At 61.2% G+C, this 57,671-nt stretch carries 43 protein-coding genes and 3 pseudogenes (2 of these 46 only partly in view); 33 read left to right on the plus strand and 13 right to left on the minus strand.

From position 1 onward, the window contains the following. From C7401_RS27465 to C7401_RS46280, 4 genes and pseudogenes are all read left to right on the plus strand, one after another. Positions 1-702: the end of a 3-isopropylmalate dehydratase large subunit gene (locus tag C7401_RS27465; RefSeq protein ID WP_309252002.1), read on the plus strand. The gene continues 720 nt to the left of window position 1, outside the view; the window shows 702 of its 1,422 coding nt (coding positions 721-1,422); its start codon lies beyond the left edge, outside the window; the stop codon is at positions 700-702. Positions 703-708: 6 nt separating this feature from the next. Further along, entirely contained in the window at positions 709-1,356 is a 648-nt protein-coding gene (gene leuD / locus C7401_RS27470) for a 3-isopropylmalate dehydratase small subunit (RefSeq protein ID WP_112174580.1), read from the plus strand. Positions 1,357-1,425: 69 nt separating this feature from the next. Next, positions 1,426-2,193: a Sua5/YciO/YrdC/YwlC family protein gene (locus C7401_RS27475; RefSeq protein ID WP_258397266.1), complete on the plus strand. Its 768-nt coding sequence runs from the start codon at positions 1,426-1,428 to the stop codon at positions 2,191-2,193. Positions 2,194-2,793: 600 nt separating this feature from the next. Then, a pseudogene (locus C7401_RS46280) lies at positions 2,794-2,994 on the plus strand (AMP-binding enzyme); the annotation flags it as partial. 96 nt (positions 2,995-3,090) lie between these two features. Here the strand turns inward: C7401_RS46280 and C7401_RS46285 are convergent. After that, positions 3,091-3,225 (minus strand): annotated as a pseudogene (locus C7401_RS46285) (IS30 family transposase); the annotation flags it as partial. 419 nt (positions 3,226-3,644) lie between these two features. Between C7401_RS46285 and C7401_RS27490 the strand changes: the two are divergent. After that, positions 3,645-4,700: a porin gene (locus C7401_RS27490; RefSeq protein ID WP_112174581.1), complete on the plus strand. Its 1,056-nt coding sequence runs from the start codon at positions 3,645-3,647 to the stop codon at positions 4,698-4,700. A gap of 225 nt (positions 4,701-4,925) precedes the next feature. Beyond that, entirely contained in the window at positions 4,926-5,156 is a 231-nt protein-coding gene (locus tag C7401_RS46130) for a BON domain-containing protein (protein ID WP_373864461.1), read from the plus strand. Positions 5,157-5,766: 610 nt separating this feature from the next. Here the strand turns inward: C7401_RS46130 and C7401_RS27500 are convergent. From C7401_RS27500 to C7401_RS27510, 3 genes are all read right to left on the minus strand, one after another. Further along, positions 5,767-7,116 (minus strand): MFS transporter, encoded by a 1,350-nt coding sequence (locus C7401_RS27500; protein ID WP_112174583.1) that lies wholly within the window; start codon positions 7,114-7,116, stop codon positions 5,767-5,769. 72 nt (positions 7,117-7,188) lie between these two features. Further along, positions 7,189-8,199, minus strand: a complete 1,011-nt coding sequence (locus tag C7401_RS27505; protein ID WP_112174584.1) for an Ldh family oxidoreductase — start codon at positions 8,197-8,199, stop codon at positions 7,189-7,191. Positions 8,200-8,227: 28 nt separating this feature from the next. Further along, on the minus strand, positions 8,228-9,805 hold the full coding sequence (locus C7401_RS27510) for an AMP-binding protein (protein ID WP_112174585.1): 1,578 nt from the start codon (positions 9,803-9,805) through the stop codon (positions 8,228-8,230). A 378-nt stretch (positions 9,806-10,183) separates the two neighbouring features. Here C7401_RS27510 and C7401_RS27515 point away from each other — a divergent pair, with 378 nt between their 5' ends. From C7401_RS27515 to C7401_RS27525, 3 genes are read left to right on the plus strand one after another with little or no spacing between them, the layout of a single operon-like run. Further along, positions 10,184-10,642, plus strand: a complete 459-nt coding sequence (locus tag C7401_RS27515) for a Zn-ribbon domain-containing OB-fold protein (RefSeq protein WP_181565705.1) — start codon at positions 10,184-10,186, stop codon at positions 10,640-10,642. Further along, positions 10,639-11,832 (plus strand): thiolase C-terminal domain-containing protein, encoded by a 1,194-nt coding sequence (locus tag C7401_RS27520; protein ID WP_112174587.1) that lies wholly within the window; start codon positions 10,639-10,641, stop codon positions 11,830-11,832. The genes C7401_RS27515 and C7401_RS27520 overlap by 4 nt, the downstream gene beginning before the upstream one ends. Next, positions 11,829-12,716, plus strand: a complete 888-nt coding sequence (locus C7401_RS27525; RefSeq protein ID WP_112174588.1) for an SMP-30/gluconolactonase/LRE family protein — start codon at positions 11,829-11,831, stop codon at positions 12,714-12,716. Before C7401_RS27520 ends, C7401_RS27525 begins: the two co-directional genes overlap by 4 nt. A gap of 85 nt (positions 12,717-12,801) precedes the next feature. Here the strand turns inward: C7401_RS27525 and C7401_RS27530 are convergent, their stop codons facing one another. After that, entirely contained in the window at positions 12,802-13,749 is a 948-nt protein-coding gene (locus C7401_RS27530; RefSeq protein ID WP_224043265.1) for a LysR family transcriptional regulator, read from the minus strand. A gap of 406 nt (positions 13,750-14,155) precedes the next feature. Between C7401_RS27530 and C7401_RS27535 the strand changes: the two genes are divergently transcribed. Beyond that, positions 14,156-15,331: a porin gene (locus C7401_RS27535; RefSeq protein ID WP_112174590.1), complete on the plus strand. Its 1,176-nt coding sequence runs from the start codon at positions 14,156-14,158 to the stop codon at positions 15,329-15,331. Between the two features lie 41 nt (positions 15,332-15,372). On the opposite strand, the gene C7401_RS27540 is transcribed toward C7401_RS27535, so the two are convergent. Genes C7401_RS27540 through C7401_RS27550 form a run of 3 tightly spaced genes read right to left on the minus strand, consistent with a single transcriptional unit; the run spans position 15,373 to position 19,198 of the window. Further along, complete coding sequence (locus C7401_RS27540; protein ID WP_112174591.1) at positions 15,373-16,644, minus strand: acetyl-CoA hydrolase/transferase family protein; 1,272 nt, start codon at positions 16,642-16,644, stop codon at positions 15,373-15,375. A 3-nt stretch (positions 16,645-16,647) separates the two neighbouring features. Beyond that, the gene (locus C7401_RS27545; protein ID WP_112174592.1) at positions 16,648-17,892 is read right to left on the minus strand and encodes a CoA transferase; all 1,245 of its coding nucleotides are present in this window, start codon (positions 17,890-17,892) and stop codon (positions 16,648-16,650) included. After that, positions 17,882-19,198 carry an acyl-CoA dehydrogenase family protein gene (locus C7401_RS27550; RefSeq protein WP_258397268.1) on the minus strand — a complete coding sequence of 439 codons (1,317 nt, stop codon included), beginning with the start codon at positions 19,196-19,198 and terminating at the stop codon, positions 17,882-17,884. Before C7401_RS27550 ends, C7401_RS27545 begins: the two co-directional genes overlap by 11 nt. Positions 19,199-19,237: 39 nt before the next feature. Here C7401_RS27550 and C7401_RS45675 point away from each other — a divergent pair, with 39 nt between their 5' ends. The 4 genes from C7401_RS45675 (at position 19,238) to C7401_RS27570 (ending at position 22,092) form a co-directional block, all read left to right on the plus strand. Next, positions 19,238-19,678, plus strand: coding sequence for a hypothetical protein (locus C7401_RS45675; RefSeq protein ID WP_258397269.1), 441 nt, complete (start codon positions 19,238-19,240; stop codon positions 19,676-19,678). A gap of 201 nt (positions 19,679-19,879) precedes the next feature. After that, positions 19,880-20,539 carry an NADPH-dependent F420 reductase gene (locus C7401_RS27555; protein WP_112174594.1) on the plus strand — a complete coding sequence of 220 codons (660 nt, stop codon included), beginning with the start codon at positions 19,880-19,882 and terminating at the stop codon, positions 20,537-20,539. An 833-nt stretch (positions 20,540-21,372) separates the two neighbouring features. Beyond that, positions 21,373-21,735 carry a hypothetical protein gene (locus tag C7401_RS27565; RefSeq protein WP_112174596.1) on the plus strand — a complete coding sequence of 121 codons (363 nt, stop codon included), beginning with the start codon at positions 21,373-21,375 and terminating at the stop codon, positions 21,733-21,735. 72 nt (positions 21,736-21,807) lie between these two features. After that, positions 21,808-22,092, plus strand: coding sequence for a GIY-YIG nuclease family protein (locus C7401_RS27570; RefSeq protein ID WP_258397273.1), 285 nt, complete (start codon positions 21,808-21,810; stop codon positions 22,090-22,092). 752 nt (positions 22,093-22,844) lie between these two features. Here C7401_RS27570 and C7401_RS27580 read toward each other — a convergent pair. After that, positions 22,845-24,185: a type II toxin-antitoxin system HipA family toxin gene (locus C7401_RS27580; protein ID WP_112174599.1), complete on the minus strand. Its 1,341-nt coding sequence runs from the start codon at positions 24,183-24,185 to the stop codon at positions 22,845-22,847. A 2-nt stretch (positions 24,186-24,187) separates the two neighbouring features. Next, positions 24,188-24,448, minus strand: a complete 261-nt coding sequence (locus C7401_RS27585; protein ID WP_112174600.1) for a helix-turn-helix domain-containing protein — start codon at positions 24,446-24,448, stop codon at positions 24,188-24,190. Positions 24,449-24,843: 395 nt separating this feature from the next. Between C7401_RS27585 and C7401_RS46135 the strand changes: the two are divergent. Then, positions 24,844-25,446: pseudogene (locus tag C7401_RS46135) on the plus strand (TrlF family ATPase); the annotation flags it as partial. 141 nt (positions 25,447-25,587) lie between these two features. On the opposite strand, the gene C7401_RS27590 reads toward C7401_RS46135, so the two are convergent. Beyond that, positions 25,588-26,223, minus strand: coding sequence for an acyl-CoA dehydrogenase family protein (locus C7401_RS27590; RefSeq protein ID WP_373864462.1), 636 nt, complete (start codon positions 26,221-26,223; stop codon positions 25,588-25,590). Between the two features lie 1,004 nt (positions 26,224-27,227). After that, a complete protein-coding gene (locus C7401_RS27600) occupies positions 27,228-28,043 on the minus strand; it encodes an IclR family transcriptional regulator (RefSeq protein WP_112174601.1) in 816 nt (271 codons plus the stop codon). 298 nt (positions 28,044-28,341) lie between these two features. Here C7401_RS27600 and C7401_RS27605 point away from each other — a divergent pair, with 298 nt between their 5' ends. From C7401_RS27605 to C7401_RS44530, 16 genes are all read left to right on the plus strand, one after another. Beyond that, positions 28,342-29,952, plus strand: a complete 1,611-nt coding sequence (locus tag C7401_RS27605) for an ABC transporter substrate-binding protein (protein ID WP_112174602.1) — start codon at positions 28,342-28,344, stop codon at positions 29,950-29,952. Beyond that, entirely contained in the window at positions 29,945-30,970 is a 1,026-nt protein-coding gene (locus C7401_RS27610; protein WP_112174603.1) for an ABC transporter permease, read from the plus strand. The genes C7401_RS27605 and C7401_RS27610 overlap by 8 nt, the downstream gene beginning before the upstream one ends. Further along, positions 30,967-31,848, plus strand: coding sequence for an ABC transporter permease (locus C7401_RS27615; RefSeq protein ID WP_112174604.1), 882 nt, complete (start codon positions 30,967-30,969; stop codon positions 31,846-31,848). Before C7401_RS27610 ends, C7401_RS27615 begins: the two co-directional genes overlap by 4 nt. Then, on the plus strand, positions 31,845-32,858 hold the full coding sequence (locus C7401_RS27620; RefSeq protein WP_112174605.1) for an ABC transporter ATP-binding protein: 1,014 nt from the start codon (positions 31,845-31,847) through the stop codon (positions 32,856-32,858). The genes C7401_RS27615 and C7401_RS27620 overlap by 4 nt, the downstream gene beginning before the upstream one ends. After that, positions 32,848-33,873 (plus strand): ABC transporter ATP-binding protein, encoded by a 1,026-nt coding sequence (locus tag C7401_RS27625; RefSeq protein ID WP_112174606.1) that lies wholly within the window; start codon positions 32,848-32,850, stop codon positions 33,871-33,873. The genes C7401_RS27620 and C7401_RS27625 overlap by 11 nt, the downstream gene beginning before the upstream one ends. Continuing rightward, positions 33,870-35,486, plus strand: coding sequence for an ABC transporter substrate-binding protein (locus tag C7401_RS27630; protein ID WP_112174607.1), 1,617 nt, complete (start codon positions 33,870-33,872; stop codon positions 35,484-35,486). Before C7401_RS27625 ends, C7401_RS27630 begins: the two co-directional genes overlap by 4 nt. A gap of 32 nt (positions 35,487-35,518) precedes the next feature. Then, positions 35,519-36,676, plus strand: coding sequence for an LLM class flavin-dependent oxidoreductase (locus tag C7401_RS27635; RefSeq protein ID WP_112174608.1), 1,158 nt, complete (start codon positions 35,519-35,521; stop codon positions 36,674-36,676). A 57-nt stretch (positions 36,677-36,733) separates the two neighbouring features. Then, positions 36,734-37,957 carry an acyl-CoA dehydrogenase family protein gene (locus C7401_RS27640; protein WP_112174609.1) on the plus strand — a complete coding sequence of 408 codons (1,224 nt, stop codon included), beginning with the start codon at positions 36,734-36,736 and terminating at the stop codon, positions 37,955-37,957. 66 nt (positions 37,958-38,023) lie between these two features. Then, positions 38,024-39,688, plus strand: a complete 1,665-nt coding sequence (locus C7401_RS27645; protein ID WP_112174610.1) for a rhodanese-like domain-containing protein — start codon at positions 38,024-38,026, stop codon at positions 39,686-39,688. Positions 39,689-39,725: 37 nt separating this feature from the next. Next, a complete protein-coding gene (locus tag C7401_RS27650) occupies positions 39,726-41,078 on the plus strand; it encodes an LLM class flavin-dependent oxidoreductase (RefSeq protein WP_112174611.1) in 1,353 nt (450 codons plus the stop codon). Between the two features lie 175 nt (positions 41,079-41,253). Then, positions 41,254-41,979 carry an ABC transporter permease gene (locus C7401_RS27655; protein ID WP_258397270.1) on the plus strand — a complete coding sequence of 242 codons (726 nt, stop codon included), beginning with the start codon at positions 41,254-41,256 and terminating at the stop codon, positions 41,977-41,979. After that, entirely contained in the window at positions 41,972-42,709 is a 738-nt protein-coding gene (locus tag C7401_RS27660; RefSeq protein ID WP_112174613.1) for an ABC transporter ATP-binding protein, read from the plus strand. Before C7401_RS27655 ends, C7401_RS27660 begins: the two co-directional genes overlap by 8 nt. A gap of 30 nt (positions 42,710-42,739) precedes the next feature. Further along, complete coding sequence (locus tag C7401_RS27665) at positions 42,740-43,786, plus strand: ABC transporter substrate-binding protein (protein ID WP_112174614.1); 1,047 nt, start codon at positions 42,740-42,742, stop codon at positions 43,784-43,786. Positions 43,787-43,866: 80 nt separating this feature from the next. Next, entirely contained in the window at positions 43,867-45,444 is a 1,578-nt protein-coding gene (locus C7401_RS27670) for a rhodanese-like domain-containing protein (RefSeq protein WP_112174615.1), read from the plus strand. Between the two features lie 1,435 nt (positions 45,445-46,879). After that, positions 46,880-52,918 carry a hypothetical protein gene (locus tag C7401_RS27680; RefSeq protein ID WP_146758009.1) on the plus strand — a complete coding sequence of 2,013 codons (6,039 nt, stop codon included), beginning with the start codon at positions 46,880-46,882 and terminating at the stop codon, positions 52,916-52,918. A gap of 65 nt (positions 52,919-52,983) precedes the next feature. Further along, positions 52,984-54,261, plus strand: coding sequence for a hypothetical protein (locus tag C7401_RS44530; RefSeq protein ID WP_146758010.1), 1,278 nt, complete (start codon positions 52,984-52,986; stop codon positions 54,259-54,261). Between the two features lie 301 nt (positions 54,262-54,562). Here the strand turns inward: C7401_RS44530 and C7401_RS27685 are convergent, their stop codons facing one another. Beyond that, on the minus strand, positions 54,563-55,558 hold the full coding sequence (locus C7401_RS27685) for a helix-turn-helix transcriptional regulator (protein WP_112174618.1): 996 nt from the start codon (positions 55,556-55,558) through the stop codon (positions 54,563-54,565). Between the two features lie 347 nt (positions 55,559-55,905). Here C7401_RS27685 and C7401_RS27690 point away from each other — a divergent pair, with 347 nt between their 5' ends. After that, positions 55,906-56,991: a ComEC/Rec2 family competence protein gene (locus tag C7401_RS27690; protein ID WP_112174619.1), complete on the plus strand. Its 1,086-nt coding sequence runs from the start codon at positions 55,906-55,908 to the stop codon at positions 56,989-56,991. Further along, positions 56,988-57,671 carry the 5' portion of a hypothetical protein gene (locus tag C7401_RS27695; RefSeq protein WP_181565709.1) on the plus strand. The gene runs 156 nt beyond the window's last position, so only the first 684 of its 840 coding nucleotides appear in the window; it begins with the start codon at positions 56,988-56,990; the stop codon falls past the right edge of the window. Before C7401_RS27690 ends, C7401_RS27695 begins: the two co-directional genes overlap by 4 nt.

Raw genomic sequence — 57,671 nt, forward strand, 5'->3', positions numbered from 1 at the left:
CTGATCGCACCCGACGAGACGACGTTCGAGTGGCTTGACGGGCGTCCGTTCGCACCGTACGGGGCATCGTGGGACGCCGCGGTGCGACACTGGCGCACGCTGCACTCCGATGAAGGCGCACAGTGGGATGCCGAGCTTGAACTCGATTGCAGCGCGCTCTCCCCGCAGGTCACGTGGGGCACGGATCCCGGCCAGGTCTGCGCGATCGATGGCGTCGTGACCACCTCGTTGAGCGCCGAGGCCGACCGTGCGCTTGTCTATATGGCGTTGCGACGCGGCCAGCCCATCCTCGGTCAGCCGATCGATGCGGCTTTTATCGGCTCCTGTACGAATAGCCGTCTGCCCGATCTGCGTGCCGCTGCGCAAATCGTCAATGGTCGCAAGGTCGCAGAAGGTGTCAAGGCCCTTGTCGTTCCGGGCTCGACCGAGGTCAAGCGGCAAGCGGAGGCCGAAGGCCTTGACCGCATCTTCCGCGAGGCCGGCTTTGAATGGCGCGAAAGCGGCTGCTCGCTCTGCTTTTACGCGGGCGGTGACAACTTCGACCAGCAAGGGATCCCCGCGCGCCGTGTCATCACAAGCACGAATCGGAATTTCGAGGGCCGCCAAGGGCCCGGTGTCCGATCACACCTCGCGAGCCCTGCAACCGTCGCTGCGTCAGCGATTGCCGGTTGCATCGCCGATCCACGCCCCCTGTTGAGCTAAGAACCCATGGAAAGCTTCGTCAAGGTCACCGGTATTGCCGCCCCGCTTATGCGGGCCAACATCGATACCGACCTGCTGATCCCGTCGCGCGAAATCACCGGCACCGGCAAAGATGGCTACGGCGCCAAATTGCTCGCGCCATGGCGTTATCTGCCCGGCCCGGCGGGGTCGCGTGTCGAGAACCCGGACTTCGTGCTCAATCGCGCGCCATTTCGCCAAGCCTGCTTCTTGATCGCCGATGCGAACTTCGGCAGTGGATCCTCGCGCGAACCGGCGGTATGGGCGGTCCGACAATTTGGATTGCGCGGCATTATCGCGCCGTCGTTTGGCGCGATCTTTCGGAACAACTGCTTTCGCAATGGCGTGTTGCCGATCGAGCTTGCAAAAGACCAGGTCGATCGCCTGGCGCATGAGGCCGAGTCGGGGCACCTGGTTCTCACGGTCGATCTCGAAGCATGCGAAGTCATTCGCATGGATCGCACACGCATTACCTTCAAGGTCCCCGCCAATGAGCGAACCATGATGCTCGAAGGCCTCGATGCGATTGGCTTGACGCTCAAGCTTGAGGCGCGGATCCGAGCCTTCCAGGCCGCCGATCGAAAGGCCAGACCCTGGATATGGGACATCCCTCAAGCCATCGGCGAGCCGACCTGACTGAATCACGATTCTTGCCCGCCCTTTATCGGGCACTCACTCCAACCTACCCAAATACGGAGACTCAACTTGGACATCATCGAGGAATTCACCCCGACCATTCCGTCGCGTGTCGACACCAAGGCTGACGCGCGACGCCTGTTCGACGTGCTTAAAAAAGGCGGCATCGCCATTTGTGCGAACACCGTGGGCTATGGCATTTTCGGCGGTTCGCCGGCCGCGATGCAGAAGATCTTCGATACGAAGCAGCGTGGCGGCCACAAACGTCACGCGATGACTGTCGATATGCAGGGCCAGCGCGAACTCCATATTCTCGATCAACGCCGTCAGGACATGATCGATTGCATCACGCAGGACTACAACCTGCCGCTGGGTGTAGTCGCGCCCTATCGCACGGACCATCCGCTCATTCAGAAGGTCGATCCGGAGTTGCTTAAGGCCAGCACGGCGCGCGGCATGCTCGGCATGCTGGTCAATGGCGGTCCCGTGCACCGCGAAGTCGGACGGCTGGCGCGCGAAGAATGCGTGCCGATTTTTGGATCATCAGCCAACCTCACGGGGACCGGTACGAAATTCCGCTATGAAGACATTCAACCCGAAGTGCGCGCAATCGCCGATATCCATCTCGACTATGGGCTGCGGCCGTTTCATCACTACGGTCGCTCGTCGACGGGCATCGACTTCGAAAATATGCGCGTGCTTCGTATTGGATCGGCGTATGAACTCGTCTCGGACATCTTGTGGCGGCACTTCGGTTTGCGCCTGCCTGTCGACCCGGGCCGCGACGTCAATCCGTCGGGGCACCTTGCGGAATTTGCGCTTAAGGAAGGCGACTAATTAAGTGGCCTGCTTGCGCAAAAAGAAATGCGGGAACGGCCCAAAGGTAGTGTGTGGCGTCCCGGCGATTGAATATCGCCGAAGCGCCTGGAAGCGCTGTTGCAAACGCAGCATAGCTCTATCACATTGGCGAGGCGGTGACGTGAGAGCGGGCATGAAGAAGACGAAATCGCGCTACCATGGCCGCCGGTATCCGGCAGCACTTCGCGTTGCCCAGACATCGGATGAACGCGACATGTCATCGCATCATACTCTAGAAACTCCTCGCCACCTGGCATGATCGGGCTATTGATGCAGCAGTCAATGGTGCCAGCTAGTAAAGATAACTGTTTTTTCAGTGAACGTAGTGCCCTCGATCGTCAACGTGACAGAGCTGTTCACGCTGCGCGCCGAACTTGAAGGTATGGGATGCCGTCTTGTTGGACAGCGTGAATATGGAAGGGAGGGAAATACGTCAAGGGCCCGCAGGTCATGCGTGGTTACTGGAATCGGGTCGAAGCGACCGCTGTCGCGTTCACTGAGGATGGATATTTCCGGACCGGTGGCATCGGCGTGATCGACGAAAGCGGGTACGTCCGGATCTGCGACCGGAAGAAGGATATGGTGCTGGTTTCCGGTTTTAATGTCTACCCGTACGAAGTCGAGGCAGTCTTGAATGGCCTGCCAGGAGTGGTCGAGTTCGCGGTCGTCGGCGTACCGGATACCGGAACCGATGAGGCGGTCAGGGCATCTATTGTCCGCGACGAGGTGACTTTAACTGACTCGACCGTGCTCACATATTGCCGAAATGAGCTTGCTGCATACACGGTGCCGCGGCAAATCGTGTTTGTCGACAGTCTGCCGAAATCCCCGGTCGGGAAAATTCTTCGACGTGAACTGAAGAATTACCCGGCGGTTTCAAGGAACAAGTGCAACAGCGGGGTCAATTTCAATACCCTGCTTTTTGCAGTTCTCAATAAAAGCTTCTGCCGGTGTGCGCCATCCGAGTGTCTTGCGTGGACGCATGTTCATTTCCATCACAATCGCATCAAGTGTCACCGTTTTGCGCGGAAGGCGGGAATAGTGCCGGAATGGGCGACGGGTGGTGCCCGGATTACGGCGATATGTCATTGGAGTATTAGTGGCTCTCGACGTGTTCATGGTGATCGCTGACAGTCATTGCTCCCAGGCCGCCCGACGACGCACTATCTCAGCGCAGAGGGCGTATTCGGAACCGTCGGAGGCCGAAGCGGAAGCGGAACATATGGTTCGGAAGTTCCCCGGTTTCTCAGGTTGTTGAGGTGTGAAGTCCCCCCGAGATGGGGTGAAGTTGGTTAAGAAGACGAGGCGCCGTGGAGACAGGCGTCCAGGAGACCGCTTTTGAGAACTTGCGTGCGGGGCCGGCCGTCCCGCACGGATATTCGAAAGCGTTTTGTTTTGGCCAATATTATTACTAATACATAGGTGTACAAATGAAACGGATGTCGATGGTAATCCTGCTCGCGAGTGCCACGAATCTTGCTCACGCACAATCAAGTGTGACGGTTTTTGGGCTCGTCGGGGGAGGTATCAGATGGGTGAACGGAACAAAAGGAGGGGCAACGGTCGAATACTCCAACATCCTCGCACCGAACCGCTTCGGCCTGACTGGCACCGAGGACATTGGTGATGGCGTGAAGATAATTTTCCGGTTGGAGAACGGTTTCAATTCATCGAACGGCTCGCTGGCAACGAGTAATGTGCTTTGGTCACGGGCGGCCTATGTCGGCATGGATGGAACCTACGGGCGTCTCACGATGGGACGGCAGTTCAGTTCACTTGACGATCTCGCCATTCATCTGGACCCCTCGGAGATCGGTGGTGCGGATCCGGCGATAGTGCCGGATGCACTTCTCGGCGTGAACTACTTCACACTTGACAGCCGCTTTAACAACTCCGTGAAATACACGAACGGTATTGGAGGGGCAAAGCTGAGCGCCAGCTATTCATTTGGCGGTGTCGCGGGAAGTCAGCGCGCTGGGTCCAATTACTCGGTGACAGCGAGCTACGGTACCGGACCCATACAGGCCGGTATCGGGTACCAGCGCACGTACAACGCGGACGCAAGCCAGGTGGCGCAGAACTACTATGCAGGAGGTTCGTGGCAGATTGGACCCGTGCGCGCCTATCTGAGTTACCTGGCCCTGACGGTCAGCGGTTCCGCGAAAAACCCCTCACAACGGCGCGACGACGTCCCTCAAGGCGGCATCGTCTGGCAAATCACCCCGGCAATTGTGGTTACCGCTGCATACTACGACGACATTGCCAGCAACCTTGGCAACGTAGAGGGTGCCAGCGGGCACAAGCAGACTGCATACGTAATTGGCGAATACTTTCTCTCCAAGCGAACCGAGCTTTACGTGGAGGCCGATCGAAATCACTTTTCAGGTGCCTACAAGGCCGATCCAACGAATCTGGCCGTGCTGAAGCTGAACCCGGGGAGTTCCGGCATCACTGGCGTTTCGATGGGGATGCAAACAAAATTCTAGCCATCGCTTATTGGCAGTCGCATGGGACGACACCGATCCAACTGGTCGAAGGTCCCGCAAGTAGCCTGACAAACATACATCGGAGCAGATATGCATAGGATTGCAGTGAGAGGCGTTGCACTGTTGTGCTTGTTCTTCGCGTTGAATGCGATTGCGCAGACAGGACAGCCAGAAAGTGGCAGTTCGAATGGTGAGCTGGCATCGGCACCGGCATCACCAAAGGCCATGCGCGCCGCAAACCGGGTTCTGTCAAAAAAGGTCGTGAAGGCTCTTTCGCATGTGAAGGGACTGGACGCGACTGGAGTATTCGTCAAGGCTACTGACGGTAACATCATCCTGTCCGGAGTGGTCCAGCAATCAGGTCAGATTCCTCTCGCGGTTCAGGCGGCGAGGAATGTTGACGGTGTGAAGTCCGTTCACGAGAGTCTTCGGCTAGCTGACCAGCCCACTCAATAATATAGCGAGTCCGTGATTGAGCCTGGTTCGCGAGTCTCGCGCGGACCAGCGCTTCAAACTGCGATCGCAACCACGTGGCGCCGCGTTTACTGATTCCACACAGTCGGCTACTGTTCGACGCCGATGGGCGGAAGAGGGCGGGCGCCTTGATCGGTGAAGCGTGAACCTTCCGGGTGACGTGAAATCCGGTCCCGGCGCCCCGATTGTTCAGTACCAACTGGCTTTCCCAGGCTGCGACCAGGCTGTCCATCCCGAGATAGACCCACGTAAAGGGCAACTTGCCGTTGTCTCCGACCAGTTCTAGCGGCGGACCAAACCGGTGCGCCCTGAAAGGGGACATCCCGACGTATCGAGGATCATCTACCGCCCGCACGAAGACCTTGTCGACTTCGTAGGCGTACTCCTGCTCGCCGAGTGCTTTAAGGATTTGTCCGGCTGTCAGGACGAGACCCTCCAGTTCGCGTGGCAACCGGTATTTCTCTTCTTCATTGTTCGATATCGGTGCCCCGGTCATTCCGAACCCGCTGCCTCCATCCTGGCCAGCGCGCTGATTTTGGCCAACCGCTGCTTCACCGGTAGCGAGAGCATACTGGTCGCGACACCGGTGGGGTTACACGCGGGTGGGATCGGGCTCGACAGTCAACCTGTCCATGGTGCTTGCGCGCGGGACGCGCGCGAGCACGCAGACTGCTGCCAGTACGATGAGGCCCGAGATAATGTAAAGCCCGAGCGATAGACTGCCTGTTGTCGAGCGAATCACGCCGAACAGATAGGGTGCGGTCATGCCAGAAAGATTCGAGAGGCTTGAGATCACCGCAATGCCTGCGACACTGGAACGCTCGGAGAGCAGCGCCGTCGACATTGCCCAGAACACGGGCAATGAGGACACAATTGCGGCACGGGCGATAGCGAATAGCGTGAGCGTGCCGGGCAGGCTTGTCGAAAACAGAGACGCGGCGCTCAGCGCTGCGGCTGCAACCAGCGCGGCTATCACGAAGTGCCAGCGGCGCTCGAGATAGCGGTCCGAGTGGCGGCTATAAAGCACGGTCGAGACACAGGCGAGCGCTTCGGGAAGCATGGCGTACAGGCCGACTTTCTGAAGGTTCGAGACGCCCAGTTCGCGTATTACCGTCGGCAACCAGAAGGTCAGTCCGTACGATCCGCACAGCATGGTGTAGAGCACGAAGCTCAGCAGATAGACCTTGGGGTCGGCGAATGCGGAGCGCTGTGCATTCGTCTTCGCTTGGGCGCCTGCCAGCGATTCATTAACGTCGCGTATCACCATTGCGCTTTCGGCGGGCGTGAGCCATTTAGCCTTGTCGGGGGAATCGACGAGGTAGAGGAAGCACACGATCCCGAGCACGCTACTCGGCAGCCCTTCGATCAGAAACATCCATTGCCAGCCGCCCATGCCGGACACGCCGTTCATGTTTTGCAGTATCCAGCCGGACAGCGGGCCGCCGACCAGACCGGCCGCTGCCGTCGCGATCATGAACAGGGAAACGACACGCGCGCGCCGCGCCACAGGAAACCAGTAGGTCAGGTAAAGAATGATGCCGGGGAAAAGGCCCGCTTCGAATACGCCAAGAAAGAAGCGCGCCACGTAGAAGTGGGTAGGCGTTCTTACGAACGCGGTCGCGGCCGAGAGCAGTCCCCAGCCCAGCATGATCCGCAGCAGCGTTTTGCGCGCGCCGATCCGGTGTAGCAAAAGATTGCTCGGTACTTCAAACAGGAAATACCCGACGAAGAAAATGCTGGCGCCGAGTCCATAGATTGCATCAGAGAACGCCAATGCGTGCTTCATCTGCAACTGTGCGTAGCCGACGTTCACTCGGTCCATGTAGTTCAGCATGTAGCAAAGGAATAGCAGCGGAACGATGCGCAAAGCGATCTTCCGATAGACGATGTCGGCGGGTTCGACTGGACCGCGGAGCGGACCGCCGGGAAGGGTGTGCTGCATGATGTCTCCGTATTTTTAATAGAAGTAGTGTCCGTCTGCACGCGATAGCGTGCAAGCTTCAATCGAGAGCGCTCATGGACGTGTCCCGGCCGGGTTGGCGTCTTGTGCGAACGCAGTGAGTGCCAGATAGACCGCATCGGCGACATCGATCTGGTTGCGCACGCGGCGCGCTTCGCGCTCGCGCGCCGAGCGCTCGAATGGCACACGCACCAGTTGTTGCGGATCGAGCGGGCGTGTGTCGCGAAGACTTTCGGCAAACCCGTCGACCTTGCCCTTGAACGCCGCGGGCGAGGTGAGCGCGGCCGGGTCGAGGACCAGCAGGAAGAAGCCGCAGTCGCGCAGCTTCTCTGGCGCGGCGGGGGCGCCCGCCAGCATGCCGAGCAGCTGTACGACCATTGCCAGCCCCGAGCCCTTATGTCCGCCCCAGACCGTGAAAGCGCCAGCCAGCGCGGCGGACGGATCGCGTGTAGGCGAGCCATCCGGCGCGAATGCCAGCCCTTCGGGCAAGAGCTCGCCCAGGCGCTCGCGCAGCACCACTTCGCCGAGCATGACGGCCGAAGTGCCGATATCCCAGATCACCGGATGGCCGGAGGACGGAAAGCCGAACGCGATCGGGTTGGTGGAGAAACGGCCTTCGGTGCCGCCATGCGGCGCGACACGCGGGCCGCCGCTGCCGGCAACCATGCCGACAAAGCCAGCCGCCGTGACCTGTTCCAGATACCACGAGAACATGCCGGTGTACCAGGTTTCGTGTGCACCCACCATGGCGATGCCGGATTCGCGCGCCTTGACGATGGCAATGTCGGTGGCGCGCTGCGCGACGAGGTAGCCGACGTGGTCGCCGCCATCGATCGACGCCGATACTGCCGATTCCTTGACGACTGTAATGGGCCGCCGTGGCACGGGTGCAGCGAGCGTGCGCTCGATGACCGACAGCGCGCGAGGCAACCCGCCAAACGAAAGACCGCGTAGTTCGCAGTCGATCAAATGATCGCTGATGATGCGGATCTCTTCGGCGTCGTAGCCGGTCTTGCGCAATGCACCAGCGAGCAATGCCCGAGCTTCTTCGATAGTGAGGATCATGGTGTCCAGAACGTAGCGGGGTAAGGAGTTATCTCGTGTTCGCTCTTGCTTTCACGCTGTCCCACGCGCCGGTCGCCGGCACGGTTGCCAGCAGCGTATGGCGTTCGATCTTCGCGGAGCCCGTCTTCGGCAACGACGCGCGGAATTCGATATAGCGCGGCACCATGAAGCGCGGCAAGCGTGCGCTCAGCCAGTCGAACAACGCCTCGGCGTTCAGGTCGGTACGCTCCTTGAGCACGCCAACCAGATAGACGTCGTCTTCGTGGTCGCCCGCGGGTACGCCCAGCACCGCGCATTCGACGAGTTCCGGATGCTGGGTCGCGATCGTCTCCACTTCGTATGCCGAAATGTTCTCGCCGCGTCGACGAATGCGCTCCTTCTTGCGGCCCGCGAAGTAGAGATACCCCTGCGCGTCCGCGCGCATCATGTCGCCGGTGTGGAACCAAAGATTGCCGAACGCGCAGGCCGTTGCGTCGGGCTTGTTCAGATAGCCGTGCATGATGATGCCAGCCGTGCGCGGGCGCAGCACGAGCTCGCCGGTTTCGCCGGTCGGCACGGGCCGGTCGTTCGCGTCGACGAGCTGCACTTCCCAGTCGGGGCCGGGTTTGCCGGTCGCGCCGAATTTGCGCTCGGGAAATGGTGTGAAGACCGTCATGCCGGTCTCGGTCATGGCATGCGCTTCGACCAGCCGCACGCCAAAGCGTGCTTCGAATGCTTCATCGTGATGGGCGTTGAACATCACCCGAACCTGGTGCGCGCGATCGTCGGGCGAAGAGGGCTTGTGCTTGAGGATCGGCGGGATCGTGAAGATTGTGGTGCTGATGGTGGCGCGCGCACGGCGTACGTCCTGCCAGAAGGTCGTCGCACTGAAGCGTGGGGCGAGGTGGACCTGCGCGCCAAGTACGAGCGCGGGCAGCGTGGCCATCGTGCGCGACATGCCGTGAAAGAGCGGCAGCGGCGAGAACACGACGTCGTCCGGCTTCATGCCGACGGCCGCGATGAAGCTCTGTGCCGTCTGGAACGCCACCGCGTGCGGCAGGATCACGCCTTTGGACGGACCTGTTGTGCCCGACGTGTAGCAGATGAACGCGGGGTCGTGCGGTTGCGTCGGATCGAGGACAGTCTCACCCTCCGCGATGCGCAAGCCTTGCCACCCGAGAGTTTCCAGACCCGCGATGGGGCCGTCGTCGCCGCACACGATGAACGTCGAAAGCTCACCGCGCTGCGCGGGAGCGAGGTCGGCGAAGGCGCGTACGAGCGCCGCGCTGGTGATGACGATGCGGGCTTTCACGTCGCAGGTGACGTAAGCGAGCATGTCGCCCGTATAGGCCGTGTTGATCGGCACGCAGACCGCGCCCAGCAGGCCGAGCGCGAACCATGAGAAGACGAACTCGGCGGAGTTGTCGAGCATGACCATGACGGGATCGTGCCGCTTGACTCCCAGCTTTCTCAGGCCACGCGCGACGGCCTGACTTTCTTCGTATGCCTCGGAAAAGGTCCAGGTGCGGCCGTCTACGGTGAGGAACGGCTTGTTGCCGTGGCGCCGCGCCGCGTCGGTAAGAAATTGGCCGAGTACGCGCTCTTGGTAAGGAATGTCGAGTTGCATGTTATTCGCTCAGGGGTCAGTGCAATTGCAATATAAGAGCGCCGTGTTGACGCGGGTAGGACCGCGCGCCTATCGCAGCCATGCGCAAACAGTATGACTGCGCAAATGGGGCGTCGTGGGCGACCGGACAGGCCGCCCGCCTGCAATGCCTGGTGATTGCTCGGGGAGGAGCGAGACGCGGATCAGGGTAAACAGGGGCAGCAAGGCGGTGGCCGGTGTGCCGGACGCGAGCATGGGCCGCGCACTGGTATGTCGCCATGACATCTCCGTTATGCGTCGGCGCTGCTACTGCGCGCGCTCCGGCTTGCCTATAGTCGGCTCGACAGGGTTGCGCATGACCGCGCGATCCCCCGCATGACATGGCAAAGGAGACACATCATGGCTTATTTACCGGCAGGCATGCCCACGCCGCAGCCTACGCGCGACGATGCGCCGTTCTGGGACGCTTGCAAGCGCGGCGCGCTGACAATCCGGCACTGCGACGCGTGCGGCCGCTTTTCGCATCCGCCCATGCCCGCCTGCCCGCACTGCGCATCGACGCAGCTTGGCTGGCAGGAGGTCAGCGGCAACGGCACCGTCTACACCTATACGGTCAGCCATCATCCGACGCATTCCGCGCTCAAGGGTCACGGCGCGTACAACGTCGCTGTGGTGCTGCTCGACGACGCAGACGACGTGCGTCTCGTCACCAATATCGTCGATGTCGCGCCGCAGGACCTTCGCATCGGGTTGCCGGTTCGAGTGGTCTGGGAAACGGTCGACGATGGTTGCGTCGTGCCGCGCTTTCGCAGGCGTGACGACGTGCCTTCGGCGCAACCGCGAGGAGTGCAATCATGAGCTTTCCGACACGAGACACGCCTTCGCGCTTGCGGCCGTGCATCGTCGGCGTGGGCGAAACCGCATACGCGAGGCGCGGCGGCCATAACGAGCACTCGGAGTTCGAACTCTGCCTACAGGCCATCCGGCATGCTGCGCGTGACGCGGGCATCGCGCCGCATCAGATCGACGGCTACGCGTCGTTCGGATTCGAACGCCATGAGCCGGTGATGGTGCAGGCCGCACTCGCGGCGCCGGAACTGCGCTTCTCGTCGCTGGTCTGGGGGGGCGGAGGCGGGGGCTGTTCGGCCTCCGTCATGCTGGCCGCGCAGGCGGTGGCGACCGGGCAGTGCCAGTTTGCGGTGGCGTACCGGTCGATCTGCCAGGGGCAATACGAGCGCTACGGCGAGTACCGCGCGCGCCCGATGTGGGGGTCCTACGTCGCGCCGTTCGGGCTGATGTCGCCCGGCATGATGATGGCGCTGGTGTATCGGCGATATCTTGAGGAATCGGGTGCAAACGCAGACCATCTCGCGGATCTCGCCGTGACCATCCGCGCGAATGCGCAGCGCAACCCGCGCGCTGTGATGCACGGCCGGCCGATGACGCACGCCGACTACTTCGCCGCGCGCATGGTGGCCGACCCGTTCAGGCTGTTCGACTGCTGCCTCGAAACCGACGGCGCTTGCGCCGTGATCGTAACATCGGCGGAACTTGCGGAGAAGCTTTCCGGCCCTGCGGTGCCGATCCTCGGTGCGGCCCAGGCAAGCGGACCGCGCTGGACGCTCGGACCGATGGGCTCGCATAACATGCCGATTGAAAACTACGCGACGATCAATTCGCGGGAAGTGGCGCGCGCACTGTATGCGCAGACCGGCCTCACGCCCGGCGACATCGACGTGGCCCAGATCTATGACGCGTTCACCGGGCTGATCCCGATGGCACTTGAGGACTATGGCTTTTGCCGTCGCGCGGAGACGGCGGCATTCATTCAGTCCGGCGGAGTGGGGCCGAACGGACGCCTGCCGGTCAACACCTCGGGCGGCTTGTTGTCGGAGGCCTATCTACATGGACTCAACCTCGTGATCGAGGGGGTGCGTCAGATGCGTGGGCAGTCGAGCGCGCAGGTGGAAAACGCGAAGCACTGCCTCGTCACGAGCGGGGGCGGCGGCGGGCACAAGAGCGCGCTTATTCTGGGGAGGGCGCGATGAAGGGGGATATCAAGGAAACCAGCGCCGACGTCGCATTTCGCTGCGAGACGCGTCTTGGAGAGGGGCCGCTCTGGCACCCCGACGAGAACGCGCTGTACTGGATCGACCTGATCGGCAAACGGCTTTTTCGCGGTGACGGGGCGAGCGGCGCGGTCACCTCGAAGCCGCTGCCGTTTCGTTGTGCCCGCGTGACGCTGGTCGAGGACGGCCGCCTGCTGTTTTCCTTCACGCGAGGCTTCGCATTCGGGCACTACGACAGTGAGGATTACACACCATTCGAAGCATCGGCGATCATTGGCGAAACCGAACGCTATAACGATGGCGCATGCGATTCGCGGGGCCGGTTCTGGACCGGGACCTACGATGTTGAACTGCAACGGCCAATAGGCGGCATCTACCGTTTCGAGGGGCACGTCGCGACGCGGGAGGCAGACGGCGTCATTCTCGCCAATGGCCTGCGCTGGAGTCCTGACGAGCGCCAGATGTTCTTTGCAGATTCGCGTCCGGGGCAGCTTTGGGTATACGACTTCGATGCAGATGCGGGCAGAGTGGGCGCCCGTCGTTTGCTGGTCGACTACGCGGGCACCGGCGCCAAGCCTGATGGTTGCGCGACCGACGCCGACGGCTGCGTGTGGATCGCGGAAGTGCATCGCTCGCGGGTTGCACGCTATACACCGGCGGGAGCGCTCGACCAGGTCGTTATGCTGCCCACCCGCCGGCCCACCTCCGTCTCTTTCGGCGACAGCGACGCGCGTACGCTTTACATCACCACGCGCAACGACGGCATGAGCGCAAGCGATTTCGCGCTCGAGCCGCACGCCGGTTGCGTGTTCGCGGCACGGGTCGAAGTGCCGGGGTTGGCGGAGTATCGCTTCAAGGTTTGAGGCCGAGGCCGCGCTGGGTGGAGACGGGCGATCGCCGGGCGTGCCGCTTGGCACGCCCGATAAGGCTATCGGCGCGGCGCGCCCGCTAACTGCGTACGACCGTCGGCGAGCCTTGCCAGAAGCCGCCTTGTGCAAGCCGGCGGATCTCCCTCTGGATCAACTCCGAAACAAAGCGCACCGTCTTGAGCCTGTGATGCTCGCGTGTGGTGGCCAGCGTGAGACAGATCGACATGCCGGGCTGGTCGAGCGGGCGCGCCGCGACGCGGCCGGCCGCGACATCGGGCGCCACCGTACCGTATGTGAGCAACGTGTAGCCCAGTCCTTGCGCGGCCAGTGAATTCAGCAGCACGGTGCTGTTCGTCTCGTAGATCGGTTGCAGCGGCGTATCGATTTCGGCGAAGGCTTCTTCCACGAGTTGCCGCACGGCCTGCCCGCGCGTGGGCAGGATTAGTGGTGCGCCAACCAGGTCGGCGATCGTGGGGTGCTCGATGTCGAGAAGCGGCGAGCCAGGCTTGCCCACCAGGCAGAGGCGCTCCATCAGCAACGGCACGGCGACGAGTCGCGAGTCGGTGGGCGGATCGAACAGCACGGCGAGCGACAACTCGTTGTTGAGCAACTGCGCGACGAGCACGCGGCTCACGTCCTGCGTGAGGCTCACGTGCAACCGTGGCCAGTGGGAAGCGATCGTCGAGACAACCTGTGCGGCCAGCAGCGAACCCGCCGTATGCGTCATGCCGATGGCCAGCGAGCCGGTCACGTCCTCGGCGGAATGCATGACTTCCTCGCGCAATTGCGCCAGCTCTATCAGAATGCCGCTGGCCTTGGCGGCCAGCAGCTTGCCTGGCTGCGTGAGCTGGCAGCCTCGATTCGTACGCACGAACAACTCGACGCCAAGGTCTTCTTCGAGTCGTTTCATCTTCCGTGTCACCACGGGCTGCGCCATTTCCAGTTGCACGGCGGCGCGCGAGAAGTTCTCCAGCTCGGCGACTTTGCAGAAGACCCTGAGCACCTCGCAGTCAATGGACTGATTCATCAACGGGATCGTGGATGTAGTCATAGCAAAATCGTATCTCTGATCGAATGGAGAGATGCTAGCTGCTGTGCGAGGGCGTGTCTATGCCGAACCTGTCTGGTTATCCGGGTCCGCTCCTGAAGCATCCGCGCAGGCATAGGGAATTTCCCTGAAATACGGTGAATCTCCTGCTTGACCCACTGTGTCGGATAACCAGAAAAGGGGGGGGCGCCGCTGTTCGGACCGCGCTTGCGCCGAGGATATCGGCCAGACCATTTTCTGCCTCAGTCATGCTATTGGCGTATGGCTGGCATGTCCTGTCACTCCTACTGCGGAGCCGCCCGGCTCCTTATAGTCGTCTCTACGCATCGTGCGGCGAGGCCGCGTACGACGCGCATAAATCACAAACAGACTGGAGACAGACGCAATGAAACGAGCGGTATGGACGCTGTGCGCACTGGGCGCGACCTCCTGCATCACGGGTGCCGCGCATGCGCAAAGCAGCGTAACGCTTTACGGCATCGTCGACGAAGGGATCATCTTCAATAGCAACTCGGGCGGAAATCGTCAGTACTACATGGCAAGCGGCGTGCTGAGCGGTAGCCGCTTCGGTTTTCGCGGCGTGGAGGATCTCGGCGGCGGCCTCAAGGCCGTCATGACGCTCGAAAACGGCTTCGACGTGAACAGCGGAAAACTGGGGCAGGGAGGGCTGATGTTCGGCCGGCAGGCCTTCGTTGGGCTCGCCAGCGACCGCTACGGCTCGCTGCTGTTCGGGCGGCAGTTCGACTCTGCGGTCGACTTCGTCGGGCCGCTCGGCTTCGCGGCGTTGTACGGCGGGTATATCACGGCGACCGTCGGCGACATGGATAACTTCGCGATCGGCAATCGCCTGAACAATGTCATCAAGTATCTGAGCGCGGACTACGGCGGCTTTACGTTTGGCGGATTGTATTCGCCCGGCGGCGTCGCGGGCGACTTCTCGCGCAATGAGGCCTGGGGAGTTGGCGCAGGCTATACGCGTGGCCCGTTGCGCGTGGGCGTGTCGTTCACGGACCTGCACGACCCCAACGTGTCTTTCTATGGAACGAGCGTCGCAGGTGCGACGGCTGCGACCAACAACATGGCTTCGGTTGCCACGCGCGGGTTCGCATCGGCTGCTGAGCAGCAGAATGCGGCTGCGGCAGTGTCATACACAATCGCTGCGACGACGGTGTCGGGCACCTGGTCGCATGTCACGTTCAAGGACATGAGCGGGGTGGTGGGCGTCCTCAATCCAGCCGGTCTCAGCGGGTCGGTGACGTTCAATAATTTCGCCATCGCGCTGAAGTACCAATGGACGCCGGCGCTCCTCACCGCCGCACAGTTTGCCCGCATGACCGGCAGTTCGGTGGCGGGCAAGCAGGGCGCGGCCTATAACCAGGTCGATATCGCGGCCGATTACCTGCTCTCCAAACGCACCGATGTGTACTTCACGGCGGTCTATCAGACCGCGTCGGGCACGCAATCGGACGGCAAACCGGCCGTCGCGGCGATCAACGTGATCAGTCCGTCGTCCACGTCGCATCAGGCGGCGGTGCGATTCGCCATCCGGCATCGCTTTTAACGACGCCTGGCCGGCGTTCTCGCGGCCAGGATCGACACAGATCAGAACAAGGTGGAGGCCTTGCGCTCGAGTTCCTCGCGATGCTCGGGCGCCGCAATGGCGATCATGCGGCGCATGCGTTGCGCGAGGCCGCAGCCGCGCAGATCGGCGATGCCGTGTTCAGTCACCATGACACCCGCATCGCAGCGCGCGGTGCTGACCGGCCCGGAGAGCGAAGCGACGATGCGCGAACGGGTGCCAGCGGTGGCGCGCAAGGCGATGATCGGCAGGCCACCTTCGCTCGCGTGCGCGGCACGCAGGAAATCGGGCGCGCCGCCAACGGCGCCGAGATACATGCTGTTGGCGACTTCGGCGTTCGCCTGACCGGTGAGATCGACTTCGATGGCCGAATTGATCGCGGTGAAACGCGGCAGCGCACGCAAAACCTCCGCACCATGTGTGTCTTGCGTGCCGCGCAATTCGAGCGCCGGATTGTCGTCGGCAAAGCGGCTCAAACGACGCGAGCCCATCAACAGTCCAGCCACGCTGACGCCTGTATCGCGGCGTTTGAAAGCGTTGGTGAGGGCGCCCGCTTCGACGAGGTCGACCAATGCATCACCCGCAATGCCCGAATGAAACCCAAGGCCTCTGCGGTCGCACAGAAGACGCAGTGTTGCTTCGGCAACACCGCCCAGACCCACCTGCAAGGTTGCGCGGTCCTCGATGAGGCTCGCCACATGATGCGCGATCTGTTCTTCGATCGCCGAAGGCACGGGCGGAGTCATTTCGAGCGGTGCTTCCTGCGCCGGGACGAGCAGATCGATCTGTTCGCGTCGTAATGCGCAGGTCCCGCGTGTGCGGGGCACCGCGGGGTGAACTTCCGCAATCACGACGCGTGCGTGGCGCAAGGCTTCTGCGAGCAGGTCGTAGGCGTGCCCGAGACGGTAGCGGCCGTCGCGGTCCGGCGCCGACACCTGTAGCAGCACCACGTCCACGCGCACATTGCGGCGCGCGAGGTCTCGCTGCAACAGCGAGTACGGGGAAGGCAAAATGTCGAGCAGGCCCGCTTGCGCTAGCGCGCGGTTACCGCCCGCACCACAATAGCTCAGGAAGGAAAAGTGATCGGCGTGAGCGGGTTGCAGCGTGCCACCCACGTCGATGCCTAGCAACAGGTTCAGCCGCCGGAAGGCGCTGCGCTGGGCAACGAGCGCGCGCGTGAGGGTGCGGGGCTCGGCGCATGCCTGTCCCCACATGATCGTATCGCCATCGCGCAGCCAGGGCGTGAGGTCGGGCAGCGTGTGGACGTCGCCACAATTGTCCAGGGTTGGCGTCATGGCTCAGTTGTCAGCGCGAGCGGCGCGTCCGATCACTTTGCGCTCGTATAGCGCACCCAGTTGGGCCGTATTCAGGCCGAGTATTTCGGAAAGTACCTGTTCCGTGTGTTCGCCGAGTTGTGGCGCCGACTTTGCCGGTGCACGCTCGAAACCCGAAAAGGCAAGCGGCAAGCCGGGCGCCAGCAACTCGCCGACGCCGGGTTGCGCGAGAGCGGTGAACAGTGGATTGCGTGTCGAGCATTCCGGATCGTCACGTACCAGTTGCTGTACAGTCTGATAACGGCTCCAGCACACGCCGTGTGCATCGAAGTGCGCGGCAATGTCAGCGAACGCTCGCGCGGCGATCCACGGCTCGATCAAGCTGGCGATGTCCGCGCGTGCCTTGAAGCGTTCGCCCTCGCGACGGAGGTCTACGCCTCGCGTGCGCTCCAGCGCTGCGATAGCGGGCGACAGTCCTGTCGCCTCGCATAGCGATTTCCATTGCCTCCCTGTCAATGCGACGATCATGACGCGCTCGCCGTCGGCGCTGACGAAATCGCGGCCGAAGGCGCCGAAGAGGTCGTTGCCCAGTGCTTCGCGGCTCATGCCAAGCTGGGCTTCGGCGATCAGGCCTAGATGGCCCATGACAGCGAGTGCCGTATCTTCGAGCGCGAGGCGGACATGCTGGCCCGCGCCTGTTTTGCGCCGCGTGCGTTCCGCCGCGAGGATGCCGGTCGCGGCGAGGTTGCCGGCAATGAGGTCCCAGGCGGGGAGCATGTGATTGCAGGCTGCCGGCGGTGCGGTGACGTTGCTGGCGGGCCCGGTGAGATAGGGGATGCCCATGCGCGGATTAACCGTGTAGTCGACTGCCGAACGACCATGACGGTCACCCATGATCGTTAGCTGGATAAGGTCGGTTCGATGCGCGCGCAACGTCTCGTAATCGAGAAAACCGCGTGCCGGAAAGTTCGTGAGCAGCACGCCGGCATCGGGCCCTGGCGCCGTGATGAGTGCGGTGGCCAACTCGCGCCCCGCGTCCGATGCGATATCGATCGTCACCGACTTCTTGGCCTTGTTGAGCCCGCACCAGAACAGGCTCGTGCCGTCTTTGGCGACAGGCCACCGGCGGTGGTCCAGGCCGCCGCCGAGTGGGTCGATCCGGATTACCTCTGCGCCCAGTTGAGCTAGTGTCATGCCGCCAAGCGGCGCGGCGACAAAGGCCGACGCCTCGATGATACGCATGCCTTGCAGGATGGTGTCAGCCAGCATGCTGCGCCTCTCTTTTCGAAGTCAGGCGCGCGAACGCATCGTCGTACAGTGCGCGGGCGATCACCTTGAGCGCAAGCGTTTCTTCGGCGCCCTCGAAAATAGAGAGCACGCGCGCGTCGACGAAATAGCGGCTCACCGCGGACTCCTCCGCATAGCCCATACCGCCGTGAATCTGCAAAGCTTCGCGTGTGACACTCTCGGCCGAGCGACAGGCGATCAACTTGACGAGACTCGCTTCCATCTGCGAGCCGCCGCGTTCGAGACGCGCCGCAATCGCGTAGGTGAGTTTGCGGCAGGCAGCGTAGCGCGCGGCCATGCGGGCGATTTTCAGGCGTGTCAGGGGGAACTCGCTCAGCGGTGCGCCGAAGACCTTGCGGTCGGCTGCGTACCGAATGGCGGCATCGAGTGCCGCGCGCATCACGCCAGTCGCGCGGGCAGCGGTTTGCATGCGGCCGCCAGTCATTCCGGCCATGGTGTAGTAGAAACCTCTGCCAAGACCGGCCTCGCCGCCGAGCACGTGAGTGTCAGGAACGAAGTAGTTTTCGAAATGAAGGTCGAATGAGTGCATGCCGCGATAGCCGATGGTCGGAATCGCGCGCCCGTCGAGCCGCCCGCCTTCTGGCTGCACGTACTCGAATGCGTGAGCGTCGAAAGAAGGCTTCTCGACCAGCATGATGCTCAGGCCCCGATGGCCGCTGCGTTTGTCCGGATCGGTGCGCGTGACGACCATCAGCAGATTCGCCATGCCTGCGAACGTGCACCAGGTTTTCGCGCCGTCGAGCCGCCATCCTCCCTCGACCCGCGTGCCTTTCAGCGTCAGCGCCGCGACATCGGAGCCAAAATCGGGTTCCGTGATCGCAATGGCGCACAGCGTTTCGCCGGATGCAATGGGGGGCAGCCAGGCCCGCTTTTGCTCGTCGGTGCCGCCGCTCAGTAGTGCACGCGACAGTATCTCCGGGCGGGTAATCAGGCTGCCGGCCGCGGCGAGAGAGGCTTGTGCAAGCACTTCCGTCACCGCAACCATCATTTGCGTGTCGTCGCCTGTCGAGCTAGCACTCCCGCCATACGCGGCAGGAATGGATAAGCCGAACGCGCCCATCGCGCGCATCCCGTCGAGAATCTCGTTCGGGATGGTCTCGTCTTCCCGGTGAATGCGCTCGGCGAGCGGCGCGACGACTTCTTCCGCGAAGCGGCGGAAGGCATCTTGCGCCATCGCGACGTCTTCGGGCTTTGCGATCCGGGCAATATCATCGGCCTGTGCGACGCATTCCCCGAGGTCCACGAGGGCGTCGCTGCGGGCCGCCACGTGTCGCAGCCTCACGAGGTCGATGCTCTGCATTTGCGCATGAAGGTCCGTAGGCGGAATGCCGAGGTCGACATAGAGCGTGTCGAGACGGCTCAGCACGCTGCCGATCGCTTCAGCCGCAAACGCGAGGCTCAGGCGCGCATCCAGCTCGGTGGCATTCGCCTGCGGAGCGCAACTTGTTTCGGCGGCGAGCAGTTCCGCGCTTGCGAATGCAATTTCATAGCTTGCCGGCTGGTATTCGTCCAAACGTTGCGAGTCGAGTTCGCCCGCGATGCAGCACGAGCGCACAACGGCAAGCACGGCCTCGTCGAGCAGCCAGCGCACGCGGCCAAGCACGGCGTTGGCCAACGTGAAGGTTTCCGGGAGGGATTGATCGAGCATGTTCGTATTCGCGGACGCAGTACGCGCTGTCCTGGGAGCAAGGGTTTGAAATCCAGACGCGTACCGGTTCGATACGCGGCGGCACCAATGGCGGAGTAACTTGCAGAAGGATAGGGGGCCGTGCCATTGCCCGATAGCATTCGCCCGGCATGGCAGCGATGCGCGCAGCGTATGTCAGCTGCCTTGGTAGGTCCACGCGCAGATCGAATCGACTAAGCTAGTCAGTCTGAAGCAGATCTTTTTCACGAAGGCTTTCGACCATTCAACCTGACCGGCCCAGGCCGAGACGAGGATAGCAACATGAAGATTGGGATAATTGGCGCCGGATATATTGGCCGTGCACTTGCTGCGCTGGCGAAAACGCATGGCGACGTCGCGATGGTCAGCAATTCGCGCGGACCCGCAACGCTAGGCAGTACGAAATCTGGGATTGGGTGCGAAATTGGGACTGTCGAAGAGGCCGTGGCGTTCGGGGATATCGTCGTGCTGGCCGTACCGTTGCGCAACGTATGGGATTTGTCCCCGCGACTGCTGGAAACAAAAGTAGTGATCGATACGTGCAACTACTATCCGGAGCGGGATGCCCAGATCGAGGAACTGGACCAGCGGGCGAACACGACATCCGGCATGGTTGCGCATCACTTCACGGGAGCACGCGTTGTCAAGGCGTTCAACGCGATACTCGCGAAAGACATCGAGACCACGGGGGCGGTAGCGGGCGCACGTGGGCGACGTGCGCTACCGATTGCAGGGGACGAAGAAGAGGCAAAGCTGCTTGTCACCCGGCTTCTGGATCGCTACGGATTCGATACAGTCGACGTGGGTGCGCTGAGCGAGAGCTGGCGTTTCGAGCGTGCCAAACCCGCGTACTGCATTCCGTTCGATCGCGACGGCCTGCAAGGAGCGCTGGCGGCTGCGCGTCGCGAATTCGAACTCCCCCATGGTTCATGGCGCAGATGAAGGGCGTCATGAGGCATGATGCATCGAGTTGACTTGCGTATGCGCTGTACGCTCGCCGCGATAGTCGCGCGGCCATGGCGGCGGCGTTAGCTCTGAGTGACGGCATTCTCCCTGCTTGCCAGAGTGAATTGATGCCGCGCATGGTGAGGTGAACACTGCGGGATAGAATCGCAAACTAGCGATGGTTTCCCGCAGCGCCATCTCCAGTCGTTTGCGTTGCGCGAGGCGGTCCTCGATCGTTCCTGAACCCTTAACGGGAACAATATCGCTTCAAGAGACTTTGCAACAGGTTGTTCTGTTGACGGACTAATGAAGCAATTTGTGCGCATTCCGCCGCCAAGGGCGGATCTGCACATGACGTTCAGCTCTGTCTAACGTTGTCGTGTGGCTCAGCTCGGCGAGCGCTTGACACCCACGTTGGCAGCCGTTAGCCGGGGCCGCGCGCGTTCAGCATGCGCCGGCTGGCTCATTTCAGTCCTTTCGGACTTCTCGGGCGCCGTCGCAATAAGAGGCCGCCGAAAAAACCTGCATCGCGCCGAACCGCGCCAACCGTCACACAGATGAAGGGCGCCTGCGCGGTAGTGCAGAACGTTCGTAATCGCGTAAATGCCTAATTCCGCTTGGGCAGTCATCTTCCTGCAATCATCGACGGGCGCATTTTACGATGAGGGTTCGGAAACCTGCCCCGTCATCTTGGGCACTCACTAGATAAGACCTTCTAATAATCGCTGGCAACTATGCACCTATACGAGCTTTTGAGAAAGTGGGAACCAGGCTTCACGCCGATGGGTGCCAAGACTCACCTCGCCAGATTTAATGGCCGGGAACGGCCTATGGACGTCTTTATCGCAGGAGATTTCGACAATTGGCAGGCTTGGCAAAGCCGAAGGAATTTCTCGCGACGATTCGTCGTGTCGATGATCGATGCAGGCGGAGCCAGGTGGCTGTATGCCGGGCTCTTCGAAGTCAAGGGTACGAAGGCGATTGAAGAGCCGAAGCCCCACTTCATCTACGACCTGCGGTGGATCGCGAGCGCCGATGAATACGTAGGTCGCCTCTACGTGAAAAGTGCGTATAAAGAGCGCGCAAGTTATGTCCGCGGCGAGACGCTCGAGGACGATCTTGAGCTTGCGGAGCTGCTGCCTGAGCGAGTCAGCTACGGTCGGTTTCCTGGCTTCAAGAGGGTCAACCTGTGAAAGGCGCAACTCGATATCATCATCTCGCAAGATATCGAGTCCTGGCGGACGGCGCTGTCGAACGTCAAGGGCATTTACCTTATCACCGATACCAGCAACGGCAAATTGTATGTTGGTAAGGCAGACGGCGAGCACGGCATATGGCAGCGCTGGTCGAGCTACGTCGCAAACGGTCACGGCAACAATGTCGCCCTCGCGAAGGAACTTGGCCTGGCCGGTCCCGAACGCCGCAACGACTTTAGCTTTTCTCTCCTTGAGATAGCGGATATCCAATCGACGAGCGAGGAGATTGCGCGCCGGGAGAGCCACTGGAAGGAAGTGCTCGCGTCTCGGGAGCACGGATACAATCGCAATTAACCGGGACGGACTTGCGGAGGGAGTTTTGCTTCAAGGTGCCCATCTCTACAAAAGCATAGGAAAGCTGAGTAAGCCCGTCACGGCGTGGCGCGCCATCCTTGGGCACAACGTTCGGGGCGCCTCTAGGCTCAAGGTGTCTACGCGCATCGGGCAGGCCGATGTGTTTCGCAGGCACATCCTCCGGCAGCGCACGCGACACGCGATTCCGGCGGTGAGCGTCGAAACGGTGGCCGACTGGCTGATTGAGCGATAGAACTTTGCATCGGCCTAGTGGACTTCGGTGTGTGTCGCGGTCTGGGATTTTCTTTCCGTGCTCGAACGTGCGGACTATCTGCACCAGCGCATGCGGCAGGAGTTCCGAATCCGTCAGAACGCACTGGGGGGCGAGACGAAAGTGCCCAGCGGGGAGGCCAAAGCCCCGGCTCTGCACAGCGCCACCCACGGATACTGCTCGGCGCTCGGCGGCGTCTACGCTTCGCAGTTTTCGTCGGCTGTGCGCAGGAAAGGCGTCCACGTTGCACCGGGCGAGGCGCTGCTGCTCATGACCACGTGGCAAGCGCCAGGGTTGCGGATGACGAACGAGGCGGCCCATGCCGAAAGCGTCGCGACGAGGTTGCGCATTGCCGTCGAGAAGGCTGTTGAGCTCCTGGCGGAAGCCGGCGTGTTCGTGCGTACTGTCACCGGATGCCTCCCAAAATCCCGGGTGCAGCAGACCGAAAAGCGACGCAGTCCAGAACCCGGACCTGCGGGGGTCAGCTCTTTTTCGCAGGAGCGAGAAGCTCGGAGCGTCCAATCACGTCTCTCGTGCTCTCCGGCTTGTCTGAATCCGAGAATCCGGCCGCCTCAAGAATAGGTGTGAGGCCCTTGAGCTCTGCTTGTGGCTTGGCGCTTCGCACCGTCGCCATGCCCTTGTTCCACGCGTGCAGCATCTGCTTCGCTATCCAGTGCCATCGGGGTTCGTTCCTTGCGGCCTCGACAACCTCTTTCCCTGTTGATACGGCCGAATCGCAGAGCGCCTCGACCATCTCGCGATAGCGCCGCGGCGGGATGCCCAGCCGTATGTTGAAGAATCGCTCCAGCGTTTTGCCCGGTGCCCAGGTCTTGCGCCCGTCGACGCTAAGCCCGGGTGGATTGCTGGCGAAGCGAGGGTAAGCCTGGGTGGTCACGATGTCGGACACGGGTGTGTACACGACGTCGTCGATGTTCGAGTAGAGAAGAGCAACGTTCTTAGAGTGGCAGTCCGCGTTGCGAACAACGTAGTTGGTCAGTATCAGCCAGCCAAAATGTTCAGCCTGCTGTCTCCAGTTCGCGCTGCTGATGTAGGGCTTCGTGGCGTTCAGCACCTGCTCTGTCGAGGGCCGATGCTTCTCATGCGGTGGGAGACCGAGGAGACTGCATGCGTCCTCGACGCCGTACGCAGGCATACCCTTTTCATCGACATCGAAGCGGTCGACGACCAGCACACGCCCGTCGTCAGACATGGTTGTTTTTGCCACTCGAGCGACGTCGAGCCTTGCGAGCACCCGCATTGTGTAATGCTCATTGAACCCGAGGTAGGGCGTCTGCTCGTCGGAACCCTTGATGATGTGCCGGCTGGTGCGCAGCGTCTGCTTGCCGACTGGCGTTTGCGCGGAGGAAACCTCCGGCGCCAGGAACTTCGGTACCGCGCCCGAGATGGCGGCGCGCGCGTAGTACCTCACCAGCTCAGCGAAGTGCCGGGTCGAGACGTCCTGATGAAGCAGGGTATTGAGGTCAAGCGGGTCGAACTCACCACCGGGCTGGCCGCCCTCAGGCGCCACTGTCACGCGGCCAATGCCGGCGCCGCCTATGACGGCGAGCAACGACAGGTCCGTTCCGTCGAGGAGGGGGCCGAACTCCTCGCGAATGACCTCAAGAAGGAATCCTTCGGGCAGGTTCTGGCGAAAGAATGGGTGCAAATCGCGGGGCCACACCCACGGCTCTTCACGAACAGGCATGGTCAGGCTGACGAAGTCCTCAGGTGACGCGTCCGTGCTGTACCGAAGCGCATAATTGTCTTGATGGCGGTACAACTGCGCGGCGGGCTTGCCCTTGACGTAGACGTGAAGGCGCATGCTCAGGCTCCGGACTGTTTCTGTTCTGTGAGCACGTCGTCGAGCGTGCGGGCGTGACCGCGCTTGACGATCCGCAGGTCGTAGCCGGCCGCTTCGAGGAGCCGGACGAGCAGCGCCACGCTCATGTCGCCCCGCGCGAGCGTCTCCATGCGCGCGAGCGTGGTGCGGGCGACGCCTGCGCGTTCAGCAAGGTCTTTTTGCGAGAGGCCCGCGTCGCGTCGCGCCTGCTTGAGCATCTCTCCGACGTCTGCCAGATTCGTCACTTGTAGCCCCAGGGCATCACAATTGGCTGGAAATGAGGAAGTTGTAGCCCGCAGGCTACAAGCCTGCAAGGCTTCGCTGTGTCCCTTGGGCTACAAAAAAGCGGAGAATGGGTCTTTTTGTGGGCTTCGGGCTATAAAGACATCGCCGCGGCGTGGGCTTGCACCGGCCCCTCCGAACGACCGTTGCCTGGTTGGTCCGCAGGCAGCCCCGCTGTAGTCATGGCCGCAGCGCGCCCGTGCGGCCAGAGCTCTTAGAGTTCTGGCGCGGTTCACCCGCAAGCCGGGTAAACAGGCGGCACGGCGGTATAAATCCCAAACATTCGGTCAGCACGGTGACGGCGGGGGCGTTGGCCTCGCATCGTTCCGGATGCGGGCTGCTTCGAGATCCGCCGCATCTGACATTCGATAGCCTGAAACAAGCTTGTATTGATCCAGACGGGCGCGCCTATGTGGGGCGCGAGCCGCCGACCGGTGCGATGCCGTCGCAGGTGATATCGGATGTGCAAATATTTGATGCGCCTTGGGCCGCGACCAAAGTTGTGTCGCTGAATCCCGGTTTGGTCGCCATCATCGGCGCACGGGGGGCAGGAAAGATGGCACTGGCAGACATGATTGCTGCGGGATGCGAGGCCATCTCGGAGGCCTCATGGGCGGCCGATGGTGACGTCAGCCCGTCCTTCTTGGTTCGCGCGCGTCCACTCATCGGAGAAGCGACGGTCAAGCTTGGCTGGGGCGGTGGAGATGAATCCAGCTGTTGCCTCGATGGTCGAGATGCGAACGACGGTATGGCCTTTCCTCGTGCCCGATATCTATCGCAACAGTTCGTCGAAGAACTCTGCTCCTCAAAGGGCGCGTCTGAAGGGTTCGTGCGCGAAATAGAGCGCGTGATCTTTGAGGCCCACGCGGCACAGGGCCACGACGGCGCATATAGCCTTGAGGAACTGCGCGACCAGCGTACAACTCGCTTTCACCAAGCACGTCGCTTACGCACCGCTGCGACCCAGTGCCACCGGCCTCGCCGGCAATCCTGGAGCAGAACGGAAAATCGATGGGTGTTGAGAACGGGAAGGGCACGTACGAAGAGTCGCGGGAGCGATTCTTCGCTGGGGTGGCATGTGGCTCGATTGCCCTGGATGGCGTCATGTCGCCGCTGACAAAAACGCTGATGGAGCGATTCGGCACGAAGAGCGTCGACATGACTTTCGGATGGGCATGTACTCCCATGGACTGGGCATGCTCTCGGTGCGATGGCCCGCCGCGTCGCGGCGAATGAAGGCATGCACGTTGCGCGGATTGGCTGGATCGCTGTCGTCGCGTCCATGCACGCCGAGCCAGTCCCATGCGGGCGCCAGTGACGTGAAGATCTTGTGGCCCTCGAAGCGCCAGGCTCCGCCGGGGAGCGGCGTTGCGCGCACTGTCGAGTCCGCGAGTCCCGCATCGTTGCCGGGCTCGCCGTGGCCCGCGGCGAACACCTTGCCAGCGCCGATCTCGCGCAGGATCCAGTCGGCCGAATGATCGCCGCGTCGCCACGGATGCAAGGCGACGCCTGCCCAGTAGAGATGCATGTTGAGGGCTAGCGCCGTAGAAGGCGCACGATAGGCGAGTCTGACCTGTTCGCGCAACAACTGCGGCAGTGTCAAACCGAGGCCGCCTAACTCGCGCGGCACGCTTGCACGCAAGAATCCGGCAGCGTGGAGATCAGCCAGATCATCCGCAAAGAAAGCGTTCTCGCGATCATATTGCGCTGCGCGCGCACCATGCGATCGAGCAATGATTCCGTGAGCGGCGGCGGCCGCGCGTGCTGCGTGAAAGACTGCGGGGCCTCGTGTTCCAGTAAGGTACTCAAGACGTTAACTCCGGGATGCGGGTGGTTTTCGTGACTTGATTCGATGAGAGCGTGCGCAGACATCATCGAAGGCCAGCGTAATCCTGAATCCGGCCAGCCCGGAAATAATGACTTACGCAAACCATATGCCGTCGTTTCCCCATTGGGTATTCGAGCGTGAATAATCCTGTTCACACCGCGAAGCACATCGTGATGACGAATTGACGCCCGTGCTGCTTTGCTATCGCCAAAGCCTTCTTTGGCACTGTGTGCTTCTTGCACCAGGATGAAGTGCTAGGGGCGCTGGTGTCCGCGAATGTCTTTACGAGAACCTTCATACGATATAAGGGATACAACTTCGAAGTGTTTGCACACGCATTGCCGAGCGGGCTCTATGCGGCGAACCTGACCATCGAAAGCAGGTCTTCGCCGCTCGGCCCGGCGTTGAGTGTCGACGAGCTCGACTATTTTTTCGAGGCAGATCACGCCATCGCGTACGCCGCTCGCTGGGCTCGACTGTGGATCGACCAACGAGGAAAACCGGCTGTGTGTTGACGTGGCGTCCGTCCCTTCACGAAGTTTCAGCCAAATCGATGTCCAGTCCTGAAGCTTTCAGGAGGTTTCCAAAGTGGCGGGATTGCCTTCCACGCATGCGGCCATTGCAATATCGGGTTTTATTGGTCGGAGCCGCTGCGGCTCCATCGCACTGTGGAATCTTGATGCCTTTAGGCGGCAGCGCTCCGAAGGCCGGAACCGTGCCGTCCGCATCGAGGTGATACTGATGGCAGTGGAACAGCAGGAAAAAGCCGCTGCACGTGGATCTGGACGCAGCGCGCGGCGTGGGACAGCGAGCCGGTGTTCCGTATGCTGGGTGCGTGGCGCCGCAGCCAGCCCGGACGTTTCATTAGGCAGCCAAAGCTGTGTTCGTGGACGTACGCGCTGGCGGGGACATTCCTATATCCCGAGAAACTGCGCCATCCCCCGTACGGCATGAGAGGTCGAATTCAGCAGATCCGATGCGCGCATCAGGTCGTCACGCATCGCCTCGTTGCCGTCGCTGAAAAAGCGGTTCGGGCCGGTGAGGACGATCGCGCCTAACGCTCGGCCCGAGGGCGTCGACAATCGCGTGCCGACCGCGCTGATGCCAGTGACGTTCTCGTTCTCGTTGGTCGCCCATCCGCGCCGGCGCACTTCCTCCAGTTCCGCAAACAGCGAGTCGCGGTCTCTGACTGTCGCGGCGGTCCTGGCAGGATACGGCGCCGGGCCGAGCAGCGCATCGCGCTGTGCCGGCGTCCGGTCGCTCAGCAGGATCTTCCCCGATACCGACGCGTGCAGCGCTGCCGTGACCGTCGTATCGAAGTACGGCGCCACGCTGTAATTGCCCGCGACGCTCTCCACGGTCATCCGGTGGTCGCCGAGAAATGCGACGAGCAGCACCGATGGGCCGTGCCGCTCCTGCAACTCCCGCATGAGCAGGATCGTGTCGCGCCGCAGCCGGTTCAGCGGATGCTCGAGTGGCAACGGGCACGTGGCCTTTGGGGCGGGGCAATATAACGCGCCTTCGCGATAGATATAGCCCGCCGTGTCCAGCGACTGCAGCAGGCGGTGGCACGTGCTGGCCGGAAGCCCAACGCTGTCGGCGATTTCCTGAAGGCTAAGCGGACGCGCTGCCTCGTGCAGCCGCGCGAGCACGTTGAGCCCGCGCGCAAGCGCGCCCGATTCCGTCTCGCGCCGCTCCGCGACGGCTTCATTGCTGGTGGTTAGCACCATGACTGGCTGACCCCGGGAGAGATATCGGACGGTCGCACACCGGCGTCGCCTGCATTGAATCGTTTTGAACTGAATTTCATATACGAATTGCTTCGTTGGTCGACCAAGGGGCAACCCCTAGAATAAATCGGAATCTTCATTCCGAAATATTGTACAGACAGACCAGTTTATGGAATAGCACTCTCGGGGGCTCCCCACGGGCAGCGGTCTGCCTGGAAGGCTTTGTAGCATCTCGATCCGCGCGGTGTACGGCATCTATTCAGGATGCCTGAATTGATTCGACAAGACCTCAAATTTCATGATTACACGTAGAGAATTCCTGGTCGGGGCTGGAGCGATGGCGGGTGGCGGCCTGATGGGCGACTTCGCGCCAGCCGTGGCCGCCGCAACGTCGACGGGTACGACGCTCGTCGCCAACACGCTGCCCGAGCCCGCCGGTCTCGCTGCGGGATCGACGCCGGCGAATCCGACCAATGTCGTATCGAGCAATCTGTTCGATGGACTCATCACCTACGATGAGCAGTTCCGGCCAGTGCCGCAGCTTGCGACTTCGTGGAGCGAGTCGACGGATCGTCGCACGATCACGTTCAAACTGCGCGACGATGTGAAGTGGCACGACGGAACGCCGTTCACTTCGGCGGACGTTCAGTACTCGATCATGGAAGTGTCGAAGAAAGTCCATCCGATCGCGCGGCCCACTTTCGCGCAGATCACTGCGGTGGACACGCCCGATCCGCACACGGCGGTCTTCCGGCTCGCGCAGCCGTCGCCGGTGATCTGGTCTTACCTCGATACGTCGTCCGCCTTCATTTTCCCGAAGCATCTCTATGCAGGCACGGATCCGCTTACCAATCCGTATAACGCGAAGCCGGTCGGCACCGGCGCGTTTGTGTTCAAGGAATGGAGTCGCGGCAACTACATACGCCTGGCGAAGAATCCGGACTACTGGGACAAGGGCAAACCTCGCGTCGATGAACTGATTTTCCGCATCATCCCCGATGCGAGCGCGCGCAGCATCGCGCTGCAAAACGGCAGCGTCCAATACGCGCCGCTCACACCGGTGTCGCTCGTCGAAGCGCGGCGGCTCGAGCAGAATCCGTCGCTCGTGGTCGACACGAAGGGCTGGCGCTCGAATGCGCCCATGTTCTTCATGGACTTCAATCTGCGGCAGAAGCGCTTTCAGGACGTGCGGGTGCGTCAGGCCATCGCGCACGCGATCAACCTGAAGCTGCTCACAAAGACCGTCTTCTACGATTTTGCGACACCCGCGACAGGCCCGGTTCCAAGCTACCAGACACGCTTCTACACCGCGGATACGCCGCAGTATCCATACGATCCGCAGAAGGCGGAAGCGCTGCTGGAGGCCGCAGGTTTCCCGCGCGGCGCAGACGGCGTGCGGATGCGCTTCAACCATCTGAATCATACGTACGGCGAAGATTTCCAGCGTGCCGGCCAGTTCATTCAGCAGCAGCTCAAGCGGATCGGCGTCGAGGTCACGCTCGTCAACTACGATCTGCCGACCTATCTGCGCAAGATCTACACCGAGCACGAATTCGACACGATGAACGTGTTCTACGCGGCGTTCGCCGATCCGCAGATCGGTGTGGTCCGCCGCTTCTGGTCGAAGAACATCATCAGTGGCGCGGCCTGGAGCAACGGGTCCGGCTATGCGTCGCCAGAGATGGACCGCGTGATCGAGGCCGTGCAGACCGAGCAGGATCCAGAGAAGCGCACGCAGGCTGTCCACCAGTTGCAGGTGATCGCGCAACGCGATCTGCCGTCCATCTCGCTCGCCGAGCTGAAGTTCTTCCGCATCTATTCGAAAAATCTGCAGAACGTCAACACCACGCCGATCGGCGTGTATGCGTCGCTCGACGACGTGAACGTCGGTGTGTCGGCTCATGGCTGATCTGTCCGTTCGCGCCGCAAAGCCCGATGCGGGCAAGCCGCGTCGCGCCTGGCCCTATCCGCTGCGCCGGCTGCTGCAGGCGCTGCCGCTCGTCGCGCTGATCGCCGTGTTGAACTTCTTCTGGCTGCGCCTGGCACCAGGCGATCTCGCTGACGTGATGGCGGGCGAAGCGGGCGCGGCGACGCCCGAGTATCTGGCCGCGCTGCGCCACCAGTTCGGCACGGACCAGCCGCTCGCGCTGCAGTTTCTGGCTTACCTGAACCGTATCGTCCACCTCGATCTCGGCTGGTCGTTCCGCTACAACGAGTCGGTGCTTCAGCTGATTCTCGGCCGGCTGCCGGCCACGGTGCTGCTGATGGTCGGCGCGCTTGCGATCGCGCTGGTGTTCGGCTGCGTCGCGGGCACCGTCGCCGCGGTGTCGCGCCGCCGCTGGATCGACATCGCCGTGTCCGTGCTCGCCACGCTCGGCTTCGCGACGCCGCTGTTCTGGCTTGGACTCATGCTGATGGTGCTGTTCTCTGCTCACCTTCACTGGCTGCCGGCGGGCGGTATCGCGACGCCCGGCGTGGTCTCCACGGGCTGGGCGCACCTGCGCGATCTCGGGGCGCACATGGTGCTGCCCGTGTTCTGCCTCGCCGCGTACTACGTTGCCATTTACGCCCGGCTGATGCGCGCCTCGGTGCTCGAAGTGAGCCACCTCGACTTCGTACGAACCGCGCGCGCCAAAGGGGTATCGCGTAGCGCGACCATCGTGTCGCACGTCGTCCCGAACGCGTTGCTGCCGATCGTCACGATGACCGCGTTGCAGTTCGGCGCGCTCTTCAGCGGATCGGTCGCGATCGAAACGGTGTTCAGCTGGCCCGGGCTCGGGCAACTCGCGCTCGACGCCGTGGCGTCGCGCGATCTGAACCTGCTCCTGGGCATTCTCTTCTTCAGCTCGGTGCTCGTACTGTTCGTCAACCTGGGCGTCGATCTCGCGTATGGCTGGTTCGACCCGCGTATCGAGGTCGAACGATGAGCGATGCACTGCTGACACCCGTGCGAACGCGACAGCCGCTCTGGCGGCATGCGCTGAGCTTCGCGTCGCACTCGCCCAGCCTGACCATCGGTGCGTTGCTGCTGCTCGCGATCTGCGTGCTGGCGATCGGCGCGCCGTACTTCACGCACAACGATCCGCTCGACATGGTCGGCACTCCGTTTTCCTGGCCCGGCGCGGACCCCGCGTTTCCCCTTGGCACCGACATGATGGGACGCGACATGTTCAGCGGCATCGCCTACGGTGCGCGCGTGTCGCTCGAGATCGGCATCGCGGCAGGGTTGCTGGCCACGCTAGCCGGGCTCCTGATCGGCGCGGTCGCGGGATTCTATGGCGGCCTCGTCGACGATCTGCTGATGCGCATTACCGAGCTGTTCCAGACCATGCCGGCACTGCTTTTCACGATCGTGATGGTGGTCGTGCTGCGCCCGAGCGTCGCGACCATCGTGCTCGGCGTCACGCTGACGAACTGGCCGCAGGTCGCCCGCCTCGTGCGGGCGGAAGCGTTGCGGGTGAGCCGCGCGGAATACGTGCAGGCCGCGATCGTGACCGGTATGCGCCGGCCGCGTATCGTCGCCACGCACGTGCTGCCGAATGTCGCGACCACGGCGATCGTGATGATCTCGATCCTTGCCGGCAACGCGATCCTGACCGAGGCCGTGCTGTCGTTCCTCGGGCTCGGCGATCCGAATGTGATCACGTGGGGCAGCATGATCGGCTCTGGCCGTGAAGCGCTGCAAACGGCGTGGTACATGACCGCGCTGCCGGGCTTCGCCGTCCTCGTGACCGTGCTGAGCCTGAACCTGATCGGAAACGGGCTGAACGATCTCGCCAATCCGCATCGCAGGAGGACGCGATGAGCGGCGCGCCTTTGCTCGACGTCGACGGCCTGACCATCGCATTCGACGCAAGGCGCGGCGGCGCGCCGGCCGTCGATGGCCTGTCGCTGACGATCCATCCGGGCGAAACGCTTGCGCTCGTCGGCGAATCGGGTTGCGGCAAATCGACGACCGCGCTCGCGCTGATGGGCCTGCTCGACACGCACCGCGCTCGCGTCGACGCGAACCGCCTGAACTTCGACGGCACCGATCTCTCCGGCCTGCCGGAAGCGTCGTGGCGGCGGCTGCGCGGCGGCAGCATCGGCATGATCTTTCAGGATCCGCTCGCCGCGCTTAACCCCGTGCGCACGGTTGGACGTCAGATCGGCGAGGCGCTGCGCCTGCATCGCGGCCTCACGGGTCGCTCGGCACGCAGCGAATCGCTTGAACTGCTGCGTCTCGTCGGCATCCCGGAGCCGGCGCGCCGTATTGACGACCATCCACATCGGCTCTCGGGCGGGATGCGCCAGCGGGTGCTCATCGCGATGGCGCTCGCGGGCCAGCCGCGTCTGCTGATCGCCGACGAACCCACCACCGCGCTCGACGTGACGATCCAGGCGCAAATTCTTGCGCTCCTGGGCAACTTGCAACAGCAGACAGGCATGGCGCTGCTGCTGATCACGCACGATCTCGGCGTCGTGGGGCAGCTCGCGCATCGTGTCGCGGTGATGTACGCGGGCCGCAAGATCGAAGAGCGCTCCGTGAGTGAACTGTTCGACGACGCACGCCACCCGTACACCCAGCGTCTGCTTGCCGCGAGACCGCGTCGCAGCGCAGCGCGCGAGCGCTTGACGGAGATCGCGGGCGCGGTGCCCGCTCCCGGCGCCGTATCCGGCGGATGCGCGTTCGCGCCGCGCTGCGAGTTCGCCCATGCCGCCTGCCGCGAGGCGGCGCCTGCATGGCGGCCGCTCGGCGTGGGCGGATTCCGCTGCGTGCTGGAGGACACCAACGCCGTTGCACGCTTGAACGACAGGAGGAGCCATGCTGCTTGAGGTCGATCGCCTGAGCGTGCGATATCACACGCGGCGGGGTGTGCTCACCGCGATCGACACACTGTCGCTAGGCGTCGCGCGCGGCGAAACCTTGGGGCTCGTCGGCGAGTCCGGCTGCGGTAAGAGTTCGCTCGGCAAAGCGATCGTACGGCTGCTCGAGCCGGACTCGGGCACCGTGCGTCTTGACGGCGAAGACCTCGGCGCGCTGACCCAGGGACAGCTCCTGCCATGGCGCAGGCGCATGCAGATGGTTTTCCAGGACCCTTTGAGCGCCCTCGATCCGCGCAAGACCGTGCGCCGCACGCTGACCCTGCCGCTCGACGTGCATCGCATCGGCACGCGTACGGAACGGCGCGCGCGGGTCGACGCACTGCTGCATCGCGTGGGTCTCGCGCCTGCGCTCGCAGAGCGCATGCCGCACGAGCTGTCGGGTGGTCAGCGGCAGCGCGTGAACATCGCGCGTGCGCTGAGTCTGGACCCCGACGTGCTGATCTGCGACGAACCGGTCTCGGCGCTGGACGTGTCTCTACAGGCGCAGGTGCTGAATCTGCTCGCCGATCTGCAACGCGAAAGCGGAAGTGCCTGCCTTTTCATCAGCCACGATCTTGCAGCGGTTGGCTATCTCGCCGACCGTATCGCGGTCATGTATCTCGGCCAGATCGTCGAAGTGCTGCCGCGCGAACGCTTGTGGCAGGACGCCTTGCATCCCTACACGCAGCTGCTGATCGCATCGATTCCTGCGCGTGGCGCGCCGTTGCCGCCGCCTTCCGCGGCCGAGCTGCCGAATCCCTATGCGCCGCCTGCCGGTTGCCGGTTCCAGCAGCGTTGCCCGCACGTCCAGCCCGTCTGCCGCGAGGCGCCACCCGAACCCGTCACGGTTGACCGTGCGCACGTCGTGTCCTGCCATCTGTATCGCGACGGCGTGCCTGTCGAGCTACCCGTTCATCGCGCGCCGTTCGCCGTCACAGCCGACACAGCTCGCCAACCCGAAGCGAATAAGGAGTTCTTGAGTTGATCACCCGTCGTCAGTTCTTTCAGATGGCCGCATCCGCCGCTGCCAGCCCGTTGCTGCCAGGCGTCTCGCTTGCCGCGCAGGAAGGCGCATCGGTCCCGGCGACCGGTTCGCAGACGAACGTGCTGCAGGCAGTGATCGTGCCGGAGCCGGCGGGCTGGGTGGCAGGACTCAATATCTCGAATCCGGCCGTGATCGTCTCCGTGAACCTGTTCGATGGGCTCGTCACCTACGATGATGCGTTCCGGCCGGTGCCGCAGCTCGCGCAGTCGTGGGAAGAGTCGGCGGATCACCGCACCATCACGTTTCATCTGCGCAAGGACGTCAAATGGCACGACGGCCATCCGTTCACGTCGGCGGATGTGCAGTATTCGCTGATGGAGGTGACGAAGCGCATTCATCCGCGCGGCGGCGCGACCTTCGCGACGCTCGATGCCGTCGATACGCCCGACGACCATACGGCCGTGTTCCGTTTTTCGTCGCCGGTTCCGGCCGTGTGGTCGGCATTGGGCGGCTACGAGACGCAGATCCTGCCGAAGCATCTGTATGCGGGCAGCCAGCCGCTGACGAATCCGCTCAACGCGCATCCGGTGGGTAACGGGCCGTACGTGTTCAAGGAGTGGGTGCGCGGCAACTACGTGGTGCTCGAGCGCAATCCGGACTACTGGGACAAGGCGAATCAGCCGCATTTCGCGCGCATCGTGTTTCGCATCATCCCGGACGAAGGCACACGGCTCACTGCGCTGCAATCCGGCGATCTGCGCTATGCGCCGACCGACGCCGTCTCGCTGCCCGACCTCGCGCGGCTGCGGACCGACCCGCGCTTCGTCGTATCGAGCCATGTGTTCGATGGCGTCGCGCCGATCTCGTTTCTGGATTTCAACCTGCGGCGCAAGCCGTTTCAGGACCTGCGGGTGCGCCAGGCGTTCGCGCATGCGATCAACCGCGACACCCTCGCAAGAGTGGTCTGGTATGGCCTCGCGAAGCCGGCGGAAGGCCCGATTCCGAGCTATCAGACGCGCTTTTTCAAGCCGGGTCTGCCGCAGTACGCGTACGACCCGGCGAAGGCGGAGGCCCTGCTCGATGCGGCCGGATTGCGGCGCGGGGAGGGTGGCGTTCGACTGCGCGTGAACAACCTGCCGCTGCCCTTCGGCAACCAGTACGTGCTGACCGCCCAGTTCATCCAGCAGCAACTGCGCCATATCGGCGTCGAGCTCGAACTCGTGCCCACTGATGTCCCGACTTTCAACCGCCGCGTCTACGCCGACTACGACTTCGACACGACGATCAACTGGTACGCGGCGTTTGCCGATCCGCAGCTGGGCGTGACGCGCCGCTACTGGACGAAGGCGATCAAGCCCGGTTCGACGTCGAGCAACGCAACCGGCTATTCGACGCCCGAAATGGACCGGGCGATCGAGGGCCTCGTGAGCGTCAGCGATCCGGTCGCGCGCAAACCGTTCATCGATCAGTTGCAGCAAATCGCTCAGGAGCAGGTGCCGTCGGTCAATCTGCTCGAACTGCATTTCTACGCGATTCATGCGGCAAGCCTCGGGGGCTTCAGCAATACGCCGATGGGCGCGTACTCGTCGCTCGCATCGGTACGCAACACCTGATCGCTTTTTTCTCCATTTCTTCATAGCGCTCCATGTCCACTCAGTCCTCCGCCGGATTTCACGATAGCCCGCTGTCACGGGCGCTTTCGCAGCCGCTGATGCTCGGGCTGTTCCTGCCGATCCAGAGCGGCGGCTGGTCGATGTCGACGCTGCCGCGCACGACAGACTGGACCTTCGACTACAACGCCCGCCTCACGCGCAAGGCGGAAGATCTCGGCTTCGATCTGGTCTTCGGGCTTGCGCAGTGGCTCGGCAAGGACGGCCACGGCGGCGTCACGCGCTACCGGCGCGAATCGCTCGACTCTTTCATCACGATCGCGTCGCTCGCGGCCATCACGAGCCGCATCCTGCTCGTGTCGACGCTGCACATTCTCTACGGCGGCTGGCACCCCCTGCATCTGGCAAAGTTCGGTGCGACGCTCGATCACATCTCCGGCGGACGCTGGGGCCTCAACATGGTGACCGGCCATTCGATCGACGAAGCGGAGATGTTCGGCCGCGAAGGCCATTTTGAACACGACCTGCGCTACGAGATGGCAAGCGAGTTCATCGACGTGATGCAGCAGCTCTGGTCGTCCGAAGCGAACCTCACGTTCGACGGCAGGTGGTATCGCACGCGCAACGCATTCGTGTCGCCGAAGCCGCGTTTCGGGCGGCCAGTGCTTGTGAACGCGACCAGCTCGCCCGCCGGCGTCGCGTACGCGGCGAAGCACTCCGACCTGATTTTCATCACGAGCTCCGCGGGCGCGCAGATCGACGCGGCGCTCGAAGTGCTGCCCGCCCACACCGCCCAGGTTCGCGCAGCGGCCGAAGCCGAGCGCCGCACGGTTCGCACGCTGATCAATCCGACCATCGTCTGCCGGCCCACAGAAAAGGAAGCGCTCGCGTATTACGACGCGATCGTATCGCATGCCGACTTCGGCGCCGTAGACGGCTTCACCGGGCGTCGCAGCGATGCGAAAGCGTGGAAGGGCCATCAGCGCGAGCAGCGCGTGCTCGGCGGCAACATCCAGATCATCGGTTCGCCCGAGCGTGTGGTCGACGATCTGCTGAGGTTGAAAGCGGCCGGCATCGACGGTGTGCAGCTCACGTTCTTCGATTTCGAGCCTGACCTCGCGTACTTCGGCGAGGCGGTGCTGCCGCTTCTGGAGCAGGCTGGCCTCAGGGTGCGTGTGCCGGCCGCAGATTGAGCGCTACCGCGCAGACCTTCATAGATGCACTTCAGCGATTTCAAGGGAGCAGTACAGATGGGAACGATCGATTCGACACTGGCCGATGACCTGACCACCGGCACGGCAGAACCCGGTTCGCTCGCCGTGCGCGAACTCGTCGCGGCGCTCGCGGCCGGCGCGCAGGCGCGTGACCGCGACGAAGCGGATACCTCCGACGCGATCGCACTGGCGCGTGCCGCGCGACTGGGCGTGTTCCGTGTGCCGAAGGCCGAAGGGGGCGCGGGAGCCACGCTGCCGCAGCTCTACGAGCTGGTGCTGGATCTCGCGGAGGCCGACTCCAACATTCCGCACATCCTGCGCAACCACTTCGCGTTCGTCGAAAAGGCGCTGCGTGCGCGGCATCTGCCGCAGTACCAGCGCTGGCTCCAGCACGTGCGGCGCCACGAACTGTTCGGCCTCGGCGCTAGCGAGCTGGGCACGCAGAACATTGGCGACGGCGACGGCAACACGCGGCTGCAACCGGACGGCGACGCGTTCAGACTAAGCGGCACCAAGTACTACAGCACCGGCAACCTGTACTTCGATCACATCATCGTCAATGCGAAGACGCCGGATGGTCGCTTCGTCGGCGCGCGGGTGTCGGTGCGCCAGCCTGGTGTCGACGTGCGCGACGACTGGGACGGCATCGGCCAGCGCCAGACAGCAAGCGGCACGACAGTATTCAACGACGTGCACGTCGCGGCCGAGGATGTCCTCGTGCTTGCAGACGACGTGAAGCTCCCGCAACAGGCGACCTTCGCCCAGCTCTACCTGACGACGATCATCGCGGGCATCCTGCGACGGATTGCAAAAGACGCGGTTCGTCTCGTCCAGCAGCGCGAACGCAACTATTACCACGCGGTCGCATCGCGTCCCGCCGACGATCCACTGTTGCAGGAAGCCGTTGGCGAGCTGCAAAGCGCGGCGTTCGTGGCGGAAGCGGCGGTGCTGAACGCGGCGGCCGTGCTCGGCGACGCATTCGACAGCGCGCTCGCCGGCCAGCCCAACGACGCACTTTTCGTGGAAGCCGCGCTGCGCAGCGCGAAGGCGAAGGTGGTGGTGGATCAGCTCGCGCTCCAGGCGGCCACGCGGCTCTTCGACGTGGGAGGTGCGTCGGCGGCAAAGCAGGCCGCGCAGTTGGACCGTCATTGGCGCAACATCCGCACGATCGCGTCGCACAACCCGGGGCTGTATAAGGCGAGAGCGATCGGCAATCACGCGATCAACGGCGTGCCGCTGCCAACGGCTGCGTTCTTCTGAACGATCGGTTCGATCGGTTCGATTGGCTCCATCAACTCCATCTCGCCAGATCCTGTTCTGCTCACCATGACTCAAACGACTTTTCCGCTGATCGCGCCGTCTGCGTTGCGCGACGCGCTTGCCGCAAAGCGCGAACTCGCCATTCTCGATGTGCGCGAAGAAGGCGTGTCCGCGCGTCGCCGCCTGTTTTATTCGTCGATTGCGCCGGTAGGACGGCTCGGTCTCCTCGTCGGGCAACTCGTGCCGCGCCGCGATACGCCCATCGTGCTCGTCGATGAAGCCGGCGAGTACACCGCGCGCGCCGCAGCGCAGCTTGCCCGCTTCGGCTACACGGACGTTTCGATTCTCGAAGGCGGCGTAAGCGGCTGGGAAGCCTCCGGCTTCGAAGTGTTCAGCGGCACCAATGTGCCCGGTAAGGCGTTCGGCGAAGCGATCGAACACCGGCTCGCGACGCCCAATATCGATGCGTTTACGCTCAGGCGTCTGCTGGATTCGGGCGAGGATCTGGTAGTGCTCGACAGCCGTCCGTTCCCCGAATATCAGACCATGAACATTCCTGGCGGCATCGAATGCGCGGGGGCCGAACTCGTGTACCGCGCGCTGGCCGCCGCGCCGTCGCCCGACACGCTGATCGTGGTGAACTGCGCAGGCCGTACGCGCAGCATCCTTGGCGCGCAGTCGCTCGTGAATGCTGGCATCCCCAATCCGGTGGCGGCATTGACGGGCGGATCGATGTCCTGGCTGCTGGAAGGGCTCGAACTCGAACGCGGCCAGATTCGAACCGCGCCGCGCCCGGACGACGCGACGCTCGCCGATGCGCGAGCCCTCGCGCAACGCGCTGCGAAGCGGGCCGGCGTGATCGAGATCGACCACACGACGCTCGCTGGCTTCGAGCGCGAGGCGGCGACGCAGACGCTCTATCGTTTCGACGTGCGCAGCCCGCTGGAATACGAAGCGGGTCACCGCGCGGGCTGGAGGTCGGCGCCCGGCGGACAACTCGTGCAGGCGACCGACGAGTACGTGGGCACGCTGCATTCGCGCGTGGTGCTCTCCGACGACGACGGCGTACGGGCGCGCATGACGGCATCCTGGCTCGTGCAACTCGGCTATCTGCACGTGTTCGTGCTGACCGGAGACGACACCACGGTCGATTTCGAAAGCGGGCCCGAGGCGCCGGTGATTTTCCGCACGCCGGAGCGCGCACGATGGATCGAGGCAGACCACCTCGCACAGGCGCTGGAGGCGGGCACCGCGCAGGTCGTCGACGTGGACAGCAGTCTCGCGTTTCGTCGCGCGCATATTTCGGGTGCGCGCTTCGTGGCGGCGAGCGCACTCGAAGCCGTGCTCGAGCGGATCGACGATCCGTCACGCCAGCTCGTCATCACATCGGGCGACGGCGTCCTCGCGGGTCTGCTCGCTGCCCAATTGCGCGGCCGTCGTGAAGGGGTCGCGGCGCTGCTGGGCGGAACGCAGCGCTGGCTCGCGCTCGGTCTTGCGCAAGCCACCGGCGACGCAGGGAATCTGACCGGCGACGACGATGCCTGGTACAGCCCCTATCACTATGCACCCGACGAGTCCGCGAAGCAGATGCGTGGCTATCTCGCATGGGAGTTGCAGCTCGTCGAGCAGGTCGAACGCGACCGGATTGCGTCGATCGATGTGATCGACTTCGGCACACCGACCCAAGCGCGCAGCGAGGCGCGGCTCACGGCCCTGCGCGGCACGGTATGAGCGACACACCCGGGCTCGATTGCACAGGAACGCGATCATGACTGCGCCACGCAGATTGCATCTGAATACCAATGTCACAGGAACGGGCCGACACCCTGCGGGGTGGCGAACGCTCGACAATCCGAAGTCGATCATCGACCTCGGGTTCTTCACGGAGATCGCCCGGATCGCGGAGAGAGGCAAGCTGGATGCCGTGTTCCTGTCCGACGCGCTGGCGCTGCGCGGTCACGCGCACGGGCCGGCACAATCGCTCGAACCGACTGTGCTGCTGACTGCGCTCGCGGGCGTGACGCGGCACGTTGGTCTGATCGGCACTGCGTCGACTACCTTCAACGATCCGTTCAATCTTGCGCGCCGGTTCGCATCGGTGGATCACCTGAGTGCCGGGCGCGTCGCATGGAACGCGGTGACGACTTACGACCCGGACGCGGCGGCGAATTTCAGCATCGCCCAGCCGCTCGACAAGGACGCGCGCTATGCACGCGCGGAGGAATTCGTCGAGGTGGTGGTTAAGCTGTGGGACAGTTGGGAAGACGACGCGTTGATCGCCGACCGGGCGAGCGGCCGCTATGCGGACCCCACACGCGTTCACGCCATCGCGCATCGAGGCGCGCACTTCCAGGTGGATGGGCCGCTGAACCTGCCGCGCAGCCCGCAGGGGCGACCCGTGCTGGTGCAGGCAGGCGGTTCCGAAGCGGGCGTTGCACTGGCCGCGCGCCACGCCGACGCGGTGTTCACCGCGCAGACCACGCTCGACGGCGCGCAGGCGTTCTATCGCGACATCAAGGCCCGTGCGGCCGCCCATGGTCGCGAGCCGGATCAGCTACTGGTGCTGCCGGGCCTCTATCCGGTGATAGGCGGCACGCTGGCCGAGGCGCGCGCGCGCAAAGCGGAGATGGACGCGCTGCTCGACCGCAGTTTGGAACTCAACAAGTTCGCGCGCGCGCTCGGGCTCGACGCCGCGGATCTACAACTCGACGCGCCGCTGCCTTACACACGTATCGACGAGGGCAACAGCACCGACGTTTCGCGCGGCTTCATCCGCGCCACGGTGTTGCTGGCCCAGAGCGAGAACCTGACCGTTCGCGATCTGCTCGACCGCAATCCCGGCGCGCACCGGATGGTGGTCGGCACGCCCGAGACCATCGCTAACGACATCGCGCGCTGGTTCGATGCTCGTGCGGCAGACGGTTTCAACCTCAATGCCGACGTGTTCCCGTCGGGCCTCGCGGACTTCGTCAATCACGTCGTGCCATTGCTCCAGCGCAAGGGCATATTCCGGCGAGACTACGAAGGCGCCACGCTGCGCAAGCACTACGGCCTGCCGCGGCCATCGAGCCGCTATGCGCAAGAGGCGCTAGCCGCGGAATCGGTCAACGCCGAGACCTGAGCGCCCCCATGTGTGATGCGCTGCCCGGTTTCAGGGGCGGGCGCGATACGGTTTTACCTGAATGAGGACACCTATGTCTTCCCGAGAATCGACCCTGACCGCGGCGCCTTCAACCGCGCCTGCCCGACCCTTCGCCCGACTGTCGGGCCTGCGGGAACCCGCCTGGCGAGCCATCGTGCCGGCTCTCCTGATCGTGCTGTGGCAGGCGGCATCGTCGCTCGGCGTGACCAGCGAGTTCGTGCTGCCTTCACCCGCATCCGTGCTGGCCGCGTACCGCGAACTCTGGCAGTCCGGCGACCTGCAGGATGCGCTGAAGATCTCGCTCGCTCGCGCGGCGCTGGGTCTGCTGATCGGCGGTGGCGCAGGACTGCTGCTCGGGGTGGCAGCGGGCCTTAGCAAATCAGCCGAGCGCGGCTTCGACAGCGTGCTGCAAATGCTGCGCACGATCCCGTTCATCGCGCTCGTGCCGATCTTCGTCGTGTGGTTCGGCATCGGCGAAGTGTCGAAGGTCGCGCTGATCGTCGGCGCGGCGCTGTCGCCGATGTATCTGAGCACCTATCACGCGATTCGCGGCATCGACCCGAAGCTGCTCGAACTCGGCCGCACGTTCCGGCTGTCGCGTCGCCACCAGATCCGTCTGATCATCCTGCCGATGGCGCTGCCCGGCATCCTCGTCGGTGTGCGCTATGCGGCGGCGATCGCGCTGCTGGCGCTCGTCGCGGCGGAGCAGATCAATGCGAGCGCGGGTATCGGCTACATCCTCAACAACGCGAATCAGTTTCAGCGCACCGACATCATCATCGCGGGCATTCTCGTGTACGCGGTGCTCGGGATCGGCGTGGACGCGCTGCTGCGCTACGTGGAACGCAAGGCGCTCGCCTGGAGGGGGAAGCATGTCTGAACTCATCGCGGCGCCGGCCATCGACACGGCGCCTGTTGCCGCGAAACTGACGGGCGTCAGAAAGCGCTATGGCGAACACACCGTGCTCGACAACGTCGACTTCTCAGTGCGCAAGGGAGAGTGTGTCGCGCTCGTGGGACCGTCGGGGACCGGCAAGACCACGCTGCTGCGATTGCTGGCGGGACTGGAATCCACGTCGGGTGGCGTGACCGAGGTCACGCGCAATACTTCAGTCGTATTTCAGGAGCCGCGCCTCATCCAGGCACTGCGCGTGTGGAAGAACGTGCTGCTGGACGATGCCGGGCTGCCCGACGCGCGAACGCGTGCTCGCACCGCGTTGCAGGATGTCGGGCTGGAGGACAAGCTGGAAAGCTGGCCCGTCAACCTGTCCGGCGGCCAGGCGCAGCGCGTGGCAGTGGCACGGGCGCTCTATCGCAGCCCGGAGCTGATGCTACTGGACGAGCCGTTCAGCGCGCTCGATGCGTTCACGCGGCGCAGCATGCAGAGCCTCGTGCTGAAGCTGTGGGCGAAGTACCGGTTTGGTCTCGTAATCGTCACGCACGACCTTGACGAGGCACTTCTGCTCGCGGACCGCATCGTGATCCTCGCGAGAGGCCGTATTTGTCACGAGACGCGTGTCGACCTCGCGCGGCAGCGCGACGTCACTTCACCCGAATTCAATGCGCTCAAGCGCGATTTGCTCAGCCAGTTTTCGCAGAGCCTTTCCTGACGTTTTTTTTATTCTTCGAACAAGGTACGTATGTCGCTGAAGAACACATTCCATGCGGGCATCGCGGTCCTGCTCACTGCCGCCACGCTCGCGCTCGCTGGGGTTGCCAGCGCGCAGAACCCGCCCGACCTGAAGAACACGAAACTCGTGATCGCGTATCAGGATCCGGCGTTTCCAGCCTTGATCCGCAAATCCGGCGTGGTGAACAGCGCACCGTACCAGATCGAATGGGTGCTGCTGACGGGGCCGGCCGCGAACCTGTCGGCGTTGTACGCGAACCGGATTGATCTCGGTCACATGGGCGATACCTCGCTCACCATCGAGCAGTCCAACGCGCGCACCGAATGGACGAAGGATGCTGCGCCGCTGCACATCGTCGCGGCCTGGCGCAACTTCTACTCGAAGGACTATCCGCCGGTGGTGACTGCCGTGCGCACGAGCGCGAAGATCGATAGCGTCGCGCAGATCAAAGGGCACAAGGTCGGTTACAACTACGGCGGCTACAACCACTCGCAATATCTCGCGACGCTGGTGAGGGCCGGTGCCACGGAAAAGGACATCGAACCGGTCAAGTTCGCTGATGGCGCCACCTCCGCAGCCGGTTTCAATGCCGGAGAGGTGGACGTATACGCAGGCGCGCTCGGGCCGATCCTGCCCACCTTCAAGTCGGGCGCGGGCCATATCCTGCTGACGGATCGCGATACGCAGATTCCGGCGCTCAACGTCTGGACCACGACGTCCGCCGATCTGAAAGACCCGGCAAAGGTTGCCGCGCTGCAGGACTTCTTTTCGCGGATGTCGGGCTACTGGGCGTGGCACGACGCGCATCGCGCCGACGTGATCGCGATCCTGAAGGACACGCTCAAGATTTCCGACGACCGTGCGGCGTTCGAGTACCAGGTGCGCAGTGGCAGCTTCGTGAAGTTCGACGCGGGACTGATTGGCCAGGAGCAGAAGATCGCGGACATTCTGTACGACGGACATGCGATCCACAAAAAAGTGAAGGTCGACGTCGAATACGATCCGCAATTCAACGGCGTGCAGAAAGCGCTCTGGCCGATCCCGTCGAAGGATTGAGTCGAGATCCCGCACGATATGTCCGCAGACGCAGATAAACCCCGGCGCGGGCAGTTGTCCGTGCACGATGGATACCAGGCATGACCCAGACGATCCCGGCAGCCACCCTGAAACGCTGGCTGCATGATGGCGGCGAAATTGCACTCTTCGACGTTCGCGAGCACGGACAGTATGGCGAGGGCCACCCGTTCTACGCGGTGCCGCTACCGTACAGCGCGCTTGAGCGCGACGTGGGGCGGCTCGCGCCGAACCGCAGTGTGCGCATCGTGCTCTTCGACGAAGACGACAGTGAACGTGGCCCGGCCCGCGCGGCGGCTGCCCGGCTCGCAACGCTCGGCTATACCGCTGTTCAACGGCTCGAAGGTGGCGCGCGCGGCTGGCAGGAAGCCGGATTCGCCTTGTTCAAGGGCGTCAACGTGCCGTCGAAGGCGTTCGGCGAGCTCGTCGAGACGCTCGCGCATACACCGCATGTGTCCGCCGCGACGCTGCTTCAATGGCAACGCTCGGCGACGCCTCCGGTGGTGCTCGATGGACGTCCGGTCAGCGAATTCGCCGCGATGAGCATTCCTGGCGCGACGTGCTGCCCGAACGGCGAACTCGCGCTGCGGTTCGACGGCCTCGTGCAGGACGCGCAGACCCCGGTCGTCATCAATTGCGCGGGCCGCACGCGCAGCATCATCGGCGCGCAGACGCTGCTGAACCTCGGCATCCGCAATCCGGTGTATGCGCTCGAAAACGGCACGCAAGGCTGGTTCCTTGCCGATCTGCCACTGGAGCGCGATCAGCAACGCCGCTACCACGACGAGGTTCGCGTTACGCCGGAGCGGATCGCGGCGGCGCGCGCGCTCGCGCTGCGCGCGGGCGTGGAATGGGCCGACGCTGGAGCGGTTCGCAGATGGGTCGACGCAGGCGAGCGCACCGTGTACCTGTGCGACGTCCGCACAGCAGAGGAGTTCGCCGCCGGCACGCTGCCGGGCGCGCAGCACGCGCCCGGCGGACAACTGCAACAGGCAACGGACCAGTATCTCGGCGTGCGTCACGCGATCGTCTTGCTGTTCGACGACGATGGCGTGCGCGCGCCCGTCACCGCGAGCTGGCTTAGACAGCTCGGGCACGAGGCCTGGGTGCTCGAAGGAGGCCTGCGCAGCGGACTCGCACTGTCCGACCCGCGTGTGCCCGATCCGGTCGCGTTGCCGGTCATCTCGACCGACGAGCTCTCCCGCCGGCTCGCCGACGCAGCCGCATCGGTCGTGGATCTGCGCCCGAGCGCAGCATGGCTGAACGGTCATGTGCCCGGTAGCATCTGGACGATCCGTCCGCGGCTTGCCGATGCGCTCAGCCGATCCGGTCCACCGGTCACATTCATTGCCGACGATCCGCGTCTGGCCGCATGGGCGGTGTCGGATCTGCCACCCGCGGAGCGGAACGCATTCACCGTGCTGGACGGTGGGTTCGCCGCGTGGGAGGCGCGCGGTGGGGAAGTACGCCGTGCGCCGGAAGGGTTGACACCCGCCGAGCGGATCGACTTTCTGTTCTTCGTCCATGACCGGCATGCGGGAAACAAGGCTGTATCGCGCGCCTATCTCGAGTGGGAACTTGGGCTGCTCGCACAACTGGATGGGCAGGAGCGCGGCGCGTTTCGTCTGCTGGCACCGTGATGTGATGCTGGGGCGAGCGTTGCGGCTCCCATCCATGAGCTCGCGACACCGCACGTGGAACGGCGTGAGCGTGGTCACCGATCCACGCGCCGCCATGCAGCACACGAATGCACGGGTGGAAACGCGCTTAGGCGAGGCTGGATCGATCGGATAGTCCGGCATTCTCCAGCGCGAGCATTGATGCCTGCGCATCTGTCGGCAACTGCTGCCGCGCCAATTCACTTCATACACAGCAGTGGTGCCGTCGCTGATGAACCCGCAGACGCTTCGTGGCGAGTGAGCGACCGTTCGTTTTCCTTGGCGTCGTGATGAAAGGAGTCGCTGCGTCCTCGCGACCTGATCAGTGTGTTCGCATCGCGTTCGTAGCAGGCAACGTCGATTCGCCGTGATGCGAGCCTTCTGACCGCTTGATTTCAACAAGAGCCATTGCGCGTTCGTGCATAGAGCGGCTGAGAAGGGTCATGAAGACGCATTTGACTGCGGTGAGAGCTGCCGTTCGTCGACGCCGGTTTGCGAATGGCTGTTAAAGAGTGTGCGGTCACACCTCGGCGCCCGATCACCGGCCATCGGCTTAGACCGGTCAGGTGGCGGACGTGAGTGTCAGGGGCCAAGGTCCGCTCTCTGTGCGAAGCCAAAGAGCAAAAGTCCCTCCGGGAGCTAAATAGGTTGACAGCCGATCTGTAATGTCAAAAGTCGCGAGACTACATTGCTCGCCGGTCCCGGACGACGCGGGTATCAGTGATTCTCAGACGACCGGTTGAATCCGCCACCCACTTCTGCCGTTGACCAGATCCTCGCGAATCGACCGCAATACGCTGCAGACCGGACACCCAAGCGATATCGGCCCACGCGCGCTTGCCCTTTCAGCTCCCCGCTGGAGCTGCCGGCGCACCCCGCGTCACCTTTGCCCGTCGGCGGGACTTCTCATGTTTGCCTGTCCCCGACAGCGCCGAAAGTTGACCGGAAGCGACTCCAGACTTAAAACACGAGGTGCTGTGTCAAGCGATCGCGGTCCAAGTGGTGTCGCATGTGTTTCTCCGTGGCCTTGCAATCGCGAAGGTGAAAACAGAGCCGTAATGTTCCCGCTACAACCTAGAACATTCCGCCCACGGCTGACCAAAGGTCTGTTCGAAAAGTGAATATGCCAATCGCATAAAAAGGAAGCGCCGGACATGGTCTGGTCTGCAACGCGTGGGCATAGAGGTGACCACGCTTGTTTCGAGTCGAGGCTAATGTAAGATATGGGATGGATGCCTCTTTTCCTGAGAGGAATCCGAGTTGCTGCGGCGATGCCAGGCCCTCGTCGCAAAGGATTATCAATCTCGTAGAGAGTTGCCGCTTATCGGGTACGCTCGCTGCGAATGAAGAAAGACTATGGTGTGTACATGTTGGGGGAAGGGAGTTCTCGACGCCCGACTAGAACGGGGTCTCACAGATGGAAACCGCTGTCACAAAAAAATCAATAACTGACCTTCAGAGTGTCTTTGGTGACGGACCTCTGCGCGCAGTGATCACGGAAGCAACCGCATCGAAAGCATTTCAGAGATTCGTCAGCGATAGAGCCCGAAGGAAATTGCTGGAGGAATGCATTGCGCGAAATACTAGCAATAGTCGACGTGCGATCAAAAATCTGCCGAAGCCTGTGCCCGTTCTGGCGCAAGATATAAAGAAAATTCCACTCCACCTTCTGCCAGAAGAACTTCTCGAGTTCTCGCTGCACCATCACTTTACGTCTAACCATCCGGAAATGCTGCGCGATGCGCTGTCACGTGTGGGGCAAGCCAGCGATAAGAACGGCAATGTCAAGAAATTCACCGAAATCGACGCGAAATTCAAGACGGCGGCAGCGTTACGGGAACTCGCAGAGAATTTGGCTGCGCGGTACGGTGTCACTCGCGTAGGGCAATATTTTGCCGCCGCGAGTTTCTGTGATCCGGGCCTCTCGTTTTTTTTCGATGCCATTGCTTATTTGCCAAATATGGGTGCCGTTGCCAATGGGGTTGCCAAACGCGCAAGCGACCTTTCTATAACGGATGCGCCCGACACAAATGCGGGAAAGGACATATCGCAACAAGAGCCTGAGGACGAGTCGCCAGATTTAACCATGGATCCCCTGTGGAACGCCTCCATCGGATTATCAAAGCGATTAAATGATCTATCGGGACAATTGGCAAAGGGGGTTGTAAGTGACCCTTCGGAGGCAATCGAAGTTTGGAAGGGTCTATTCACGGAGGTCGATTCTCTCCGTTCCCTTGAGGGGCTATCGGCCTCGTCGTCCATATTTGAGTTAAGGTCGGCAACTGCAGAGCGCTTGCGGCGCGATGATCTGCTGCTGCTTCAAAGAGCCTCTTACCTTCGACCCGTTGGCGATAGTGCGGGTACGGTTGAAGCGGTTCGTGAAATTACCCAAATGGCGTCCATTTTGGGTAATCAGTTGGCGACTCAAGAGGTTGAGAAAGTCGACTATGAGTTAGTTCGCATCCTCCGGAGAATAGTCGCGTTCATAGAAGATCGGCAGACGTCCGGATTGAGCCAAAATTTAGCCGAGGTGTCTGACCTTCAGGCGACTATCGCGACTGCTTTCGGCACTCTGCCGGCCTTGGCAGTAGTTACGGGCCATGTGACCATTGGTGCTCCGGATGAAAAGGAACAAATCGCCAATGTTGAAAACATTGGCGACGGTGTACCGATGGACAGAGTCGGCGCGGACGATAGCGGTGACGAGACTACAACCGAAAGCGCTGAGATCGTTGCGCTCGACGGTTCGGAAATGGAAGGCGAATCGTCCACTGCTTGCAACGAGAGTCTCACGTCAGAGTTCGAGCAGCAGAAGGCGGACGCAGCCGCGGTCGATATCACGGCGTCGCTCGATGCTGACTTAAAGAGCGGTCAGTCAACTGAAAATGGCATCGATGATGCGCAGTTGAAGGTTTCGGTGCCATCCGGGCACGAAAATTCCGGAAATTCAGTTCGCGAAATTGAACTCTCGAGCGATTGTGTTGGGTATTCAGACTTCCGGACGGACCATTGGATCAACGCCGATGGCGTTGTAGAACTTGCGCCTTGGGTGAATCGTAGAGCACATGCTCGCGCACTCAACGAGTTCTCGGAACGAGTGCTTTCTTCGAAGTCGCTAGCTACAGCGTATATCTCTCAACTTGCGGTTGAGATGCTGAGCGAGACTCCGACGATTCCGTCGCAGCTCATCTCCGACGTCGCGGACATACTAAGCGGGGATCCGGTTCAAGAATGTCAAGTTAGTCGGCTGGCGATGCTCAACGGAGACGTCGTTCAATTTCACCGATCGACTCGCAAGCTAGCGCTGACGGTTGAGGCATTGTTGCCGGCCAACGACATTTGGGCATATAGGGAAAATATTCCGACTGTGCTGCATGCAGCACAGTTTTCGCACCCCCTAATTACGCGGATAATCTCTGCACTAGTTAACGACGCGGTTGAGGGTTCTGGAACGCGCGCCCTTGCACGGCGTCAGATCAGTGCAGCGTCGCGGGCTTCAGGACGCACTCACAACTCAGCCGCACAATTCGTCGCCGAATTGAAGGACTCTCTCGAATCGTTGGGGACTGTAGCCCGTCGTTTGCGAGCGGAGCACTGCCGAGAGGCTTGGCGCGCATTTCTCCGGTCTGGTGTCGAATCGTCGATTAGAGCGATTATCAAGACGCCGAGTGATGCCTTGCGCCCCGGTCCTATCGCGTTGGCCGAGCAACAACTGCGTCAATCCGCGCTACAGAGTTTTGACGACGCCGGTGCAAAATTCGAGGATCGCACTCGAATGGACCGTGCCGTTCAACAAGTCCAGCAGAAGCTTGCGGCGTTGAGGCAGTTTCTAGAGGATCTACATGCAAGCGACGGTAGTTCGGAAGCTCTTTCTCGTTTTGATTTCCCATCATTAGATGAAATCAAAAAGCTAGCTAGTTTTGAATTTTCCGATCCAATTGAAGCTCTATGTAGAGATTTGCTCTTTAGCCTCTCTCCGCGCACTCAGCGTGTAGATCCAATGCTTCTCCGAGAAACCGATCTCATGCGATGGCCAGCACTCGCGCTACATCTTGGCCTCGATGAGCCGGTTAGTATCCAAGACTTCGAGTTTGACGCTCGCAAAGTTGGTTCACCAGTTGAAGCCTCTGCGGTGTTGCTAACGCCGCCCTTTGAGACGACGGATGGGAGCGACGTCGCACAGACGATCAAGGAGCATATCTTCGCCGTGCGTCGTCTGGATGTAATGAGCATGTATCTCGCAGAGCAATCTTTGAATTCAGCCGAACGCAGCCGTTTGCAGCGACAGCTGAGAGCAGAGGGTGTAGATCGCGCCGACGACGCGTTCAGACGACTGAATGAGGCTTGGTTTCAGTGTGAGTCGGTTGGCGCTCCGATTGCGAACAAGATGAGCTCGCGTATTGGCGAGGCTCGTGCCATGCTAGATCAAGCAGAAGATGCGACATTCTCGGAAGCTTTGATGTTGACGGCTTGGGTCGAACACCTGCGCGAAATTTCTGAGCGACAAACTCGTCTTTGCGCCGATGCAATTCGCGCAAAGGTTGCTCAGAGAAATCCGGAGTTGCTCGAATACATCGACGGGGCCATTGCGGAGCGCCGGTATTGGGAGCTTCCGCTTGCTCTGGACGGCATTCCGTCCTCTTTAAGACAACAGTATTCGACACACTCGTCGCGGTGGACGCCGTGGCGTGAGCGTGGAGAAGGTGCGAATGTCCGTGTCAGGGAGCAACTGCGCGCATTGATCGATCAAGTTGATGAAGCGCCAGCGAAATTCTTGGATGCATGGTTGAGTGACGCGGATGCTGAGGAGTCGAGAAGACAACTACGTCGCATGTTCTTTGATTTCGCGTCTGGAGATATGTCACCGCTTGCCAAGCCACTCAGGCGCAGCAGAAAAGACGCTCCGTTCGATCGGGAGATCAAGCAGAAGCGAATTGTGATTGATTGCCGTAGCGTGCTCCTTATGCTAGAGGAGCAAGGGACGAATCCATCATTCGTTCCACAATTCCACAGCTTCACGTCAATTGTAATACTATCCGCACCCAAGGCCACTGCTGTTACCTCGACGAATGCTGCTGTTCTTGCTCGTTGGATAAATTCTGAGGTTCACGGGGAAACGCAAGCGAGCTCGTCGAGCGTGATAGCGCTTGTTCTGGCTCCTGGAATCTCTACGGCGATGCGGAATCAAATAATGGACGAATTCCAGCGAAGGCAAAATGCTTTTGTTGGCATCATTGTGGATGACTTTGATGTTATGCGAATGTTTGGCGAGCAAGACGCTCCGCCTGCGGATATTCGACCGCTGCTCGAAATCGTAGTGGAACAGTTTTCTCTAAGTAACGCGAAATCAAGTCCATATTCTAGCCAAGACGGCCAACACATTCGAAGAGAAATGTATGTGGGGCGCGCCGGTGACGCGGAGGCGCTCGCGTTGTCGAGTCGGTATACGCGAGTCTTTTCCGGGCGAAAGCTTGGAAAATCGGCCTTCTTGAAAAGTGTTGCGGATAAGTACGACGGTGGAGTGCTCCCTTCGGGAAATAGGTTATCAGTGTTATTTGTTTCAATCGCTGGTGGTGACAGTGATAGCTACATTTGCGACAGAATTACGAAGGAACTTTCGGTCAGATTTAACGTTGGTCCGTTGAATTTTAATGGTCGAAAAAGCGTAGCAGATCGATTAATCGGTTTGATCGAGTATATTATCCAAAATAATACAAAAGTTAATATCCTCCTGCTGCTCGACGAGGCCGACGCATTCGTCGAAGAGCAGCTTAGACAATATGATCGAGAGCGTGAGAAGTGTCTCAGCTTTCGGTTGATGAAGGAAGTGACGCAGCACGTTGATGCAGCTGAATTGCCGCGAGTTCGTGTAGTTCTATCTGGATACCGCGTAACAAACACGCGTGATGGCGCTTGGGCAAATGCAGGCGAGGTGCTCATACTGCCACCTCTCGCGCAAGAGGAAGCAAGCAAGTTGATCGTCACTCCACTGGCCCGGCTCGGGATTGATGCGCACGCGCAGGCAGACTTCATCGCACGCCGTTGCGGTAATCAGCCCGCGATCATCAACAAGCTGGGCGACACGTTGTTGAAGAACCTGCGCGATAGTTCGCCAAATCTCCGGAAAGAGGTCTTGCGTTTGGCAAACGCACACGTGGTCACAGCATTTAACGACCCAAGCATCGCTGACGAAGTTCGAACGGTGATGTTCAATAATTTCCAGGGCAATCCTGTTGGGCAAATTGTATTTGCTGCAATGCTGTTGGCGTTTTCGAAATTGGCGCCCGGGTTTGAGTTGCCGGATGCAGAGGACGCTGTGCTGACGCAGATCAAGGCTATCGATGCCGATCTTGGTTGGTTAGAGCAACGCGATCCATCAATGACTGGTGAGATTGAGCGTCAACTCAACGATTTCCAAGATCGCAAGCTTGTCCGTCGTAGCGAGACACGGGGAAGTGTCTTATACAGATTGCAGGTCTCCCATAGTCTGCCTATCCTGCTCGCTGGCGACCTTCCGGGACAAATTAAGAGGGCGATCCACACGCTACGGGGAGTCCATGGATATGCGATTCAGCCCATTCGTGGTGTACTCAGTGACGCGCAAATCGACGCGATAAAGAGCGCCAGTAGCACGGCAGGGAGTCCGCCGCTCATCGTTGTTACTGGAAGCTGGGTGTCTGCATTGAACGACCCACGCGTTGGAGTTGCGGATCGAATTGGTATCTCTCCAAGTGATACACATGATGGAAGCAGTGCGGTGAAATATGGGACCGTAAAGGCTGTTCTAAACGCAAGTGCGGCATTTGTCGAGTCTGTTGTTGGGCGTCGTGAGCAGGTTGTCCTCGTTACGGGAGGCATCGATGTCGCCCGCCGAGTGATGTTGAACAGATGGGATCAGAGCGGAACAATTTGTTGGCAATCTCTCTCTAGGGTGTCCGCTTTTGGCGTTAGGTGGTGGTTCGAACGTGTGCGCTCTTACAATTTTTCCGCATCAGACGGGATAGAGAGAATAATATCGATGACCGGTTGTATTCCGGTCCTTCTGCAGATCGTCGACAGAGTAATGATCGATAGTCTTAGGGAGGAGGCTGATGTATCGAATGTGCAATTTTCCGCGATAGAGGAGAAGATAGTTTCAGAGATTTCTCAATCTGCACATCTTCTCGTCTCGGGTCCTATGGACGTGAGATTGGAGAAGCGAGAGATTGAAGTATTAAAAATGCTTTGTGAGATGGCGAGGGAACTGGGAAGAATTTCCTTGGATGATGAATTCAACGAGGAATACTGGGTGCTCGCAATGGACGGGAAACGTCCTGATTTCTCGCCACCGCGTCCGAGCGATTCAGCTGTCGTTGAACTGCTGATAAAAATCGGCTTGATCAAAAGCGAGGGTGGTTTCCTTGTCTATCGCGCGAACTCGCCAGATCCAATTTTTGCAATCGCCGACGATCTATGACGATCCGGGCAAAATCGATCATTCTGGGGAGGTCATTAACTTGGGCCTTTCCCGGAGAAGGGGACTTGCATCGTTGGGCAAGTGAGACTCCGTGGAACAGCCGCGGCGGTATGATTGTGATTGCGGTTCGAGGGAAGGCAGACGTTAAGTCTGTTTTCACTTCGATAGAAGAAGAAGTACTGCGATATTCTCAAGGGCAACCAATAACCTGCGTCAAAATAAGCCTCTCCGAAGAATCACTTTCCCTCAAGGAATTTATCGGGGAACGTATAGGGTGGAAGGAGGAGAAAGGGTCGCACAGTTTTCGGGAAAGAGTTCGGATTCATCATGTCGACCTCGGTGCAAGCATTTACTTTGTTGAAACGGATAGTACCGAGGATATCAGTGAAGCAGAGAATTGGATCGATCTTTTTTCGAAAGCAGGTGGCTCGACGCCCGTCTGCTTCGTCATTGTGTGCACCGAGGCGGTCGCGCAAGGTGCGGAACGTATCGTTAGTTTTACATCGGGCGGATTGGCCGAGCGATTGTTGTCGACTGCCGACGATCGCGACGAGCAGCATTTCTGGAACGAGTATGTAGTTCAGCGACTTGTTTGGGAGTCGGGTGGCTCACCGGGAATATTTGAGGTCATGGAGCGAACCTTCGTCGATCTTCGTGATTTAAACAGGAACGAAGCAACGCTTGAACGGGCTTTGGCCGCGGCATCGCGCAATTTGCATTCACAGCACCAGAGTTCTGTGGCGAATCTAATCGATAATTTCTCGAGCATTAATGGCAGAGGGCGCGGCGACAGGGATTCCTTAGTAGCCAGAGACTTAGAGTTACAGGGTATGCTATGGCGTCCCCGTGAGGTTGCTGGCTGGATACTTCCCGGTTGGGTCGCGAGGTCAATCGCTCCACAAAAGGCATTGACAGATCCGTGGCTACTTAGGCGAAGTCTTAGCTGTGCGTCGCTTGCCGGTGAGATTGTTGCACTATGCACTGGTTTGGAGCTTAAGATTCGCCAACAGTATCTTAGGAATATGGAAATATCCTATGTGCCGAAGGATGCAGAAGAAAAATTAAATGAATGGGTCGCGGGAAGGGGAGACGAATTTGTTAGATATTCATCGATCATTTCCCTGAGGTGCGGTGAAAATGCAGGCGGATGGAATGACGCATGGGCTTTCGCTGACCTTGGCGAACTAGAATACGCGCTTCAGAGATCGACCTCCGCTAAATTGAGCGCGCCAGTTTTGAGGGCTCTAAATACTTTGCGGCGTGTTCGAAATTCGATTGCTCATGGTCACCCTGTGTGCTGGAATCATGTGCGCGAGCTTCGTTCGATTACCGACATGGTTTGAGAGGGCACGTATCGAACGTGAAGAGAGTTTCTTGAGTGTGCGGGTTCTTATGCAACCCAGATGTGGTCAACGACGATCAATTGATGTTCGTTGATTCTGTATGAAGACACTGCATCTCGATGGGAGCGATGCAGTGTCGACCCGGAAGGGGCATATGAGCGCACCGCCGCGTGCGACGGCTGCTATCGTCGAGGTTGCGGCCTTAGGGGCTGTCGCCAGCGGTATCAAGCTCGCGTGCGGTGGTATTGCTCAGTATTCACAAACCCTGAGTTTACATTACGCAGTTTTGTCCTTCGAAAAACTACGCTTGTCCAGGGGTAGGTAAGAGCGCCTTGATTTCATCGAGGTTGGCAATGACCAACTGTCGTTCACCGTCTCGCGGTACACCATTTGGCTCAAAGTTGAGCGAGCGTAGTGTGTAAAACAGCATGGCCTGGCGACAGATAATTTTTGTTGTGCCGTCCGTCATGCCGTAGTCGACCTCGACACCTTTGCGCTGCGCCTGAGTTAGCGCGGAGTTTGGCTTGAGCACCAGATCGACGTTGGTGTTCCACTCGATGTCGTCCACTGGGTCGATGGATGACGGTTTGGAATGCCCAGCCGACAAAATCCGCCCAAATACAAAGTCTCTAAAACCGCTACGCAGATGACAGTACGCGCGAACATGCCATCGTGTGCCATCGTATGCGAACGAGTGAGGGCTGATATAGCGCAATTGTTCCTCGTCGCGCGCAATCGACTGGTAACGGATTTCTAGCATGCATCGTTCGGCGATGGCGCGGAGCATTAGCGATAACGTGTTAGCTTCGATGGTCCGCGACGGTAAAGGTACCGATGCAACAGGAGGGCGCAGGGACATAAATGTTTGTTCGTCAGCCAGAATCTTTCGCTCGAGGGCTAACAATTGCGAAAGGTATTGCCTCGCACCGGTTATGGAGAAGGCTGGGGAGAACTCAGTCGTGGCGACATAAGTGCGCGAGCTCGCATCGTATTCAAGGTTAGTTGGGGCCATATCGATGTAGCGCGATATGTCGGCTGAGGCTTGCGGTACGGAGATTTTAAAAAATTCGGTTAAGTCGCGTCGATTGATCCGTCGCTCCCACTGGAGTCGGAAGTCGATGAAGTGCAGTCGACGTTCTTGGCCCCATCGGACTGCGCTGGCCGCGCCGCCACGCGTGCTTTCGCGCGGGTTCTCGGTTGCGTGCGCCGCGAGGAAGTCGCGCTCCGGCTCCTGCTTCCTATCGGGCTGGTGGGGCGCGATCCGGGCCTGGCGCGGAAGTTTTCTTTGGTTCGACATTGTCCGTATAGTTAGTTGACGGATGAAAAAAGTGTACGTATAGTAACTGTACTGGCTAACGAGACCCACCGCAAGGTCTGGTTTGCGAGTTTGCACCTACCGCGGGGCGTCAACGCAGTAGTCGCGGACCATCTATGGATTGCCAAAGTCATGACCAGGTTTTTTGGGGACGACTTTAAGGCGGTCTCTCGTCGGATGGTGAAAGGAATGTATCAGCGGGCCAGGTGCAGAGAACGCGTTGAGCGTGGCGCACGAAAATTAGTTTCGTCTGAATTTATGATCAGGACTGCTAATTGGAAGATTGTTTAGTATTTCTTATATTCGATAACTAAATAGAAGAGGAAATAATGGTTACTGGAATTGAAATCGACTTCTTGCCTGTTGGTGAGGGGGAACACAGTGGTGACGCGATTGCTGTGCGTTGGACGGAAGGCGGCAAACATAAAGTCATGCTCTACGACGGCGGTACAAAAAACTACGGCCGCCCGCTTGTCGAGCATGTGAAACGACATTTCGGGACGACCCATGTCGACTATGTCGTGAACTCTCATCCTGACAACGACCACGCAGGTGGACTGCTGTACGTTTTGGAGAACCTGACGGTCGGTGAACTTTGGATTCACCAACCGTGGAACTACAGCGAGCATATTCGCCGCTATTTCCGTGATCAACGTATCACGGATGAGAGTTTGGCGCGCCGCCTACAGGAGAAGATGGCAGCAGCGTACGCTCTCGAGGTATGCGCAGAAAAGAAGCAGATTCCGGTTTATGAGCCTTTCGCTGGCTGCCAGATTGGCATCTTTACGGTGCTATCGCCGGATATGGCGCGGTATGTTCACGAACTGATTCCAGAGTTCGAAAAGGCGCCGGAGCTCGTTAAAACCGAAGCGACCCTCCTTGGTGCCGCGGCCGACTTCTTCAAAAAGGCGATGGGTTCGGTTGCTGATGTCTGGGATAAGGAGTATTTGCCGGACACGGTCGAAACGTCAGCTGAGAACGAAAGCAGCGCTATCCTTTTCGCGACGGTGGGCACGAACGGATATCTGTTGACCGGTGATGCAGGTATAGATTCGCTGCGGGCCGCTGGGGAGTATGCGGCTAAGCGAGGTATCGATTTGCCGAAGCAGGTAACGTTCGCGCAGATTCCGCACCACGGCGGCCGTCATAACGTCTCGACCGAGACCCTTGACATTCTGTTTGGGCCGCGACTCGCTCAGCGACCCGAACAAGCTTGGCGCACTGCTTTTGTCTCGGCGTCCGAGAAGGCTCCTCGCCATCCGAAGAAAGTTGTCACCAACGCGTTCAAGCGCCGAGGATTCAAGGTGGGCCAGACGAAGGGCAAGAGTATCTGGCACTTCTCGCCTGGCATGCCTCGCCGTGAGGGATATTCTGCGTTGACCTACTTGCCGTTTTACGACGAGGTGGAAGAATGAGTGACGTCAGAGAATTCCCCGCTACGGTCGTCGACGCGATTTTGAAGTTCGGCGACCGCTATGAGCGCACCGCGCGGCTTTATCCGGCTCTGCTCGTCTTGGCGCCCCTCGTAGTTACAGTAATTTCACTATACGGACAGGTGCTGGGCATTCTGGGTACGGTCGCCACATCTCTGGTGGCGTGCGGCGGCTTGGTTCTTTTGGCTGATTTCGCTCGGAATCGAGGCAAAGAACGCGAGAAGCACCTCTGGGACAAGTGGGGTGGTGCGCCCAGCACGCAACTGCTGCGCCACACCAATAACGCCGTCGATATTGTATCGAAGGAGCGCTATCACCACTTTTTGTCCAGGAAAATTGGGAAGGTGTTTCCTTCAGCCGACGAGGAAAAGAACGACCCCGCTGCCGCAGACGCGATTTACGCTTCTGCAAGCAATTGGCTGCGACAAGCAACGCGGGATGAGAAAACGTATCGGTTGCTGATGAACGACAACATTTCGTATGGTTTTCGGCGAAACAGTTTTGCCATGCGCCGTCTGGGAGTTACCGTATGCGTCGCTGTGGGCGCCTGGGTTCTACTGCGCCATGGCGCCTCCGAGCTTGTGGTTCACATGCATACTGCTAAAAACGCCGAAAATCTCTTTTCGGCAGGGGAATCGACCTCACTCGCCGTTGCGTTCTTA

The organism is Paraburkholderia unamae (genome assembly GCF_003268775.1).
GTDB classification, from domain to species: Bacteria; Pseudomonadota; Gammaproteobacteria; order Burkholderiales; family Burkholderiaceae; genus Paraburkholderia; species Paraburkholderia unamae.

Excerpts from the sequence above, each read along its gene's own strand:
- C7401_RS27565 (WP_112174596.1), top strand. The coding sequence starts at position 21,373 with ATGGACGTCTTTATCGCAGGAGATTTCGACAATTGGCAGGCTTGGCAA.
- C7401_RS27685 (WP_112174618.1), bottom strand. The coding sequence starts at position 55,558 with ATGTCGAACCAAAGAAAACTTCCGCGCCAGGCCCGGATCGCGCCCCAC.
- C7401_RS27670 (WP_112174615.1), top strand. The coding sequence starts at position 43,867 with ATGACCCAGACGATCCCGGCAGCCACCCTGAAACGCTGGCTGCATGAT.
- C7401_RS27555 (WP_112174594.1), top strand. The coding sequence starts at position 19,880 with ATGAAGATTGGGATAATTGGCGCCGGATATATTGGCCGTGCACTTGCT.
- C7401_RS45675 (WP_258397269.1), top strand. The coding sequence starts at position 19,238 with ATGAAGGTCCGTAGGCGGAATGCCGAGGTCGACATAGAGCGTGTCGAG.
- C7401_RS27500 (WP_112174583.1), bottom strand. The coding sequence starts at position 7,116 with ATGCAGCACACCCTTCCCGGCGGTCCGCTCCGCGGTCCAGTCGAACCC.
- C7401_RS27650 (WP_112174611.1), top strand. The coding sequence starts at position 39,726 with ATGACTGCGCCACGCAGATTGCATCTGAATACCAATGTCACAGGAACG.
- C7401_RS27660 (WP_112174613.1), top strand. The coding sequence starts at position 41,972 with ATGTCTGAACTCATCGCGGCGCCGGCCATCGACACGGCGCCTGTTGCC.
- C7401_RS27525 (WP_112174588.1), top strand. The coding sequence starts at position 11,829 with ATGAAGGGGGATATCAAGGAAACCAGCGCCGACGTCGCATTTCGCTGC.
- C7401_RS27625 (WP_112174606.1), top strand. The coding sequence starts at position 32,848 with ATGCTGCTTGAGGTCGATCGCCTGAGCGTGCGATATCACACGCGGCGG.
- C7401_RS27615 (WP_112174604.1), top strand. The coding sequence starts at position 30,967 with ATGAGCGATGCACTGCTGACACCCGTGCGAACGCGACAGCCGCTCTGG.
- C7401_RS27645 (WP_112174610.1), top strand. The coding sequence starts at position 38,024 with ATGACTCAAACGACTTTTCCGCTGATCGCGCCGTCTGCGTTGCGCGAC.
- C7401_RS27635 (WP_112174608.1), top strand. The coding sequence starts at position 35,519 with ATGTCCACTCAGTCCTCCGCCGGATTTCACGATAGCCCGCTGTCACGG.
- C7401_RS27605 (WP_112174602.1), top strand. The coding sequence starts at position 28,342 with ATGATTACACGTAGAGAATTCCTGGTCGGGGCTGGAGCGATGGCGGGT.
- C7401_RS27620 (WP_112174605.1), top strand. The coding sequence starts at position 31,845 with ATGAGCGGCGCGCCTTTGCTCGACGTCGACGGCCTGACCATCGCATTC.
- C7401_RS27610 (WP_112174603.1), top strand. The coding sequence starts at position 29,945 with ATGGCTGATCTGTCCGTTCGCGCCGCAAAGCCCGATGCGGGCAAGCCG.
- C7401_RS27640 (WP_112174609.1), top strand. The coding sequence starts at position 36,734 with ATGGGAACGATCGATTCGACACTGGCCGATGACCTGACCACCGGCACG.
- C7401_RS27530 (WP_224043265.1), bottom strand. The coding sequence starts at position 13,749 with ATGAATCAGTCCATTGACTGCGAGGTGCTCAGGGTCTTCTGCAAAGTC.
- C7401_RS27580 (WP_112174599.1), bottom strand. The coding sequence starts at position 24,185 with ATGCGCCTTCACGTCTACGTCAAGGGCAAGCCCGCCGCGCAGTTGTAC.
- C7401_RS27680 (WP_146758009.1), top strand. The coding sequence starts at position 46,880 with ATGGAAACCGCTGTCACAAAAAAATCAATAACTGACCTTCAGAGTGTC.
- C7401_RS27510 (WP_112174585.1), bottom strand. The coding sequence starts at position 9,805 with ATGCAACTCGACATTCCTTACCAAGAGCGCGTACTCGGCCAATTTCTT.
- C7401_RS27690 (WP_112174619.1), top strand. The coding sequence starts at position 55,906 with ATGGTTACTGGAATTGAAATCGACTTCTTGCCTGTTGGTGAGGGGGAA.
- C7401_RS27545 (WP_112174592.1), bottom strand. The coding sequence starts at position 17,892 with ATGCTGGCTGACACCATCCTGCAAGGCATGCGTATCATCGAGGCGTCG.
- C7401_RS46130 (WP_373864461.1), top strand. The coding sequence starts at position 4,926 with ATGCGCGCCGCAAACCGGGTTCTGTCAAAAAAGGTCGTGAAGGCTCTT.
- C7401_RS27600 (WP_112174601.1), bottom strand. The coding sequence starts at position 28,043 with ATGGTGCTAACCACCAGCAATGAAGCCGTCGCGGAGCGGCGCGAGACG.
- C7401_RS27665 (WP_112174614.1), top strand. The coding sequence starts at position 42,740 with ATGTCGCTGAAGAACACATTCCATGCGGGCATCGCGGTCCTGCTCACT.
- C7401_RS27490 (WP_112174581.1), top strand. The coding sequence starts at position 3,645 with ATGAAACGGATGTCGATGGTAATCCTGCTCGCGAGTGCCACGAATCTT.
- C7401_RS27515 (WP_181565705.1), top strand. The coding sequence starts at position 10,184 with ATGGCTTATTTACCGGCAGGCATGCCCACGCCGCAGCCTACGCGCGAC.
- leuD (WP_112174580.1), top strand. The coding sequence starts at position 709 with ATGGAAAGCTTCGTCAAGGTCACCGGTATTGCCGCCCCGCTTATGCGG.
- C7401_RS27505 (WP_112174584.1), bottom strand. The coding sequence starts at position 8,199 with ATGATCCTCACTATCGAAGAAGCTCGGGCATTGCTCGCTGGTGCATTG.
- C7401_RS27535 (WP_112174590.1), top strand. The coding sequence starts at position 14,156 with ATGAAACGAGCGGTATGGACGCTGTGCGCACTGGGCGCGACCTCCTGC.
- C7401_RS27540 (WP_112174591.1), bottom strand. The coding sequence starts at position 16,644 with ATGACGCCAACCCTGGACAATTGTGGCGACGTCCACACGCTGCCCGAC.
- C7401_RS27520 (WP_112174587.1), top strand. The coding sequence starts at position 10,639 with ATGAGCTTTCCGACACGAGACACGCCTTCGCGCTTGCGGCCGTGCATC.